53 protein-coding genes (2 of these 53 cut by a window edge) are annotated in these 56,611 nt (G+C 61.0%); 30 read left to right on the top strand and 23 right to left on the bottom strand.

The window, feature by feature from the left end:
* Window positions 1-530: the 3' portion of an outer membrane protein assembly factor BamE gene (locus BA011_RS04035; protein WP_012756899.1), read on the top strand. 4 nt of this gene lie to the left of the window's left edge; 530 of the gene's 534 nt are visible here — the last part of the coding sequence; the start codon falls outside the window, past its left edge; it ends in the stop codon at window positions 528-530.
* 93 nt (window positions 531-623) lie between these two features.
* On the opposite strand, the gene BA011_RS04030 is transcribed toward BA011_RS04035, so the two are convergent.
* The 3 genes from BA011_RS04030 to ribH all read right to left on the bottom strand — a co-directional run bounded on the left by BA011_RS04030 (window position 624) and on the right by ribH (window position 3,902).
* The gene (locus tag BA011_RS04030; RefSeq protein ID WP_065279531.1) at window positions 624-2,762 is read right to left on the bottom strand and encodes a sodium-translocating pyrophosphatase; all 2,139 of its coding nucleotides are present in this window, start codon (window positions 2,760-2,762) and stop codon (window positions 624-626) included.
* 198 nt (window positions 2,763-2,960) lie between these two features.
* Window positions 2,961-3,443: a transcription antitermination factor NusB gene (gene nusB / locus BA011_RS04025; RefSeq protein WP_017959878.1), complete on the bottom strand. Its 483-nt coding sequence runs from the start codon at window positions 3,441-3,443 to the stop codon at window positions 2,961-2,963.
* Between the two features lie 3 nt (window positions 3,444-3,446).
* Complete coding sequence (gene ribH / locus BA011_RS04020; protein ID WP_064653893.1) at window positions 3,447-3,902, bottom strand: 6,7-dimethyl-8-ribityllumazine synthase; 456 nt, start codon at window positions 3,900-3,902, stop codon at window positions 3,447-3,449.
* Between the two features lie 347 nt (window positions 3,903-4,249).
* Here ribH and BA011_RS04015 point away from each other — a divergent pair, with 347 nt between their 5' ends.
* The 9 genes from BA011_RS04015 (at window position 4,250) to rfbA (ending at window position 12,735) form a co-directional block, all read left to right on the top strand.
* Window positions 4,250-4,609, top strand: a complete 360-nt coding sequence (locus BA011_RS04015) for a hypothetical protein (protein WP_065279530.1) — start codon at window positions 4,250-4,252, stop codon at window positions 4,607-4,609.
* A gap of 207 nt (window positions 4,610-4,816) precedes the next feature.
* Complete coding sequence (locus BA011_RS04010) at window positions 4,817-5,320, top strand: cupin domain-containing protein (protein WP_065279529.1); 504 nt, start codon at window positions 4,817-4,819, stop codon at window positions 5,318-5,320.
* A gap of 26 nt (window positions 5,321-5,346) precedes the next feature.
* On the top strand, window positions 5,347-5,862 hold the full coding sequence (locus BA011_RS04005) for a GNAT family N-acetyltransferase (protein WP_065279528.1): 516 nt from the start codon (window positions 5,347-5,349) through the stop codon (window positions 5,860-5,862).
* Between the two features lie 314 nt (window positions 5,863-6,176).
* Window positions 6,177-6,983: a hypothetical protein gene (locus BA011_RS04000; protein ID WP_065279527.1), complete on the top strand. Its 807-nt coding sequence runs from the start codon at window positions 6,177-6,179 to the stop codon at window positions 6,981-6,983.
* Between the two features lie 348 nt (window positions 6,984-7,331).
* Window positions 7,332-9,299, top strand: a complete 1,968-nt coding sequence (locus BA011_RS03995) for a hypothetical protein (RefSeq protein ID WP_065279526.1) — start codon at window positions 7,332-7,334, stop codon at window positions 9,297-9,299.
* Window positions 9,300-9,323: 24 nt separating this feature from the next.
* Complete coding sequence (gene rfbC, locus BA011_RS03990; protein ID WP_065279525.1) at window positions 9,324-9,890, top strand: dTDP-4-dehydrorhamnose 3,5-epimerase; 567 nt, start codon at window positions 9,324-9,326, stop codon at window positions 9,888-9,890.
* 18 nt (window positions 9,891-9,908) lie between these two features.
* Complete coding sequence (gene rfbB / locus BA011_RS03985) at window positions 9,909-10,964, top strand: dTDP-glucose 4,6-dehydratase (protein ID WP_065279524.1); 1,056 nt, start codon at window positions 9,909-9,911, stop codon at window positions 10,962-10,964.
* A gap of 3 nt (window positions 10,965-10,967) precedes the next feature.
* On the top strand, window positions 10,968-11,855 hold the full coding sequence (rfbD, locus tag BA011_RS03980; protein WP_065279523.1) for a dTDP-4-dehydrorhamnose reductase: 888 nt from the start codon (window positions 10,968-10,970) through the stop codon (window positions 11,853-11,855).
* A 10-nt stretch (window positions 11,856-11,865) separates the two neighbouring features.
* On the top strand, window positions 11,866-12,735 hold the full coding sequence (gene rfbA, locus BA011_RS03975) for a glucose-1-phosphate thymidylyltransferase RfbA (protein ID WP_065279522.1): 870 nt from the start codon (window positions 11,866-11,868) through the stop codon (window positions 12,733-12,735).
* A gap of 122 nt (window positions 12,736-12,857) precedes the next feature.
* Here rfbA and BA011_RS03970 read toward each other — a convergent pair whose 3' ends face one another.
* The 7 genes from BA011_RS03970 to BA011_RS03940 form a co-directional block, all read right to left on the bottom strand.
* Window positions 12,858-13,469 carry a riboflavin synthase gene (locus tag BA011_RS03970; protein ID WP_026158618.1) on the bottom strand — a complete coding sequence of 204 codons (612 nt, stop codon included), beginning with the start codon at window positions 13,467-13,469 and terminating at the stop codon, window positions 12,858-12,860.
* Window positions 13,469-14,776 (bottom strand): bifunctional diaminohydroxyphosphoribosylaminopyrimidine deaminase/5-amino-6-(5-phosphoribosylamino)uracil reductase RibD, encoded by a 1,308-nt coding sequence (gene ribD / locus BA011_RS03965; protein ID WP_065279521.1) that lies wholly within the window; start codon window positions 14,774-14,776, stop codon window positions 13,469-13,471. The genes BA011_RS03970 and ribD overlap by 1 nt, the downstream gene beginning before the upstream one ends.
* Before the next feature lie 3 nt (window positions 14,777-14,779).
* Complete coding sequence (nrdR, locus tag BA011_RS03960) at window positions 14,780-15,256, bottom strand: transcriptional regulator NrdR (protein ID WP_065279520.1); 477 nt, start codon at window positions 15,254-15,256, stop codon at window positions 14,780-14,782.
* Between the two features lie 9 nt (window positions 15,257-15,265).
* Entirely contained in the window at window positions 15,266-16,564 is a 1,299-nt protein-coding gene (gene glyA, locus BA011_RS03955; RefSeq protein ID WP_011651299.1) for a serine hydroxymethyltransferase, read from the bottom strand.
* A 215-nt stretch (window positions 16,565-16,779) separates the two neighbouring features.
* Complete coding sequence (locus tag BA011_RS03950) at window positions 16,780-18,081, bottom strand: L,D-transpeptidase family protein (RefSeq protein WP_065279519.1); 1,302 nt, start codon at window positions 18,079-18,081, stop codon at window positions 16,780-16,782.
* 445 nt (window positions 18,082-18,526) lie between these two features.
* The gene (ldtR, locus tag BA011_RS03945; RefSeq protein ID WP_003547156.1) at window positions 18,527-19,042 is read right to left on the bottom strand and encodes a transcriptional regulator LdtR; all 516 of its coding nucleotides are present in this window, start codon (window positions 19,040-19,042) and stop codon (window positions 18,527-18,529) included.
* Between the two features lie 128 nt (window positions 19,043-19,170).
* On the bottom strand, window positions 19,171-19,608 hold the full coding sequence (locus BA011_RS03940; protein WP_025394019.1) for a DUF6163 family protein: 438 nt from the start codon (window positions 19,606-19,608) through the stop codon (window positions 19,171-19,173).
* A 233-nt stretch (window positions 19,609-19,841) separates the two neighbouring features.
* On the opposite strand from BA011_RS03940, the gene hemB reads away from it, so the two are divergent.
* From hemB to BA011_RS03910, 6 genes are all read left to right on the top strand, one after another.
* On the top strand, window positions 19,842-20,855 hold the full coding sequence (gene hemB / locus BA011_RS03935) for a porphobilinogen synthase (protein ID WP_065279518.1): 1,014 nt from the start codon (window positions 19,842-19,844) through the stop codon (window positions 20,853-20,855).
* Window positions 20,856-20,957: 102 nt separating this feature from the next.
* A complete protein-coding gene (locus BA011_RS03930; RefSeq protein WP_003547150.1) occupies window positions 20,958-21,416 on the top strand; it encodes an RDD family protein in 459 nt (152 codons plus the stop codon).
* A 207-nt stretch (window positions 21,417-21,623) separates the two neighbouring features.
* On the top strand, window positions 21,624-22,400 hold the full coding sequence (locus tag BA011_RS03925; protein ID WP_017959862.1) for an arginyltransferase: 777 nt from the start codon (window positions 21,624-21,626) through the stop codon (window positions 22,398-22,400).
* The gene (locus tag BA011_RS03920) at window positions 22,401-23,288 is read left to right on the top strand and encodes a DMT family transporter (protein WP_065279517.1); all 888 of its coding nucleotides are present in this window, start codon (window positions 22,401-22,403) and stop codon (window positions 23,286-23,288) included.
* Window positions 23,289-23,347: 59 nt separating this feature from the next.
* Window positions 23,348-23,569, top strand: coding sequence for an AbrB/MazE/SpoVT family DNA-binding domain-containing protein (locus BA011_RS03915; protein ID WP_065279516.1), 222 nt, complete (start codon window positions 23,348-23,350; stop codon window positions 23,567-23,569).
* Window positions 23,569-23,958 (top strand): type II toxin-antitoxin system death-on-curing family toxin, encoded by a 390-nt coding sequence (locus tag BA011_RS03910; protein WP_065279515.1) that lies wholly within the window; start codon window positions 23,569-23,571, stop codon window positions 23,956-23,958. Before BA011_RS03915 ends, BA011_RS03910 begins: the two co-directional genes overlap by 1 nt.
* Here the strand turns inward: BA011_RS03910 and BA011_RS03905 are convergent.
* Window positions 23,948-24,406, bottom strand: coding sequence for an SRPBCC family protein (locus BA011_RS03905; protein WP_065282403.1), 459 nt, complete (start codon window positions 24,404-24,406; stop codon window positions 23,948-23,950). The genes BA011_RS03910 and BA011_RS03905 overlap by 11 nt on opposite strands.
* A 158-nt stretch (window positions 24,407-24,564) precedes the next feature.
* On the bottom strand, window positions 24,565-26,820 hold the full coding sequence (gene parC / locus BA011_RS03900) for a DNA topoisomerase IV subunit A (protein WP_065279514.1): 2,256 nt from the start codon (window positions 26,818-26,820) through the stop codon (window positions 24,565-24,567).
* A 506-nt stretch (window positions 26,821-27,326) separates the two neighbouring features.
* Between parC and BA011_RS03895 the strand changes: the two genes are divergently transcribed.
* The gene (locus BA011_RS03895) at window positions 27,327-28,514 is read left to right on the top strand and encodes a hypothetical protein (RefSeq protein ID WP_065279513.1); all 1,188 of its coding nucleotides are present in this window, start codon (window positions 27,327-27,329) and stop codon (window positions 28,512-28,514) included.
* Window positions 28,515-28,573: 59 nt separating this feature from the next.
* Here BA011_RS03895 and BA011_RS03890 read toward each other — a convergent pair whose 3' ends face one another.
* The gene (locus tag BA011_RS03890) at window positions 28,574-29,215 is read right to left on the bottom strand and encodes a TetR/AcrR family transcriptional regulator (RefSeq protein WP_151343382.1); all 642 of its coding nucleotides are present in this window, start codon (window positions 29,213-29,215) and stop codon (window positions 28,574-28,576) included.
* Between the two features lie 66 nt (window positions 29,216-29,281).
* Between BA011_RS03890 and BA011_RS03885 the strand changes: the two genes are divergently transcribed.
* The gene (locus BA011_RS03885; RefSeq protein ID WP_065279512.1) at window positions 29,282-30,448 is read left to right on the top strand and encodes a serine hydrolase domain-containing protein; all 1,167 of its coding nucleotides are present in this window, start codon (window positions 29,282-29,284) and stop codon (window positions 30,446-30,448) included.
* A 63-nt stretch (window positions 30,449-30,511) separates the two neighbouring features.
* Here the strand turns inward: BA011_RS03885 and aspS are convergent, their stop codons facing one another.
* On the bottom strand, window positions 30,512-32,302 hold the full coding sequence (gene aspS / locus BA011_RS03880) for an aspartate--tRNA ligase (protein ID WP_065282401.1): 1,791 nt from the start codon (window positions 32,300-32,302) through the stop codon (window positions 30,512-30,514).
* Window positions 32,303-32,556: 254 nt separating this feature from the next.
* Between aspS and BA011_RS03875 the strand changes: the two genes are divergently transcribed.
* Together BA011_RS03875 and rnd are read left to right on the top strand one after the other, a co-directional pair.
* The gene (locus BA011_RS03875; protein ID WP_065279511.1) at window positions 32,557-33,948 is read left to right on the top strand and encodes a multicopper oxidase family protein; all 1,392 of its coding nucleotides are present in this window, start codon (window positions 32,557-32,559) and stop codon (window positions 33,946-33,948) included.
* Between the two features lie 173 nt (window positions 33,949-34,121).
* Complete coding sequence (gene rnd, locus BA011_RS03870) at window positions 34,122-35,267, top strand: ribonuclease D (protein WP_017959852.1); 1,146 nt, start codon at window positions 34,122-34,124, stop codon at window positions 35,265-35,267.
* A gap of 72 nt (window positions 35,268-35,339) precedes the next feature.
* Here rnd and BA011_RS03865 read toward each other — a convergent pair whose 3' ends face one another.
* Complete coding sequence (locus BA011_RS03865) at window positions 35,340-36,476, bottom strand: hypothetical protein (protein ID WP_065279510.1); 1,137 nt, start codon at window positions 36,474-36,476, stop codon at window positions 35,340-35,342.
* Window positions 36,477-36,707: 231 nt separating this feature from the next.
* Here BA011_RS03865 and BA011_RS03860 point away from each other — a divergent pair, with 231 nt between their 5' ends.
* The 3 genes from BA011_RS03860 (at window position 36,708) to BA011_RS03850 (ending at window position 40,774) form a co-directional block, all read left to right on the top strand.
* Complete coding sequence (locus tag BA011_RS03860; RefSeq protein ID WP_065279509.1) at window positions 36,708-37,769, top strand: adenylate/guanylate cyclase domain-containing protein; 1,062 nt, start codon at window positions 36,708-36,710, stop codon at window positions 37,767-37,769.
* Between the two features lie 106 nt (window positions 37,770-37,875).
* Window positions 37,876-39,234 carry an esterase-like activity of phytase family protein gene (locus BA011_RS03855; protein WP_065279508.1) on the top strand — a complete coding sequence of 453 codons (1,359 nt, stop codon included), beginning with the start codon at window positions 37,876-37,878 and terminating at the stop codon, window positions 39,232-39,234.
* A 331-nt stretch (window positions 39,235-39,565) separates the two neighbouring features.
* Window positions 39,566-40,774 (top strand): helix-turn-helix domain-containing protein, encoded by a 1,209-nt coding sequence (locus tag BA011_RS03850; protein ID WP_065279507.1) that lies wholly within the window; start codon window positions 39,566-39,568, stop codon window positions 40,772-40,774.
* A 91-nt stretch (window positions 40,775-40,865) separates the two neighbouring features.
* Here BA011_RS03850 and ppx read toward each other — a convergent pair whose 3' ends face one another.
* The 4 genes from ppx to BA011_RS03830 form a co-directional block, all read right to left on the bottom strand.
* Window positions 40,866-42,383, bottom strand: coding sequence for an exopolyphosphatase (ppx, locus tag BA011_RS03845; RefSeq protein ID WP_065279506.1), 1,518 nt, complete (start codon window positions 42,381-42,383; stop codon window positions 40,866-40,868).
* Between the two features lie 12 nt (window positions 42,384-42,395).
* Window positions 42,396-44,558 carry an RNA degradosome polyphosphate kinase gene (locus BA011_RS03840; RefSeq protein ID WP_420493435.1) on the bottom strand — a complete coding sequence of 721 codons (2,163 nt, stop codon included), beginning with the start codon at window positions 44,556-44,558 and terminating at the stop codon, window positions 42,396-42,398.
* Window positions 44,559-44,666: 108 nt separating this feature from the next.
* Window positions 44,667-45,380 (bottom strand): DnaA regulatory inactivator HdaA, encoded by a 714-nt coding sequence (hdaA, locus tag BA011_RS03835; RefSeq protein ID WP_020049391.1) that lies wholly within the window; start codon window positions 45,378-45,380, stop codon window positions 44,667-44,669.
* Window positions 45,373-46,497 (bottom strand): AI-2E family transporter, encoded by a 1,125-nt coding sequence (locus tag BA011_RS03830; protein ID WP_065279504.1) that lies wholly within the window; start codon window positions 46,495-46,497, stop codon window positions 45,373-45,375. The genes hdaA and BA011_RS03830 overlap by 8 nt, the downstream gene beginning before the upstream one ends.
* Window positions 46,498-46,742: 245 nt before the next feature.
* On the opposite strand from BA011_RS03830, the gene purM reads away from it, so the two are divergent.
* Window positions 46,743-47,816 carry a phosphoribosylformylglycinamidine cyclo-ligase gene (purM, locus tag BA011_RS03825; RefSeq protein ID WP_065279503.1) on the top strand — a complete coding sequence of 358 codons (1,074 nt, stop codon included), beginning with the start codon at window positions 46,743-46,745 and terminating at the stop codon, window positions 47,814-47,816.
* On the top strand, window positions 47,813-48,484 hold the full coding sequence (purN, locus tag BA011_RS03820) for a phosphoribosylglycinamide formyltransferase (protein WP_065279502.1): 672 nt from the start codon (window positions 47,813-47,815) through the stop codon (window positions 48,482-48,484). The genes purM and purN overlap by 4 nt, the downstream gene beginning before the upstream one ends.
* On the opposite strand, the gene BA011_RS03815 is transcribed toward purN, so the two are convergent.
* Window positions 48,481-49,650, bottom strand: coding sequence for an alpha-D-ribose 1-methylphosphonate 5-triphosphate diphosphatase (locus BA011_RS03815; RefSeq protein ID WP_065279501.1), 1,170 nt, complete (start codon window positions 49,648-49,650; stop codon window positions 48,481-48,483). The genes purN and BA011_RS03815 overlap by 4 nt on opposite strands.
* Before the next feature lie 180 nt (window positions 49,651-49,830).
* Here BA011_RS03815 and BA011_RS03810 point away from each other — a divergent pair, with 180 nt between their 5' ends.
* Window positions 49,831-50,070, top strand: a complete 240-nt coding sequence (locus BA011_RS03810; protein ID WP_017959842.1) for a type II toxin-antitoxin system Phd/YefM family antitoxin — start codon at window positions 49,831-49,833, stop codon at window positions 50,068-50,070.
* A complete protein-coding gene (locus tag BA011_RS03805) occupies window positions 50,070-50,474 on the top strand; it encodes a type II toxin-antitoxin system VapC family toxin (RefSeq protein WP_065279500.1) in 405 nt (134 codons plus the stop codon). Before BA011_RS03810 ends, BA011_RS03805 begins: the two co-directional genes overlap by 1 nt.
* Here BA011_RS03805 and BA011_RS03800 read toward each other — a convergent pair.
* Both BA011_RS03800 and BA011_RS03795 read right to left on the bottom strand, forming a co-directional pair.
* On the bottom strand, window positions 50,471-51,061 hold the full coding sequence (locus BA011_RS03800; RefSeq protein ID WP_065279499.1) for an NUDIX domain-containing protein: 591 nt from the start codon (window positions 51,059-51,061) through the stop codon (window positions 50,471-50,473). The two genes, BA011_RS03805 and BA011_RS03800, sit on opposite strands and share 4 nt — an antisense overlap.
* Window positions 51,058-53,262: a molybdopterin-containing oxidoreductase family protein gene (locus BA011_RS03795; RefSeq protein ID WP_065279498.1), complete on the bottom strand. Its 2,205-nt coding sequence runs from the start codon at window positions 53,260-53,262 to the stop codon at window positions 51,058-51,060. The genes BA011_RS03800 and BA011_RS03795 overlap by 4 nt, the downstream gene beginning before the upstream one ends.
* A 16-nt stretch (window positions 53,263-53,278) precedes the next feature.
* On the opposite strand from BA011_RS03795, the gene BA011_RS03790 reads away from it, so the two are divergent.
* Window positions 53,279-54,148, top strand: a complete 870-nt coding sequence (locus BA011_RS03790; protein ID WP_065279497.1) for a 23S rRNA (adenine(2030)-N(6))-methyltransferase RlmJ — start codon at window positions 53,279-53,281, stop codon at window positions 54,146-54,148.
* 62 nt (window positions 54,149-54,210) lie between these two features.
* Entirely contained in the window at window positions 54,211-54,807 is a 597-nt protein-coding gene (locus tag BA011_RS03785) for a glutathione S-transferase (RefSeq protein WP_065279496.1), read from the top strand.
* A gap of 275 nt (window positions 54,808-55,082) precedes the next feature.
* On the opposite strand, the gene BA011_RS03780 is transcribed toward BA011_RS03785, so the two are convergent.
* Window positions 55,083-55,718: an outer membrane protein gene (locus BA011_RS03780; protein WP_018070534.1), complete on the bottom strand. Its 636-nt coding sequence runs from the start codon at window positions 55,716-55,718 to the stop codon at window positions 55,083-55,085.
* A gap of 364 nt (window positions 55,719-56,082) precedes the next feature.
* Between BA011_RS03780 and BA011_RS03775 the strand changes: the two genes are divergently transcribed.
* A protein-coding gene (locus tag BA011_RS03775; RefSeq protein ID WP_065279495.1) for an SDR family oxidoreductase crosses the window boundary here: on the top strand, window positions 56,083-56,611 show its 5' portion. The gene runs 239 nt beyond the window's last position; 529 of the gene's 768 nt are visible here — the first part of the coding sequence; its start codon is at window positions 56,083-56,085; the stop codon falls past the right edge of the window.

The following is a 56,611-nucleotide window of genomic DNA, read 5'->3' as shown; positions in this document are numbered from 1 at the left end:
CGTTGAAGAAACGGTATTTCAAGTCTGACATGAAATTCTTCAGCAATGCGGCCATTGCCCTCATAATTGCCTCCACTACCGCTCTCTCCGGTTGCCAGACCAGCACCGTTCTCAACGGCGGCTACGTCGCCGACCAGCAGTCGCTGAACCTGGTTCCGGAAGGCTCCAGCCGCGAGCAAGTGCTGCTTTCGCTCGGCACCCCGTCGACGACGGCGACCTTCGACGGCGAAGTCTTCTACTACATCTCGCAGCGGCGCACGCGTGCGGTCGCCTTCCAGAAACTGAAGGTCGTCGATCAGAGCGTTCTGGCGATCTATTTCGACAAGGACGGCGTCGTCAGCCGCCGCGCCAACTATGCGCTGCAGGACGGCAAGGTGTTCGACACGATCGGGCGCGTCACGCCGACCGGCGGCAAGGAACTCACCTTCCTGCAACAGATGCTTTCCGGCGGCAGCGCCGCGAGTGCTGCCCGCAGCCTGTTCGGCGGTGGTGCTGGCGGCACGCCGCAGAACCCAAGCAGCCTGCGCTGATCGGATACGCCTTATACGAAAACCCCGCCGGATCACTCCGGCGGGGTTTTTAGTGGTCGCTGTTCGTTGCCGCGCCGAGCCGGGCGGCATGCCTCATCCGGCGAGAACGGCGAGCAGCAGCAGCGCGACAATGTTGGTGATCTTGATCGCCGGGTTGACCGCGGGGCCGGCGGTATCCTTGTAGGGGTCGCCGACCGTATCGCCGGTGACGGAAGCCTTGTGCGCATCCGAACCCTTCATGTGACGCACGCCGTCCTTGTCGACGAAACCGTCTTCGAAGCTCTTCTTGGCATTGTCCCAGGCGCCACCGCCCGATGTCATCGAGATGGCGACGAAGAGGCCGTTGATGATGACGCCGAGCAGCGATGCGCCGAGGGCGGCAAAGGCGGAGGCCTTGGAGCCGGAGATGAGAAGCACGCCGAAATAGACGACGATCGGCGCCAGCACCGGCAGCAGCGACGGCACGATCATCTCACGGATGGCGGCCTTGGTCAGAATGTCGACCGCCCTGCCGTAATCCGGCTTTTCCGTGCCCTGCATGATGCCGGGCTTTTCCTTGAACTGACGGCGGACTTCCTCGACGATCGCGCCGGCCGCACGGCCGACGGCAGTCATGGCAATGCCGCCGAAGAGGTAGGGAATAAGACCTCCGAAGATCAATCCCGCCACCACGTAAGGGTTGGAAAGATCGAAGGAAATTTCGCCGATGCCGGCAAAATATGGGAACTTGTCGCCATTCGCCGCAAAATATTTGAGGTCGTAGGAGTAGGCTGCGAAAAGAACCAGGGCGCCGAGACCGGCAGAACCGATGGCGTAGCCCTTGGTGACAGCTTTGGTCGTATTGCCGACGGCATCGAGCGCATCGGTGGATTTGCGCACCTCCGGCGGCAGATGCGCCATTTCGGCGATACCGCCGGCATTGTCCGTCACCGGTCCGAACGCGTCGAGCGCGACAATCATTCCGGCGATGCCGAGCATGGCCGTGACCGCAATGCCGGTGCCGAACAGGCCGCCGAGCTGGTAAGTGGCGAGAATGCCGCCAACGATGACGATCGCCGGCAGTGCCGTCGATTCCAGTGAAACGGCCAGGCCCTGGATGACGTTGGTGCCGTGACCGGTGACCGAGGCCTGGGCAATCGAGACGACCGGGCGCTTGCCCGTGCCTGTATAATATTCAGTGATCACGACGATCAGCGCGGTGACGACGAGGCCGATGATGCCGCAGAAGAAGAGGTTCGCGCCTGATATGTCGGCGCCTGCGACGGAGCCGATCGATCCCCAGCCGATGGTGAGCGAGGTGGCAGCGCCAAGACCGACGATCGACAGCAGGCCGGTGACGATGAGGCCCTTGTAGAGAGCACCCATGATCGAGCCGTTCGAGCCGAGCTTGACAAAGAAGGTGCCGATGATCGAGGTGATGATGCAGGCGCCGCAGATCGCCAGCGGATAGACCATCGCCGACTGGAGGATCGGCGCGCCGGCAAAGAAGATCGCGGCGAGAACCATGGTGGCGACGACCGAGACCGCATAGGTCTCGAAAAGGTCGGCAGCCATGCCGGCGCAGTCGCCGACATTGTCGCCGACGTTATCGGCGATCGTTGCCGGGTTGCGCGGATCGTCTTCGGGAATGCCGGCTTCCACCTTGCCGACGAGATCTCCGCCGACATCGGCGCCCTTGGTGAAGATGCCGCCGCCGAGACGGGCGAAGATCGAGATCAGCGACGCGCCGAAGCCGAGCGCCACCAGCGCATCGATGACTTCGCGCGAGCCGCTCTCATGGCCGAGCCCGATGGTCAAGACCGTATAGTAGATGGAAACTCCAAGCAGCGCCAAGCCAGCCACCAGCATGCCGGTGATCGCACCCGACTTGAAGGCGATGTCGAGGCCGGCGGAAAGGCTCACGGAAGCTGCCTGAGCGGTGCGCACATTGGCGCGGACGGAGACGTGCATGCCGATGAAACCGGCAGCACCGGAAAGCACGGCGCCAATCAGGAAGCCGATCGCGGCCTCGCCGGAAAGAAGCAGCCAGGCTAAAATGAAAACAACAACCCCGACAATGGCAATGGTTCTGTACTGGCGCGTCAGATAGGCTTGCGCACCTTCGCGGATATAGCCCGCGATCTCCTGCATGCGGCTGTTGCCCTGATCGGCGGCAAGCACCGACCGGGTTGCCCAGGCGGCATAAACCACCGAGAGCAGACCGCATGCGATTACGCATAAAAGAATCGTCATTTCGCTCTTTCCTCCCATAGGCCGGAGCTCACTCCTTCTCCGGCAGATACGCCGCCGAATCGCCTTCCTCTCCACAGAAATGCCACAGCTAAGCGGTGCGGAGATTGCTTGGTCGATCACGTGGCGTCAAGACCGCAGCGGGCGAAAACCATTGCAGTACGAAGAAAGACGTAGGGGGATTATTTGGCGGCTAAAGACTTATTTCTTCGCCTCGCCGCGAACCTGCTTTGCGATGCGGTCGAGCACGGCGTTAACGAGCTTCGGCTCGTCGTCGTCGAAGAAGGCCTGGGCGATCTCGACATATTCGGTGACGATGACCGCCACCGGAACGTCCTTGCGGTCGGTGATCTCGAAAACGCCAGCGCGTAGGATGGCCCGCACGGTGCTGTCGAGGCGCGACAAGGCCCAATCATCCTGCAGGGCTGCGGCAATCAACGGATCGAGACGGACCTGATCGCGCACGACGCCCGAGACGATGGAACGGAACCAGGCGGCATCGGCTTTCAGATAGGTCGCGCCATCGATTTCCTGACCAAGACGGTGCGCCTCGTATTCAGCCACGATTTCCAGAACGCCCGTGCCGCCGACATCCATCTGATACAGTGCCTGAACGGCAGCAAGACGGGCAGCGCCCCGCTGGTTCGCAGTCTTGACCGGCCGTTCCGTCTTGTCGTCGTTCATTCGTTATGCACCCAGTTTCTGCTTCAGCTCGATCATGGTCAGAGCTGCACGAGCGGCAAATCCGCCCTTGTCCTTTTCCGAGCGGCGCACGCGCGCCCAGGCCTGTTCGTCGTTTTCGACGGTCAGGATGCCATTGCCGATGGCAAGGGACTCGCTGACCGCAAGATCCATCAAAGCGCGCGAGGATTCGTTCGACACGATATCGAAGTGATAGGTCTCGCCGCGAATGACCATGCCAAGGGCGACATAGCCGTCATAATGCGTTCCGCCATTGTCGTCTCCATCGAGCGACATGGCAATCGCCGCCGGAATTTCCAGTGCGCCGGGAACGGTGACGACCTCGAAGGTGGCGCCGGCCTCCGTCAATGCGAAGGTCGCGCCTTCGAGCAGGGCGTCGGCCATGTCGTCGTAGAAGCGGGCCTCAACGATCAAAATATGGGGAGCGGTCTCTCTCGACATGGTTCACCTTCGGTTGGCGGGACATTTACCCACTCGGCAGCCCGCGGTCAAAACATGCCTTCGTCCGAATGGCAAGCAATTTCGCCGGATGCCGCAATGGGAAAGAAGAAATATCTGCAAGGGGATAGCTGCGTCCTGTATGCATAGCTGGGCAGGCCTCTGAAAACAGCTTTCCCGGTCGCCTTGAAAGCGGCAATTCGAAGGCAGTTTTCATGAACAATTCTTAATGTATTTTCAGTGACTTAACCCATTGAATCGCGAATGCGAGAACGCCAATTCCACGTCGTGACGCAGACGATCCCCTGCAACGACAGCCGACCGTCTAAGCAGATGAAAGGATACAAATCATGCACCGCGTTCTCACCATCACCCTCGCTGCCGCCCTCTCCTCCATCGCCTTTGCAGGCGTCAGCCGGGCCGAAAGCCTTGGGATGAACACTGACCAGGGCATCGAGCAGACACTCCGGACCTTCCACGGCAATGATTTCAATGTCGAGCAGGTCTACAACTGGCGCCATCGCGACGACGAGACGACCGGTCCGCGCTCGGCACCGGAACGTTCCGGCCAGGCCGTTCGCGGCATCCAGGCCTCGATCGACGCCAACAGGTCGCTTGCCCACCGGCTTAACACCGAAGGCGTCGACGTCCGCAACATCGTCAACGCCGAGCAGGCAGCCGACGGAAGCTTGACCTTCTACGTCCGCTGACGCTCTCCAGCGCATACCCCCGAAAATCGGAACGATCTTCGGGGGTATGCGTGGGTTGAAGTGATCAAGCGTCTCGACGCGTCCTATTCAACGCGCGGTGCTCAAAGCATGGGCGGCGGTCTCCTCTCCGCCCATGCTGGGGATATCAGAGATAAGCATTGAATTTTCCTGGGATGACGGCTTCTCTTCTGGAAACAGGAGGACGTCATGGCAACGGAACAGAAGGCGGGGATCAATACCGCCGATCTCAAGCTCGATCACTGGAAACAGGGCGAGCTCTATGAAAGCACCGACACCTCTTTCGGCGCGCTACTTGGCCTGACCGGCCTCGGCGTCAGCTACAACGAGGTACCGCCCGGCAAATCCGGCTGCCCCTTTCACAACCATCACGTCGAAGACGAGCTTTTCTATGTGATCGCCGGTACCGGCGAATACCGCTTTGGCGATGCGCGCCATGCGATCAAGGCGGGCGACGTGCTCGGCGCGCCGGCCGGCGGACCGGAAACTGCGCACCAGATCATCAACACCGGCACGGCCACACTCGTCTATCTCGGCATTTCGACCATGGCGAAGACGGAGATCGTCGAATATCCCGATTCCGGAAAGTTCCTTGCGAAGACGAATAGAGACGGTACCGAAGCCAGGCGCTTCCGCCACATTGGACGGCCGGAAGGCGATCTCGACTATTGGGACGGCGAGCCTGGCGCCTGAGAGTGCGATTTCCATAAGGACCTGATGTGACCGACATTCCGACCCTCGAAACGGCGCGGCTGACGCTTCGCCCTCACCGCCTCGACGATTTCGACGCGCATGCAGCGCTATGGGCGGACGAGGATGTCGTGCGCTTCATCACCGGCGTGCCGTCAACGCGCGAGCAAAGCTGGAGCCGCATGCTGCGTGTCGCCGGCATGTGGCATCATATGAGCTTCGGCTTTCTGGCGATCGTGGAAAAGGAGAGCGGCCGGTTCATCGGTGAAGCGGGCTTCCTGGAAGCCCGCCGCGAAATGGAACCCTCGATCGAGGGGACGATGGAGGTCGGCTGGGCGCTGATGCCTTCGGCGCACGGCCGCGGTTATGCCACCGAAGCGTTGACAGCGCTGATCGGCTGGGCGGAAACGCATTTCCCAGGAAAACCGATGAGCTGCATCATCAGTCCCGAGAACCAGGCCTCGCTGCGGGTCGCAGCCAAGCTCGGCTTCCGCGAGACGGCGCGCACGCAGTACAACGGCGAGATCATTCAGTTTTCGCGTTAGGGATTCCACCAAGCGGGCAACATAGCGCGCGCCATTGCGCGCTTGCTGACATTTGCCGATATCGCCAACAGCAACAGCAAGTTTAAGCAAAAGGATATCGACGACCTCACCTTTAGGCACCCGACTTCATCCCCGGATGGGTCCGGACTTCGCACCTGCTACGCGCAAGGAACGCGCTTTAGAGTCGCTGACAAGAGGCAGAAACGCTTGGAATCCTGACGTCCGCCACCTTGACACAACTAAGCATTGACGGGCGAGCCGCGTGGTAATTGCAGCCGGCAGAAACTCCCATCCATAAGAGGCTGATCACAAATATGACCATTTTCATTGTTTGCCACAAGGATTTGCCGAGCTACCCTCCTCCCGAGGGCGCGAAAATCATATGGCTCAATTCCAGACCTCCTTTGGAAAACAAGGGAATGGATGTCATTGCCGGCTATGATTTTTTCAGCGAGCCGGAGGAGATTCACGCGAAATTGTCAGGATCGCTGGGAACGCTAGTCATCGCAAAAGTCGTTTCGGAAGAAACTGTAAAACCTCGCAACATTACCATCTGGCAGTATCGTAAATTTTTAACAAGACTAAAAATCGGAACGCCGAATCCCGAATATCCCGGCATGAATATAGCAACTTCAGAAGAAGTAGAAATCACAAGACCAGAGAATCCGGCGCTTTTTTCAGAGAGTTTCTTTCTGCCTCGTCCATTGAATCTCCATAACATATCGTATCACTATGGAGGCTGCCACAATATTGTTGACTTTTTCAGATATACAGCGTTTTCAGTCGAAGCAAATACTTTAACGCAAGCCGAAGCTTTGCATTTTTTTAATTCCGGCACTCTCGTCCCTGGAGGCATTGAGCTCGGCACATATCCGACAGACTGGTGGCTGGATACTTTTGTGCGCCTTGTGGCGCCGTCTCTTGAATTTGCGAAACGATATCAACCGTTTCAAGCCGAAGATCCCGTGCAGAAACGTGCGATCTCATTTTGCCAGGAGCGTCTGGGAAGCTATCTTCTAATCAAGCGGTTGGCCGAGCTCTATGGCAACAACCTGCCTGGGTTCTTGTTCGGAGATATGGCTACCGTATCGAACGATGGTGTCTATAGAACCGGCGTATAAACCGAGGCAATCCCAAACGTAGTATCGCAAGTCTTTGCGATACTGGCAGCAGAAGCGGCTGAGCGAGCAAAGCTGGCTACTGCATAATTCCTTAAATCGGAATCGATTTAAGGAATTATGCAGCGATTCAAAGTGCTACAGCGTCCTTTGCGCGTCTGAAAAGACGCGCGGCGCTGTAGAGAAAACTGACCCCGGATAGGTCGAGCTCCTGCAATCCCTCCAGGCTGACCAGCGAAAGTCCTGCGAACAGTGTGGCGCAAGCTTCACATCCAATAGTCGATACCCAAACCAGCCCGAATGCCGTTTCGTGAATCGCGGAGACGGCGACCATGCACTGAGGATGATGCCTTGACGATCAATCAGCCCGTTTCCGCTCTGCCCGCCGGTCTTCCTGATCTGGCGCTTCTCACGGAGAAAGCTGCCGGCACGGGGTCCGTCATTATCTACCAGCCTTATCTCGGCCCTTCGCAGCGCAGCCAGCTCGACGCAGCTGCCGTACCGCTCGACATCTCATTCAACACGCAGGCTGCGACCCGCGAATACGAGCTCTTCCGTATCCTGCATGCGCATCACGAGGCGATCGGCCTCGGCGAGGACGTGTTCTGGGGACTGCTGTCCAGCAAATTCGAGGTGAAGTCGGTGACGAGCTTCCCATCCTTCGTTACCGAGGCGGAAAAGGCCAGGGCGGAAAGTGCGGACGCCTATCTCTACAATCCGCTGATCGGCCACGCCGCGATCTACAGCAACGTCTGGGAGCATTCGCTGCTTGGCGGTCGTCCAGGCATGGAGCCGATCTTCCTGCATATCCAGCAGCTCGGCTATCCGATCGCGCCGCCGCAAGACAAAACCGCCTTCATGTTCTGCAATTATTTCTGCGGCAACAGGAAGTTCTGGTCCGGATATTTCGCCTTTTGCGAAGGCATTCTGGAATCGCTGGAAAATGAAGCGCGCCGCGGCACGCCAGCGGGCATTGCCTATGCCGGTTCGGCGCAGTATTCACGCGACGCCAACGCGACGATGCGCCCCTTCGTGATCGAGCGTCTGCTCGGGCTCTATGTTCAGCAGGCTGCCGCCTCCGGATTGAAGATCGCCGCCTTCGTGCCGGCGCCTGCCGATTTCGAGTGGAAGTTCGGTGTCCGCCTCGGCCGGATGCTGCATGGTCTCTTCACCGCCAAGGAAGCTTTTCTTCAGAGCCCCGACGAGGCCCACTTGGCCTCCTGGCAGGAGGGCCGCCAACCACTGATCAAGCAGCCGCACCTTATCTGGTTCGCCGATGATACGCCGGCCTGGATGCCGCGCGGCCAGTTCACGGGTGGCCGCGAACTGATGCGTGCCTATGCTCCGCAGGCTTCCGGCGCCTCCCCGGCGCCGCGGCAGGCTGTGCGTACCGAGACACCCGCCGCCCAGAAGATCGAGCAGCCGCTTCGCAACGCATTGCAGCCCTTTGCCGGCGGATGGCAGGCCCACAAGGATCGCCATTGCATCTGGATCGTGACGCCCGACAACTACAATCACAGCCACGCCTTCGACGAAGTCGCGCTTGGCCTACAGGGCGCCTTCGAGGAACTCGGCGGCTCGGCACCGATCACCCGGGACATGAACGCATTCGCCGGCCGTGCGCCGATCATCTATGGCGGCAATCTTCTCCCCGCCGAAATCGTCAGCCATCTGCCGAAGGACAGTGTCATCATCAATCTCGAGCAGGTGTCCGAAGAAAGCATCTGGATCAATTCGCGCTATATGTCGATCCTGAGGGCGATGCCGGTGCTCGACTACAGCCCGCGCAACCGGGAAAATCTCGCCGCCAAGGGTATCGATCACGCCGGCGTGCTCGAAATCGGCTATAGCCGCTGCCTGAGCCAGATCCAGCATGCCGTCGTCAAGGATATAGACGTGCTCTTCTATGGCTCGATGAACGAGCGCCGCCATCACATCCTGAAGACGCTTGAAGAGGGCGGGCTCAAGGTCGTGCATCTCTTCAACATCTATGGTGCGGAACGCGACGCGGCGATTGCCCGCGCCAAGATCGTGATCAACATCCATCATTATGCGAGCGGCGTCTTCGAGATCGTCCGCATTTCCTATCTGCTCGCCAATCGCGTTTGCGTGCTGACGGAAGGCGACATCCGTGATCCAGACCTTCAGCCCTTCATCGGCGGCTTGGCAATTGAGCCCTATGACGACATGATCGAGCGCTGCTACAAGCTGATCGCAGATGCCGGCGAGCGCGATACCATTGCCGCGACGGGCCTTGCGGCCATGCAGAGCCGCTCGCAGGCGGACATGCTGATGAGCGTCATGAGGGCGGGCGCTTGATGAAGGCCGCAGAAAAGGTACGTCATGCGGATTGAGACCACGGCCATCGAGGGCATCGTTGCGATCACGCCGCCACGCTTCGGCGATCACCGTGGCTACTTCTCCGAGGTATACAAGGATGCCTGGTTCCGGGAAAATGTGGCCGACGTCACGTTCATCCAGGACAATGAATCGCTTTCGGCGCAGGCCGGCACCGTCCGGGGGCTGCATTTCCAGATACCGCCTTTCGCACAGGGCAAGCTGGTGCGCTGTCTTGCCGGCCGGATCATGGATATCGTCGTCGATATCCGCGAGGGATCGCCGAGCTTCGGCAAATGGCTCTCTCAGGAGCTCTCGCCGGAAAACGGCATGCAGCTCTGGGTGCCGGCCGGTTTCGCACACGGATTCGCAACGCTCGAGCCGAACAGCGTCATCAGCTACAAGGTAACTGCACCCTACAGCCCGCAGCATGATCGGGGTATCGCGTGGAACGATCCGGCGATCGGCATCCGCTGGCCCTTCGATGAGAGAGACATGGTTTTGTCCGAAAAAGACAAGACGCTGCCGCGGCTCGCCGATCTGCCGGGCCATTTTTCCTGCTCAGCACAGTAACCCAGGGATTGATCGAAGATGCGCATACTGGTCACGGGCGGAGCGGGCTTCATCGGATCGGCATTGGTGCGCCATCTCGTCAGCGAGATCGGCGCCGAGGTGTTGAATGTCGACGCACTGACCTATGCCGGCAATCTGGCATCGCTGAAATCCGTCGAATCGGCGCCGAACTATCAATTCCTGCAAGCCGACATCTGCGACCGCGCCAGGATGCAGGAAGCATTCGCGTCCTTCCGCCCTGATATCGTCATGCATCTCGCAGCAGAGAGCCATGTCGACCGCTCGATCTCGGGCGCGGACGATTTCATTCAGACCAACATCGTCGGCACATTCAGCCTGCTGGATGCCGCACGGCACTATTGGGATGAGCTTGACGCTCGCCGCAAGAGTGCCTTCCGCTTTCTGCATGTCTCGACGGACGAGGTCTACGGCTCGCTCGGCGACGAGGGCCTCTTCGAGGAGACGACGCCTTACGACCCGTCCTCGCCCTACTCTGCCTCCAAGGCCGCCAGCGACCATCTGGCGATCGCCTGGCACCGAACCTACGGCCTGCCCGTCGTCGTCTCCAATTGCTCCAACAACTACGGCCCGTTCCATTTCCCCGAAAAGCTCATTCCGCTAATGATCCTGAACGCACTGGAGGGCAAGCCTCTTCCGGTTTACGGCAATGGCGCGAATGTCCGCGACTGGCTCTATGTCGAAGACCACGCCCGCGCGCTCTTCACGATCGCATCCAGAGGGCGCCCCGGCGAAAAATACAATGTGGGCGGCCGCAATGAGCGCAGGAACATCGATGTCGTTCATCGCATCTGCGCTATTCTCGACGGCGTCTACAGTGACAAGGGAGCGCATGCACGTCTGATCACCAACGTCACGGACCGCCCCGGACACGACGCACGCTATGCGATCGACGCCTCCAAACTCGAAAGCGAACTCGGCTGGAAGGCGCAAGAGACCTTCGAAACCGGCATCGAGAAGACCGTGCACTGGTATTTGGAAAACGAATGGTGGTGGAGGCCGCTGCGCAAAAACGTCTACTCCGGCGAACGCCTCGGCGTTTTCAAGGGACGATAAGCGATGCGCATTGCCGTCACCGGCAAACAGGGCCAGGTCGTTCAGTCGCTGCTCAGACGCGGCGCCGAAATGGGCGTCGAAATCAGTGCGGTCGGGCGCCCGGAAATGGACCTCGCGGATCCTGCAAGCATCGCAGCCGCCTTCTCGGCTCTGCGGCCGGATGTGATCGTCTCCGCCGCCGCCTATACGGCGGTCGACAAGGCCGAGAGCGAACCCGAGCTTGCTTTTTCCGTCAACGCAGCAGGCGCCGGGGCGGTTGCCGAGGCTTCGGCGCGGATCGGGGCCCCGGTCATCCACATTTCGACCGACTACGTCTTCAGCGGCGACAAGGCCTCCGCGTATTCCGAAGAGGATGCGACGGCGCCGAACTCCGTCTATGGGCGTTCGAAGCTCGCGGGCGAGAAGGCCGTCGCGGCGGTGAACCCGAACCATGTCATCTTGCGCACCGCCTGGGTCTATTCGCCCTTTGGCGCCAATTTCCTGAAAACGATGCTGCGGCTTTCCGAGACGCGCGATCATCTTCGCGTTGTCGCCGATCAGACAGGATGCCCGACCTCGGCACTCGACATCGCCGACGCGATTCTTGCGATCGCATCCCGTATCGTAACGGACCCTGAGCCATCGCTCCGCGGCACTTTTCACCTGACCGGCAGCGGCGAAGCAAGCTGGGCGGACTTCGCCGAAGAGATATTCACGGAGCTTTCTAAATCCGGCGGTAGAAACGTCGGCGTCGAGCGCATCCCGACGGCGGACTATCCGACACCGGCGAAGCGTCCCGCCAATTCACGTCTCAACGGTGACAAGCTCGCCAGAACATATGGAATCCGGCTCCCGGAGTGGAAGCAGTCCATGACGATTGTCATGCAGGACCTTTTGAATAAGGGTCTTTAAGGAGATGGGCATGAAGGGGATTATTCTCGCCGGCGGCACGGGCACGCGTCTGCATCCGATCACGCAGGCCGTCTCGAAACAGTTGATGCCGGTCTACGACAAGCCGATGATCTACTATCCGCTGACGACGCTCATGCTCGCAGGCATCAGGGAGTTGCTGATCATCACCACGCCTCACGACGTCGAAGCCTTCAAGCGCCTTCTCGGCGACGGCTCGCAATGGGGAATTTCACTGACCTATGCCGTACAGCCGAGCCCGGACGGCCTCGCCCAGGCCTTCATCATCGGCGCCGACTTCCTGCACGGCGACAGCTCGGCGCTCGTTCTCGGCGACAACATTTTCTACGGGCACGGACTGCCGGAAATCATGAAATCCGGCACGAGTCGGCGGGAAGGTGCCACGGTGTTCGCCTATCACGTCACCGATCCGGAACGCTATGGCGTTGTCGGCTTTGACGAAAAGATGAATGCGCTGTCGATCGAGGAGAAACCGAAGGAGCCAAAATCGAACTGGGCGGTGACCGGCCTCTATTTCTACGACCAGCAGGTGGTCGATATCGCCGCCAACCTGAAGCCGTCACCGCGCGGTGAATTGGAAATTACCGATGTCAACCGCACCTATCTTGAGCGCGGCCAGCTTTTCGTGGAGTTGATGGGCCGGGGCTATGCCTGGCTCGACACCGGCACGCCGGACAGCCTGCACGATGCCGCGGGTTTTGTCAGCACCCTGGAGAAACGCCAGGGCTTCAAGATCGCCTGCCCCGAGGAAGTCGCCTGGCGCATGGGTTACATCTCGCAGAACGACCTCGCCAAGCTCGCGGAGAAGCTCGGCAAGAGCGCCTACGGCCAGTATCTGACGAAGCTGTCCCCGAATTGGTGAGCTATCGGGCCGGCGCCGCGTCGCAGACCGTGCAGTTGGATGCGTCGACGAGCGCCTGACGTTGTTCAGCGCCCTGCATGCCAGTCGTGGTGTGACACTGGAAACCGTTACAGGTTTTTGATTCAGGTGCTCGGGAATTCCGCCAGCCGGGCGGCGTAACGCGCCATGGTGTCGACTTCGAAATTGACGAAATCGCCGGCCTTGCGATCGCCCCAGGTGGTGACCTCGAGCGTGTGGCGGATGAGCAGCACGTCGAAATCCGTGCCGTCGACCGCATTGACCGTCAGCGAGGTGCCGTCGAGTGCGATCGAACCCTTGGGGGCGACGAATTTCGCCAGATGTTCCGGCGCGCGCAGGCGGTAGCGTGTGGCGTCGCCCTCTGCCGTCACCGAGAGGATTTCCGCCTTGCCGTCGACATGGCCGGAAACGATGTGGCCGCCGAGTTCATCACCGATCTTCAGCGACCGTTCGAGATTGATGCGGCTGCCCTCCTGCCAGGCGCCGATCGTCGTCAGCCGCAGCGCCTCTTCCCAGGCCTCGACCTCGAACCAGCGACCGTTGCTGCCTTCCTGCGGCAGGCCGGTGACGGTGAGGCAGATGCCGGAGTGAGAGATGGATGCGCCCATATCGATGGTCGCCGGGTCGTAACTCGTCGCAACGCGGAGCTTGATGCCCTCCTTCAGCGGCGAAACGGATTCGATCGTACCGATATCGGTGACTATTCCGGTGAACATCAAAGCCCTCTTTCGTATTCGTCCAGGCGATCTTCGCCGAACATCAGCGTGCCCGTATGGGCAAAACCCGATGGTATGTCGGTTGCATCAAGCGGGGATTCAATACCGCGCTCGCCGATGACGACAGGCGCCTGATAAAGCTGGATGCGGTCGACGAGGCCAGCCTCGAGGAAAAGCCGCGCCGTCTTTGCGCCACCCTCGACCAGGAGCGAGGAAATACCGCGCGTCGCGAGTGCCGGCAACAGGACTTCCGGATGATAGGGATTGCAGTAGAGCACCTCGACGCCGGCGGCTTCGAGGGCTGCGCGGCGGGAGTCCATGTCTGTGGGTGAGGCACCCCCCTCTGCCCTGCCGGGCATCTCCCCCACAAGGGGGGAGATCGGATCGGGGTTAGCCCCTTGCCCTACGTCTTGCCTCAAGGCGAAATCATCACCATCGGAAACTGGGGAATTCGGATCGCGCCTCTTGCCGATCTCCCCCCCTGTGGGGGAGATGCCCGGCAGGGCAGAGGGGGGTAACCCCTCCGCATCAGCCGACAACGGCCATACTTCCTCGCTCGCCACCACGATGACCGGCACTTCCCGCGCCGTCTCGACGAGCTTGCTGGTCAGCGGCAATGCGAGAGACGGATCGAGCACGATGCGGATCGGCAATTGCGGTTCAAGACCTGGCGTCCGTACCGTCAGCAGCGGATCATCCGTAATCGCGGTGCCGATGCCGACCAGGATCGCATCGGTTTCGGCGCGCAGCGCCTGCACCTGGGCGCGGGCCTCCGGGCCGGTTATCGCCACCTGCCCTGCCCCCTCGCGACCGATCATGCCATCGGCGGAAACGGCAAGCTTGAGAGTCACATAGGGGCGGTTCTTCGTCTGGCGGGTGAGATAGGCGGCAAGCGAGTGCCGGCCCTCGGCCTCCAGCGCGCCGGCATCCACTTCTATGCCGGATTCGCGCAGCATGGCGATGCCGCGGCCGGAGACACGCGGATCGGGATCGGTGACGCTGATGACGACGCGGGCGACGCCACAGGCGATCAGCGCCTCGGAACAGGGCGGCGTCCTGCCGTGATGCGAGCAGGGTTCGAGCGTCACATAGGCGGTTGCGCCGCGGGCGAGCGCGCCGGCTTCAGCGAGCGCCTGCGTCTCGGCATGCGGGCGGCCACTGAGCGCCGTCACCGCACGGCCGACGATGACGCCATCCCTGACGATCAGGCAGCCGACGGAGGGGTTGGTGGCGGTGCGGCCGAGATGCCAGCGCGACAGGCGGATCGCAGCCGCCATGAAACGTTCGTCATGCGGCGTGATGCTCATGGCTCACCTGTCCAGCGGGTCGCGGCCAATCTTGGCGTTGATTTCGGAAATGACCTTCTCGAAATCCTCGGCAAGCGAGAAATCCCGATAGACCGAGGCGTAGCGCACGAAGCCGACATCATCGAGGCTCTTCATGGCTTCCAGCACCTGCAGGCCGATCTGTTCGGAGGAGATTTCGGTCTCGCCGGAGCTTTCAAGACGCCGGACGATGCCGGAGACGGCGCGTTCGATGCGGTCCCGCTCGACCGGGCGTTTGCGCAGGGCCACTTCGAAGGAGCGCACCAGCTTGTCGCGGTCGAAGGGCACCTTGCGGCCGGTCTTCTTGATGACCATCAGCTCGCGCAGCTGCACACGCTCGAACGTGGTGAAGCGGCCGCCGCAATCCGGGCAGATGCGCCGCCGGCGGATGGACGTGTTGTCCTCCGCCGGGCGCGAATCCTTGACCTGAGTATCTTCCGAACCGCAATAGGGGCAGCGCATCCCTACTCCTTATCCCATGTAGCCGTACATGGGGAAGCGGTCGGTGAGGCTGACCACCTTGCCGCGTACGGCGGCTTCGACGGCGGCGTTGCCTTCATCGGAATTGGCGACCTTCAGGCCGTCGAGAACTTCGACGATCAGATTGCCGATCTCGCGGAATTCCGCTTCCTTGAAGCCGCGGGTCGTGCCGGCAGGAGCGCCGAGGCGCACACCCGAGGTGACGAAGGGCTTTTCCGGATCGAAGGGAATGCCGTTCTTGTTGCAGGTGACATAGGCGCGGCCAAGCGCTGCCTCGGCGCGCTTACCGGTGGCATTCTTCTTGCGCAGGTCGACCAGCATCAGGTGGTTGTCGGTACCGCCGGAGACGACGTCGAGGCCGCCCGATATCAGCGTTTCGGCAAGCGCCTTGGCGTTCTTGACCACCTGGGCGGCATAATCCTTGAATTCCGGCTGCAGCGCCTCGCCGAAGGCCACAGCCTTGGCGGCGATGATGTGCATCAGCGGGCCGCCCTGCAGACCGGGGAAGACAGCCGAATTGAACTTCTTCGCCAGATCCTCGTCATTGGTGAGGATGACGCCGCCGCGCGGGCCGCGCAACGACTTGTGGGTCGTCGTCGTCGCGACATGGCAATGCGGGAATGGCGACGGATGAACGCCACCGGCGACAAGGCCGGCGATGTGGGCCATGTCGACCATCAGATAGGCGCCGACGCTGTCGGCGATCTCGCGGAAGCGCTTCCAGTCCCAGATACGGGAATAGGCAGTGCCGCCGGCGATGATGAGCTTCGGCTTGGTTTCCTCGGCCTTGCGGGCGACTTCATCCATGTCGAGCAGGTTGTCGCCTTCGCGCACGCCGTAGGAGACGACGTTGAACCACTTGCCGGACATGTTGACCGGCGAACCATGCGTGAGGTGGCCGCCCGAGTTCAGGTCGAGCCCCATGAAGGTATCGCCGGGCTGCAGCAGCGCCAGGAACACGGCCTGGTTCATCTGCGAACCGGAATTCGGCTGGACGTTGGCGAAATTGACGCCGAACAGCTTCTTGGCGCGCTCGATCGCCAGTTCCTCGGCGATATCGACGAACTGGCAGCCGCCGTAATAACGCTTGCCGGGATAACCCTCGGCATATTTGTTGGTCATGATGGAGCCCTGGGCTTCCAGCACGGCGCGGGAGACGATGTTCTCAGAAGCGATCAGTTCGATCTCGTGCCGTTGGCGACCGAGTTCCTTTCCGATCGCGCCGAAAATGTCCGGATCGACGTCCGCGAGCGAGCGATTGAAGAAGGATTCGGTGGAAGCATTGGTCATGGGCGGGCTCCTCAACTGGAATGCGCTGAGGTATTAGCCTTCCGCCGTGGCAAGGGCAATACGAAGAACGACATTTGCTGAGCAAAGCGCGCGCTCACGCTCTTTTGCGGTCGCTCCGTGCCGATCTTTGACGGCCATCTCAAGAACCGCTTCCCACATAAAAAAACCGCGCCGGAAAAAGCGCGGTTTTCAAATTGCGATGCAGAGGTCGCCGCTTACTGGACCGGCTGTTCCATGCCAGCTGTGGTGTCGAGCGCCAGCTCGGCATTGCCGTCCATCTGATAGATGTCGTCGCGGAACTGGACGATGCCGTCGGGCATGCCCCAAGCAGAGATATAGACGAAATAGACCGGAACTTCCGCGGCGAGTTTGATCGGTGTGTTGACGCCGGTTGCGATCACTTGCTCCATCTGCTGGCGGTTCCAGCCGGGCGTTTCGCGCAGCAGCCAGTTCGTCAGGTCGCGCACGTTCTGAACGCGGACGCAGCCCGAAGATTCAAAGCGCATGAGCTTGTTGAACAGGCCCTGCTGCGGCGTGTCGTGCATATACTCGCCGTTCTTGTTGTAGAAGTTGATCTTCGTCGACGCCATGGCGTTGGTCTTGCCGGGGTCCTGACGGAACATCAGGTTCGGCGCTTCGCCGTTCCAGTCGATGGTCTCGGGGGCGACTTCATTGCCCTTGCCGTCGAGCAGACGAATGGCATTCTTTTCGAGATAGGTCGGATCCTTGCGCATCAGCGGCATGATGTCTTTCTCGACGATCGAGCGCGGTGCCGTCCAGTAAGGATTGAGGATGACCTCGTAAATCTTCGAATTGACGAGATGCGTCGGGCGGCTGAGACGGCCGACAACCGCGGTGTGACGCGTCGCGACACTGCCGTTTTCAACAGCCTCCACATAGGCGGCCGGGATGTTGACCATCAGGTGACGGCGGCCCAAATCTTCAGGGAAGGTCTGCAGACGGACGACATTGGTGTTCAGCTGCTGCAGGCGGACATCGGCGGGGATGTTCATCGCCTTCAGCGTGAATTCGCCGAGAACGCCATCGGCCGGCAGCCCGTGACGCGCCTGGAAGCGCTTGACGGCGCCATCGACATAGGAATCGAAGGCGTTGGACAGGCCGGCCTCGCGCGGCAGATCGCCGGTGATCGCAAGGCGCTGGCGCAGCGCCTGGACGGCGGGAGAGCTGACGCCGAGTTGCAGACGCTGGTCACCGGGATTGACCTCAGGCCAGCCACCGGCTGCTGCGATCTGCTGATACTGCATGATCGCCTGCTGGGCGCTCGCGACCGATTGGGGCCCGAGGATCGGCGTGTTGGAAACCATGGCGGTCGCCGTGCGCGACGCCGCCTTGGCGTCGAACTGGTCGTCCCAGTTGCCGCGGCGCGGCGCATTGATCAGCGTATCGAGCGCCGATTGCGCGAATGCCGGCGCGGCAAGCGCGCTGGCGCCAACCGTTGCCGCGGACGCAAGGAAGGCGCGGCGCGAGAGAGCTTCAATTCCGTTTTTCTTCGACATAGTCCCAACCACTGAATGCCGCTATAAAGAGAATCTGCGGCCTTTTGCGATATCACTGCGCTTTAACGCAGATCCCAGTCCATTCGTTGTCCCGGCGCACCGAAAAATTCCGCTTGCCCCATCACAAGATTGCGATGCGGCAGCCTGAACACTCCTGATCGGTCCATTGAAAGCGCCGGTTGTTAAGCTTCCGCTGCCACACCAATATGGCCAATTCGTGTTGCCAGGCCGGAAGACGGACTTGCCGACTGCCGGAAACAGGACGCAACGAACCATATGACGGGGTAAAGCGTGCCGGTTAATAACGGCTAAAAAACGGCTTGAAAACACGCGAGAACGCTTGGCCCGCCCTGCGTTGCAAAGATGCCACGCAAGAGCAAACGGCAAAACCGGACACGCAGGGACGCATCCGGTTTTGGTCAACCCTGGAAGGAGGTCAGGGGTCTCAGAGACGGTACAAAATCTGGTCGTTCCAGAAACGGTCCAGACGCTGGAGCAGCTTGTTCATCTGGGTGAACTCGTCTGTGCCGATGCCGCCGACCTTGTCGATCGAGGCGATGTGGCGTTCGTAGAGCTTGGCCACCGTTTCGGCGATGTCCTGGCCGGTTTCGGTTAGGCTGATGCGGACCGAGCGGCGGTCGATGCGCGAGCGCTGGTGGTTGATGAAACCGAGATCGACCAGCTTCTTGACGTTGTAGGAGACGTTGGAGCCGAGATAGTAGCCACGCGAGCGCAGCTCGCCGGCGGTCAGCTCGGAATTGCCGATGTTGAAAAGGAGCAGCGCCTGGATGGCATTGACGTCGCTGCGACCCTGACGGTCGAATTCGTCCTTGATGACGTCGAGAAGACGACGGTGCAGACGTTCAACGAGATGAAGGGATTCCATGTAAAGATCACGGATGTCGTGGTCCTGCTGGTCACGGAAGGTCGATACCGCCTGCGGCTTGATTTTCGTGTTCATATTGACTGCCTCACTGTTTGTTTGGCGGTGTGTTTTCTTCCCGCCTTGAGTGAGACCCTATCGAATACATATAAAATTCGACTTAAACCGCAGGCTTAACAGAGCCTTACCGGTAACTCCACGTTGTCTCAGGGTAAATCAACACTTACCTGACGGCGATGCCGGCGCTTTTCCAGCCAGAGCAGCAGGCGGAAAATCAAGTAGACCACCGCGACGATGACATGCAGCAGGATGATCAGCTGGTTGGGGCCGAAAATATCCGGCAGCAGGCCATACATGAGGATTTGTCCGCCGGCGGCCAGCACCCAGATGACCGGCCCCCAGGAGACGGTCAGCCAGAGGCCGAGGGAGGCAACGGGGAAGAGCACGGCGAGGCTGGTGCTCGCCACCTTCCACGGCAGGCTCAAAAGATCGAAGCGGCCGGCGCCCACCAGCGAATAGCCGACGAGCATCGCCCAATATTGCAGGCCGAACCAGAAGCAGGATAAGGCAACCAGCCTCAGGAAGAGAATGAAGAGGATATCCGCCAGTGTGCGTTTCGGTATCGTCGGGGATTCGGTTTCCATAGCGCAGACATCGGTTTGGGGTTGCATCTTCATAAAGAACGCCGCGTGTCTGACAAGACGCGCTGGAGAACGCTTTATCACTTTGAGTTTGCGCATACCCCCGAAAAATCGATTCCGATTATCGGCATCATGCGCCAGAGGTTCTTCCGCCGCGGCCAATCGTCCGGTTTGGATTTTCCAGGCGCCATGATAATGAGCGCTCCGATAAATGGAATGGGCCAGGGACAGATATCATGCAGGATAGGACTCATCTCGTCGACGACATCACCGGCCATCGCCGCATGCGGCGCAACCGCAAGGCGGATTGGACACGCCGGCTGGTGCAGGAGAACCGGCTGACCGTCGACGACCTGATCTGGCCGATCTTCATCGTGCCGGGTTCCGGCATCGTCGATCCGATCGCTGCCATGCCCGGCGTCAACCGGATGAGCATCGACAAGGCCGTCGAAGCCGCGCGGGAAGCGGCCGGCCTCGGCATTCCGGCGCTTGCCACCTTTCCGAATATAGAGATGGAGCTGCGCGACGAGACCGGCTCGAACAGCCTCGAAGCCAATAACCTGATCAATCAGGCGACGGCGGCGATCAAGAAGGCGGTGCCAAATATCGGCATCATCACCGACGTCGCGCTCGATCCCTTCACCAGCCACGGCCATGACGGCATTCTCAGAGGCAGCGAAATCGTCAACGACGAGACGGTCGACCAGGTGGCGCGCGCCGCCGTGATGCAGGCGGATGCCGGTGCCGACATCATCGCGCCGTCGGAGATGATGGACGGACGCATCGGCGCGATCCGCATGGCGCTCGATGCAGCCGGCCACCAGAGCGTCGGCATCATGAGCTATGCGACGAAATTCGCCTCCGCCTTCTACGGTCCCTATCGCGAGGCGATCTCGACGGGCGGGCTGCTGAAAGGTGACAAGAAGACCTATTATATCGACCCCGCCAACGGCACCGAGGCGATCCGCGACGCGGCCCTCGATGTCGAGGAAGGCGCCGACATGCTGATGGTCAAGCCCGGCCTGCCCTATCTCGATATCTGCTGGCGGATGAAGGAGGCCTTTGGCCTGCCGACCTTTGCCTACCAGGTTTCTGGCGAATATACACAGATCAAGGCGGCGGCGATGAACGGCTGGATCGATGGCGAGCGGGCGATGCTCGAAACGCTGCTGTCGTTCAAGCGAGCGGGATGCGACGGTATACTTACCTATTTCGCGGTCGAAGTGGCGAAAATTCTCGCAAAGCGATGATTGGGCCGAACCGTCCGAAAAATCATCCAAATCTAGAGCAAATATTGCATTTTGCCCTGCCGATACCATATCAGCGGCATCGTTTTTCCGCAGGAGATTGAGATGAGCTACAACCCCAATCCGCTTTATGCCGCACCGGAGGACTGGCGCGCCTATAGCGGCGTGTTGAGCCGCCGGGTCTTCGCTTTCATTCTCGACTATGTCATCGTGGCGCTGCTGTGCATTCCCGCAGCGATCGTGCTGTTCTTCCTGTCGATCGTCACGCTGGGGCTCGGCTTCTTTCTCTACCCTGCCCTCTTCGTTATCGTCGCCGGCATTTACTTCGGCCTGACAGTGGGCGGGCCGAGCCAGGCCTCGCTCGGCATGCGCGCCATGGGGATCGCAATCGTGCGCGTCGACGGACGGCCGATGGATTTCATGACGGCGATCGTGCATCTGGCACTGTTCTGGATCCTCAACTCGGTGCTGACGCCGCTCATCCTGCTTGCCGGCCTGTTCATCGAACGCAGCCGTCTTGTTCACGACCTACTTGTGGGCACGGCGACGGTGCGCACGGCCTGAGACTTTTGGCTGAAACCCTAACTGCAATCCCAGGGCGGAGACGAAATAAAGTCTCCGCCTTCTCTTTGCCGACGGGCGCCGGCGCTCCATATCTAAAATTAGAAGACTGATATGAAGGGCGAAACGCGCCCCGCTGTTGACGTTTTTTATTCTTAGGTCATGCTGTCAGGAAACGGCACGGTCTCGACAAGGAAATTTCCGCGACAAATGAATACGCAGACGACGCCATCCCCGCAGTTTTATCTGACGGCTCCGGCTGCGTGTCCGTACCTGCCGCATGAGATGGAGCGCAAGGTATTCACCCATCTGGTCGGCCCGCGTGCCGCCGAGATGAACGACATCCTGACGCAGGGCGGTTTCCGCCGCTCGCAGAACATCGCTTATCGCCCGGCCTGCGAATCCTGTCGCGCCTGCGTTTCCGTGCGAATTCTCGCCCAGGAATTCGAGCCGACCAAATCGATGAAGCGGGTGCTTGCCGCAAATTCCGACGTCATCGCTACCGAATTCGCGGCCCAGCCCTCCAGCGAGCAATATTCACTCTTTCGACGCTATCTCGATTTTCGCCACCAGCAGGGCGGCATGTCCGACATGACCGTGCTCGACTATGCCATCATGGTGGAAGACACGCATGTGAATACGAGGATCATCGAATATCGCCTGCGTGAGGAAGGCTCAGGACTGGAGCAGCGCCCGAAAGGCGAACTGCTTGGCGCTGCGCTGACCGACACGATGAGCGACGGTTTGTCGATGGTCTATTCCTATTTCAATCCCGCCCTCGAACGGCGTTCGCTCGGCACCTTCATGATTCTCGATCATGTCCGGCGCACGAAAGCGCTGGGATTGCCGCATGTCTACCTCGGCTACTGGGTTCAAGGGTCGCGGAAAATGGACTACAAGACGCGCTTCCAGCCGCAGGAGCATCTGACCCCGCGCGGCTGGGAACGCTTCGATCCCTCGTCCATGCCCGAGAGCACCCACGACTGAATGTTCCCCACCGCTCTTTCCGACCATCGGAAGGGCCTGCTGCTGACGGCGATCGGCGGGCTGGCGCTTTCCGTGGATATCCCGCTCATGCGGCTCGCCGACGGCGAGCTGTGGTCGATCCTTGCCGCGAGAAGCATCGCGACCCTTGGCGTGACGCTTCTGGTCGCCACAGTGCTCAGGATCGCCAACGGGCGATGGCCAGTGCTCGTGCCGGGCTGGCCGGGCCTCGTCACCGGCCTGCTCTACGGGTTGACGACGGTGGTCTTCCTTCTTGCCGTTTTCAACACGTCGACGGCCAATGTCGTATTCATCGTCGCATTCAATCCGATGTTCGCCGCCCTTCTTTCGTGGATTTTCCTCAAGGAGCGGCCGGCGCTACCAACGCTGATCGCCATGGCGGCGATGATCTTCGGTGTCGGTCTGATCGTGCGGGATGGGCTTTCGGGCGGCCATCTCTTCGGCGATATCATGGCACTGCTGACCGCCTTCATCATTGCCGCCGCCATCACCGTCAGCCGCGCCTCGCGCCGGGAGATGGGCTTCGTCTCGCTTCTTTCGACGGTGCTGCCGGCGGTGGTCGGCCTGATCTTAATCATGCCGGCAGGCGGTTTTTCGATCGAGCATCCCGCCTGGATCCTCCTTAATGGCGCGGTCATGATGCCGCTTGCCCTCTGGTGCCTGGCGACCGGGCCGCGTTACCTCTCGGCGCCTGAAGTCGGCATGTTCTACCTGCTCGAAACCGTGCTCGCACCGATCTGGGTCTGGCTGATCTTTGCCGAAACGCCGACGAAGATGACACTGGTCGGCGGCGGCATCCTGGTGGCGGCAATCGCGGCGCATTCCGCCTGGATGGTGCGGAGGAAAAGCATCAGGCAAATGGCAGGCTAGGACGTTGTCACCTGCTCGGCCTCATGTTATAACTCCGTTACCACACCGAGGATGAAGCGATGAACGTCACGATCCGCAAGATCGGCAATTCCGAGGGTATTATCATCCCTAAGGAAACCCTCGACCGTCTTGGATTGAAGACCGGCGATTCACTGGAATTGCAGTTGGAAAACGGCGGTATCATTTTGAAGCCGGCCGATGAGGATTTGTCTCGTCAGCTCGAGGCGGCGCGATATTTCATGGACAAGTATAAGGTCGCCTTGAAAAAGCTGGCCGAATAATGGCCTTCAAATTCCTGACGAGATCATTGGTGGAGAGCCTGCAGAAAATGCAGATCGAGCGCTTCGGCGGTCTCACAGGACTGCGTGACGAAGGTGCGCTGGAATCTGCTCTCGGCCGGCCGATGCACAAGGCAAATTACGGCTGCGACGACGTCATCGAACTCGCCGCCGCATATCTTTTCGGTCTTGCCCGCAACCACGCATTCGTCGACGGCAACAAGCGGATCGCGATCGTAACCGCCGGTGTGTTCCTTCTCGAAAATGGCTACGAGATCGAAACGACCGATGCCAATCTCTACGCTTTCGTTCTTGCCGTAACCGCTGGCGAGATCGACGAAGAAGGTGCGACCCGCTTCCTTCGAGATTTCAGCATACCGCTCAACCCGTAGCCTTGAACTGCTCCTGCTCCAGTTCCCTGCCAAGCCCTTCGACCACATGCGCCCAGCCTTGCCGGGTCTTTTCCTCGTGTTCGGCCCATTCGGCGCACATTTCATGGGTCAGCGTCAAACGGCTGCCGCCGCCAAGAGGCTCGATGTTGATCTCGACGCGGTCGCAATTGTGGTCGTGTTCCTCGACGGAGAAACTGAAGACCATGCGCTGCGGGCGCTTCAGTTCCAGGAAGACGCCCTGGTGGAAGGCGTCGCCGGTCGGGCGGCGGTCGACGACGAAGAAACGGCCGCCGACACGCGGATCGATATCGGCACGGATGACATGACCGTCATCGGTCGCAAACAGGAAGCGGCGGGCGATTTCGGGGTTGAGCCAGGCGTCGTAAACGACAGCGGGCGACACTTTGTAGGTGTGGCTGACATGCAATTTGATGGTGCTGGCGGGCATCGATTTTCCTCCGTTGAGGGCGCGCGCACTTTCCCCAAGCGCACGGGCCTCGGCCATTCCGTCCGCCTTCGGAGCTGGCCTGTTCGTATTTTTGGTAACAGGAGTGAGATAGAGGAATTGTCGCGCCCGCCAAGAGTCGGGCGCGGAATTTTTAGGCCTCAGCCGGCGAATTTGCCGCTGCGCGGGAAGCCCTTCGGCACGGTGCGGCCGGCGGTGGCGCGATCGGCCAGCCATTCGGCGAGCTCGTCCTTGTTCTTCGTGAACGTGCGGCCGGCGCTATCTTCCCAGACGAGGCCGTCTGATATCGCAAAGCAGCGGACGTCGGAAATGCCGCCATCCTTGTAACGCTGCAAGCGTACGCCCTTGCCGCGCGACATTTCCGGCACCTGCGCCAGCGGGAAGACCAGCAACTTGCGGTTTTCACCGACGACGGCGACATGGTCGCCGCTGACGGGCACGAGCAGCTGCGTTTCCTCAGGCAGCCCGACATTCATGATCTGCTTGCCCTTGCGGGTATTGGCAACCAGCTCGGCCTCCGGAACGACGAAGCCGTTGCCGGCGGTCGAGACGATCAGCTGCTTGCGCGAGGGATCATGGACGAAAGCGGTCAGCACCGCCTGATCGTTATCCATATCGACGATGATGCGCAGCGGCTCGCCGTGACCGCGACCGCCCGGCAACTTATCGCCGCCGAGCGTGAAGGCCTTGCCGCCTGTGGTGACAATCAGGATCTTGTCCGTCGTCTGCGCCGGGAAGGCGATCTTCAAGCCGTCGCCTTCCTTGAAGGTCAGCGTCGCCGTGTCGGCGATATGGCCCTTCAATGCGCGGATCCAGCCTTTTTCGGAAATGACGACGGTGATCGGTTCCTTCTCGATCATCGCCTGCTGGATTGCTTCCTCGTCGGTCTCGGGCGCCTCGGCAAACTGGGTCCGGCGGCGGCCGACCTCGGTCGCCTTGGCGAATTTCTTCTTCACTTCGCCGATTTCCCAGGCGACCGTCTGCCACTGCTTGTCGTCGGAGGAAAGTAACGCCTCGATCTCGCCCTTTTCCTTGGTGAGTTCAGCGAATTCCTTACGGATCTCGAACTCTTCCAGCTTGCGCAGGGCGCGCAACCGCATATTGAGGATCGCCTCGACCTGATTGTCAGTGAGATCCCAGCGCGCCATCATCACCGGCTTCGGCTCGTCCTCCTCGCGGATGATGCGGATGACCTCATCGATGTTGAGGTAGGCAACCAGCAGGCCGCTGAGGATTTCAAGGCGTCTATCGATCGCGGCGAGACGGAAGCGCGAGCGGCGTTGCAGAACTTCCCGGCGGTGGTCCAGCCACTCCTTCAACACCTCGTTTAGCGCCATGACCCGCGGGATGCGCCCCATGGAGAGCACGTTCATGTTGAGTGGGAAGCGGCTTTCGAGCTCCGTCAGCTTGAACATCGATTCCATCAGGATCGTCGGATCGACGCTGCGGGTCTTCGGCACCAGCACGACACGAATGTCCTCGGCCGATTCGTCGCGAATATCTTCCAGCAGCGGCAGCTTACGGGCGATCAGCAGCTCAGCGATCTTCTCGATCAGCCGCGATTTCTGCACCTGGAAGGGAATTTCGGTGATGACGATCTGGTAACCGCCGCGGCCGAGATCTTCCGTCTGCCATTTCGCCCGCACGCGGAAACCGCCGCGGCCGGTGCGGTAGCTCTCGATGATGCTTTCGCGGTTGTCGATGATGATGCCGCCGGTGGGGAAATCCGGGCCGGGAATGAATTCGACGAGCTTTTCGACGGTCGCATCTGGATGCTTGATCAGATGCAGGGCGGCATCGCAAAGCTCGTGCGCATTGTGCGACGGGATCGAGGTCGCCATGCCGACGGCGATGCCGGAGGAACCGTTGGCGAGCAGGTTCGGGAAGGCGCCGGGAAGGACGACCGGCTCGGAATTCGATTCGTCGTAAGTGTCGCGGAAATCGACGGCATCCTGGTCGATGCCTTCGAGCAGTAGTTCGGAGACCGCCGTCATCTTCGATTCGGTGTAACGCATGGCGGCGGGGCTATCGCCGTCGATATTGCCGAAATTGCCCTGGCCGTTGACCAGTGTGTAGCGCTGCGAGAAGTCCTGGGCGAGACGGGCAAGCGCATCGTAGATCGACTGGTCGCCGTGTGGATGGTAGTTACCCATCACCTCGCCGACGATCTTGGCGCATTTCCTGAAGGCCGAGTTCGGCCTCAGCCCCATCTCGTTCATCGCGTAGACGATGCGGCGATGGACAGGCTTCAGCCCGTCGCGCACGTCGGGCAGGGCGCGGTGCATGATGGTCGACAACGCATAGGCAAGGTAACGCTGCTCGAGCGCCGCCTTGAGGTCGACCGGCTGGATGTGATCGTCGTCTCCGCCTGAAGGCGGCAAAATCTCTTGTCCCATAGGTTCTGACTAGAGCCTTTCCTGATCAGATTGCAGCATTCTGCCGGAGCAGATTTTCGTCAGGGCAGAGGCGATTGGCGAAGGGCATACCTCTTGGTACGTCCGAGCCGATCGCCTCTGTCCTGGCGGAAAGATGCCCGGCCCTTCGGGTTGGCTGAAACGGGCCGGCTGATCGACCGGCCGGCTTGGCCGTAGAGCTTGGCTACGACGCGCGCCGGCCGGTCGACCATCCGACTCCGTTTGAGCCAACAGAATTGCTTCAATCTGACCAGGAAAGGCTCTAGCTCAGAAGAGGCCGGCGGGCAAGGAATCGGGGCCATTGCAGCTGTGGATGAAGTCTTGGGAGTGACATCAAAGGATGAGACAAACGCGCCGCCGCAATTTGGACTTCGTTTGCCGTTCCTCTCAACAAAAATTTAGAGGTCGGCAAATATAAAGCAGGCCCAATCCGTAGTAGCATCACTGCAGATTTCCAACCGCCACCACGCCACCAGAGGAATCACCCCATGAATTTTTACCGGACAACGCGGCTGATGCTGTCGAGCGCAGCCTTTTTCTCGCTTGCCGGCTCGGCTTTCGCTCTCGACGGCGCCGATCTGCTGAAGAAGCTCAATGCCGCCTATGCCGCACAAGGCGGAACGATTTCGGCTGACAGCGTCGATATCGACGGCACGACCGCGACGCTGAAGAATGTCAGCGTCAAATCTGCCGGCGGCGAAAGCCTGGCCGTTGGCGAAGTCACCCTTTCCGGCGTCGAGGAAGACGAGGATGGCGGCTATTACATCGAAGAGGCCGCCTTCCCCGACATCAACACCACGAAAGACGGGGTCACGGTCACGGCGCAGGAGCTGACGCTCGGCGGCATCTCGATCCCGGCAACGCCGGGCGGCGACACGCTCGATACCATGATGCTCTACGAAACTGCCCATACCGGCCCGCTGAAGGTGGTCAAGGATGGGGCGGAATTGTTCTCGGTGCTCGAAAGCAACGTCAACCTGACGCTGCGCGAAGACGAATCCGGCTTCGATTTCGACGGCGCCTTCAAAAGCATGAAGGCCGATCTCAGCAAGGCTGAAGATCCGCAGAGCAAGGACGCGATCGAGAAGCTTGCCCTGCAGCACATCCAGGGCGACATCACCATGAAGGGCGCCTGGGAACTCGCCCCCGGCACGATCGACATTTCGGAATTCGCCTTCGACTTCACCAATATCGGCAAGCTGAACCTTGGCTTCAAGATCTCGGGCTACACGATGCCCTTCGTGAAGTCGCTGCAGGATGCGATGAAGCAATCCGAAGCCAACCCGAACAAGGAAGAATCGCAGCAGGCGCTAGGTCTTGCCATGCTCGGCCTGATGCAGCAGTTGTCTTTCGAGGGCGCACAGGTGCGTTTCGAAGATGCCTCGATCACCAAGCGCGCGCTCGATTATGCCGGCGCGCAGCAGAACATATCCGGCAAGCAGATGGCGGATTCGCTGAAGGCCATGACGCCGATCATGCTGGCGCAGCTCAATATCCCGGAACTGCAGAACGCCGTTTCGGCAGCGGTCAACACCTTCCTCGACGACCCGAAGAGCCTGACCGTCAAGGCCGCTCCCGAAAAGCCGGTGCCGTTCCCGACGATCGTGGGCGCCGCCATGGGCGCTCCGAACACGCTGCCGCAGGTGCTTGGCGTCAAGGTTACCGCCAACGACTGATCGCTTCAATCTCGCGATGAAAGGCCCGGCAGCCAGTGAACTGCCGGGCCTTTTCGTTTTCAGGCGCGATGACGGCCGACCTCGGCGATGGCGAGGACTGCGATATCAAGCAACTCCTCTAGCGATGCGCCGTCCCTCGCCTGCACCGACATGCCCTGGATGATGGCACCGAGGAACCGTGCCAGCGCGCGGGGGGTCGTCTCTGGCTTCATGTCGCCCTCGCGGATGCCACGCTCGATCCTTGCCGCGAAAGCATCCAGCGACCGACGGCGCATCGCTGCGACATGGTCGGCGATCACGGCATTCTCGCTGGCGCAGTTCAGCACGGCCGTCGAGATCATGCAGCCTTTCGGATGCTCCGGCGCCGAGAAAATCGCAGCCGAGCCCCGCAATATGCGCTCGAAGGCGGAGACGGTGTCGATCGGCTCGCCGAGCGCGGAAAACGTATCGGCGCCCAGCCCTCGGTATTGCTCCAGCGCCGCGCGATAGAGATCGGCTTTCGAGTTGAAGGCGGCATAGAGGCTTTGCGGCGTGATGCCCATGGCGGCGGTGAGATCGGCGATCGAGGCACCCTCATATCCATGCGCCCAGAAGGTCTCGCGGGCAGCCGACAGCACGGTCTCGCGGTCGAAGGCCGGCGGACGGCCGCGGCGGCGAGCGGCGGGATTTTTCATGTCAGCACTATTTTTCACAATGATCACTCTAGAAATTCGAGGTGGCTTTCTATATTCAGGAACGGTCATTGTGATTATAGAAGGTTTAATCTGATGAGTCTTCCCCTCGAAATGGCAGACGCCGATAGGAATTTATCGCTGGCAGCAGCGGTCGATGCGGCCATCACAAGTGCTCTCGACGACAAACGGCTTGTGGGAACGGTAGTGCTTATCGCCCGCGACGGAGACATCGTCCATCGCCGCGCCGCCGGCCTCGCCGACCGCGAAAATGGTCTGGCGATGCGCGAGGACACCATTTTCAGGCTTGCCTCCATCACCAAGCCGATCGCCACCATCGCCGCGATGCGGCTCGTCGAGCAGGGAAGAATCGGGCTCGACGACCCGGTGGCGAGGTGGCTGCCGGACTTCCGGCCAAGGCTGCCTGACGGCAGCGAGGCGATCATCCGTATCCGCCACCTGCTGACCCATACGTCCGGCCTCAGCTACAGCTTCTTCGAAGACGACGATGCCTATGCCCGCGCCGGCGTTTCCGACGGCCTCGCTGAACCCGGGTTGCCGCTGGCCGAGAACCTGCGGCGGATCGCCAGCGCGCCACTGCGCTTCGCGCCGGGCGGCGATTGGCAATATTCCGTCGCCATGGATGTTCTGGGCGGCGTCATCGAGGCGGAAACCGGCGTGCCGCTGGGCGAGGCCGTCGCTGAACTGGTGACGAAACCGCTTGGCCTTGTCGACACGGCGTTTTCGGTTCGCGACCGCAGCCGGCTGGCAGCGGCCTATATGGACGCTTCACCCGAACCGGCGCTGATGGGCGAGGAGGCGCTGGTAATGTCGCTGATGGGTCCTATCCGCTTCGCGCCAAACCGCATCTTCGACCCCACCTCCTATCATTCCGGCGGCGCTGGCATGGCGGGAACGGCGGGTGATATCCTGGCCATACTCGAAACCATCCGTAGGGGTGGCGCACCGCTGCTCTCGACTGAAACCGTAGGGATGATGATGACGGACCAGGCCGGCGGGCGTCGCCAGCAGCACGAACCCGGCTCCGGCTTTGGCTTCGGCTGGTCAGTTATCACCAATCCGGCCGAGGCAGGCGTCCCCTTCCCCAAGGGCACTTTGAAATGGGGCGGCGTCTATGGCCATAGCTGGTTCATCGACCCGGTCAACGGGCTGACCGTCGTTGCGCTGACCAACACGACACTGGAGGGCATGTGGGGCAAGTTCACAGTCGATCTTCGCGAAGCAATCTACGCGGCATTGTGAGCGAACGAACAAAATGGAAAGCCCGGCGATTTGCCGGGCTTTTGCATTCGGGATCAGACGATCTCAGTCTTTCTTGACCGGCGGGATCGGCCGGATCGAGAGCTCGCGCAGCTGGGTCGGCGCTGCCGGGCTCGGCGCCCCCATCAGCAGGTCCTGTGCCTGCTGGTTCATCGGGAAGAGCGAGATTTCGCGCAGGTTCTTCGCGCCGACGAGCAACATGACGATGCGGTCGATGCCGAAGGCGGCGCCACCATGCGGGGGCGCGCCGTACTGGAAGGCGCGGTAGAGGCCGCCGAAACGATCCTCGACATCCTGCTGGCTGAGGCCGACCTTTTCGAAGGCGGCGACCATGGTTTCCGGCGACTGGTTGCGGATCGAGCCCGAGGCGATTTCGAAGCCGTTGCAGACGGCGTCATACTGGAACGCCTTGATGGTCAGCGGATCCTGGTTCTGCAGCGCATCGAGGCCGCCCTGCGGCATCGAGAACGGGTTGTGGGCGAAATCGACCTTCTTTTCTTCCTCGCTCCATTCGAAGAACGGGAAGTCGACGATCCAGCAGAGTTCGAAACGGTCGCGATCGACAAGGTTCAGCTCTTCGCCGGCCTTGGTGCGGGCTTCGCCGGCAAACTTGTAGAACTTCGCCGGATCGCCGGCAACGAAGAAGCAGGCGTCACCGTCATCGAGGCCGAGCTGGGTACGGATCGCGTCGGTGCGCTCCTCGCCGATGTTCTTTGCAAGCGGGCCGGCGCCCTCGAGCTTGTCACCTTCCTTGCGCCAGAAGATGTAACCGAGACCGGGCTGGCCGGTCGACTGCGCCCAGGCATTCATGCGATCGCAGAACGCTCTGGAACCGCCGGTCTTGGCCGGAATAGCCCAGATCTCGACCTTCGGGTTGGAGGCGATCATGCCTGCGAAAACCTTGAAGCCCGAGCCGGCAAAATGCTCGGTCACGGCCTGCATGACGATCGGGTTGCGCAGATCGGGCTTGTCGGAGCCATATTTACGGATCGCTTCGTCATAGGGGATGCGCGGCCATTCCTTGGTGACAGGCTTGCCTTCGGCGAATTCCTCGAAGATCGAGGTCATCAGCGGGCCCATCGTGTTCCAGACGTCTTCCTGAGTGACGAAGCTCATTTCGAGGTCGAGCTGGTAGAATTCGCCCGGCAGGCGGTCGGCGCGCGGGTCTTCGTCGCGGAAGCAGGGCGCGATCTGGAAGTAGCGGTCGAAGCCGGCAACCATCAGCAGCTGCTTGTACTGCTGCGGCGCCTGCGGCAGCGCATAGAAAGTGCCGGGATGGATGCGCGACGGCACGAGGAAGTCGCGCGCGCCTTCCGGCGAGGAGGCCGTCAGGATCGGCGTCGTATATTCGGTGAAGCCGACATTGCCCATTTCGCGGCGCATGGCCGAGATGACCTGGGTGCGCTTGACGATATTCCGGTGCAGCGTTTCGCGGCGAAGATCGAGGAAACGATACTTCAGGCGGACGTCTTCGGGATAGTCCGGCTCGCCGAAGACCGGCAGCGGCAATTCCTTGGCGGCGGAGAGGACTTCGATCTCCTGTGCGTAGAGCTCGATCTCGCCTGTTGCCATGGTCTTGTTGACGGTATCTTCGGTGCGGGCCTTGACGAGGCCGTCGATACGGATGACCCATTCGCCGCGCACGGTTTCCGCCATCTTGAAGGCCGGGCTGTCGGGATCGGCAACGACCTGGGTGATGCCGTAATGGTCGCGAAGGTCGATGAAGAGAACGCCGCCATGGTCGCGAACGCGGTGAACCCAGCCGGAGATACGGACGGTCGAGCCGACATCCGACTTGCGGAGGGCGGCGCATGTGTGGCTGCGATAGCGATGCATAATCTCAAATCCTGGCATGTGGCTTAAGACGGCAGCAAGGGTTCCAAGACCCTCAAGCGCCGACAAGAAAATCGGGCGGAAAAGCGCATGGACGCTCCGATTTGTCAAGGCTTGGCGTGCGCGGCCGAGCGTTCGACGCGCGTTTGTGGCGAGGCTGCGACCGGTATGCTGCGGCAGTTTGGCTACGCTTCTTGTATTGATGAAGATGCCGGTCAACTTTAAAAGGATCGGCATTCTCACCGTGGAGCATCCGCATGCCTCTCCTTAACCGACGCAACCTTCTCAAGGCATCCGCTGTGGCGGGTGCCTATGGCGTCGGCATCGGCATTGCCGGTAAATTCGGATTTGCCGAAGCGGCTCCCGACCCGCAGCTGCTGACGGCGGTGAAGACCGAAGCCATGCTGACCGAGGCGGGACCGACCAGGGATATCATGAGCTGGGGCCATGACGGCATGCCGCCGGTCCTGCGGATGAGGAAAGGGCGACCCTATGCGGCGCGGTTGAAAAACGGGCTCGACGAGCCGACGACGATCCACTGGCACGGGCTTCGCATCGACAACCGCATGGACGGCGTGCCGTTCATGACGCAGCCCTACGTCTATACCGGCGACAGCTTCGACTATGCCTTCACACCACCCGATGCAGGCACCTTCTGGTATCATCCGCATTGCGACACGCTAACGCAGATGGGGCACGGCATGACCGGCGTCATCGTCGTCGAGGACCCAGCCGATCCGGAATTCGATGCCGAGGTGGTGCTGAACCTGCGCGACTGGCGGCTCGGCGGCGACGGACAATTCATCGCCCCCTTCCGGCCGCGCGACGCTGCCAAGACCGGCACCTACGGCACGGTGCGCACCGCCAACTGGCACCAAGAGCCGCGATATGACGCGCCGGCCGGCGGGCTGGTGCGCCTACGCATTGCCGTGACCGATGTGACGCGGATCTTCTCGCTGAAGATGGAAGGCGCCGAGGCCACCGTTATCGCGATCGACGGCAATCCGGTGCCGAAGCGTTTTCCCCTCAACCTCCTGCAGATCGGACCGGGTCAACGGCTCGACCTTGCCGTGCGAATGCCGGATGATGAAGGCGCCGTCGCGACGCTCGAGGATATCCGCGGCACGGCGCCGAAGACGATCGCCAGCCTGCGCGCGGTCGGATCATCGTTGAAGCGCGATATCGGCGATCTCGGGCCGCTTGTCGACAATCCCGTCCCGGAGGCCGATCTAACCGCTGCCGAGCAGATCCCGCTGGTGCTGAGCGCTACTGCCGAGAATACCGCCGTCGAAAGCATCTGCGGCACGCTCGGCTACAGTTTCTGGGCCATCAACAAGGTGCCGTGGCCAGGCGACACGCCCGATCCGACGGCGCCGCTTGCGGAATTGAAGCTCGGCAAGAGCTATGTCTTCAATCTGGAGAATACCACGCCGCATGCGCATCCGATCCATCTGCACGGGATGAGCTTCACGGTGATCTCCTCCTCGACGCGGGAGGTGATGCCGCTCATCTCCGATACATATCTCATTCAGCCGGACGAGAAGGTGCAGCTTGCCTTCGTCGCCGACAATCCCGGCGACTGGCTGCTGCATTGCCATGTCATCGAGCATCAGAAGACGGGGATGACGAGCTATCTCAGGATAAGCTGAGACAGTGCGCTTTCACTACGGTTGGGCTGTGCTTCGCGCCGGCGTTCGCGCCGTGCCTCAGTTTGGACGTGATTCTTAGCCAGCAATGCTCGAAGCGTATGCTGTTGTATTGACATATCGAACCGAAAGGAGAAGGAAGGTTTAACCGACCTTTTCCTTGCGAATGAAATGATATGATCGAAACCACCGCCGATTTGGCGGCCGCCTGCAAAGAGCTGGCCAAGTCCGACTTCATCACCATCGACACAGAATTCCTGCGCGAAACGACCTTCTGGCCGGAACTCTGCCTAATCCAGATGGCAAGCCCGACGACGGAAGTTCTCGTCGACCCGCTGGCCAAGGGCATCGATCTCGCCCCCTTCTTCGAGCTGATGGCCGATACGAAGGTGCTGAAGGTCTTTCATGCGGCCCGCCAGGACATCGAAATCATCTTCAATCGCGGCAATCTCATACCGCATCCGATCTTCGACACGCAGGTCGCCGCCATGGTCTGCGGCTTCGGCGACAGCGTGTCTTATGACCAGTTGGTCAGCCGAATCAAGAACGTCCACATCGACAAGTCGTCGCGCTTCACCGACTGGAGCCGCCGGCCGCTCTCGGACAAGCAGCTGGATTATGCGCTGGCCGACGTCACTCACCTGCGCGACGTCTACCTGTCGCTGAAGGCGGAACTCGAGCGCGAAGGCCGCACCTCCTGGCTCTCTGAGGAAATGGACATCCTGGAGTCGCGCGAAACCTACGACATGCATCCAGACGATGCCTGGCAGCGGCTGAAGATGCGTCTGCGCAAGCCGCAGGAGCTGGCGATCCTGAAATATGTCGCCGCCTGGCGTGAACGCGAGGCTCGGGCCCGCAACGTGCCGCGTTCGCGGGTGCTGAAGGATGATGCGATCTATGAGATTGCCCAGCAGCAGCCCAAGGATACCGAGGCTCTCGGCCGTCTGCGCACCATTCCGAAGGGTTGGGAACGTTCGACTTCCGGCGCCGCGGTCATCGAGGCCGTCAACACCGCGCTTGCTCTACCGAAGGCCGATATGCCGCATGTGCCACGCCAGGCGCAGGCGCCCGAAGGGGCCGCTGCTGCCGTCGAATTGTTGAAGGTTCTGCTGAAGCTGATTTCGGAAAAACACGGCGTGGCGCCGAAGGTGATCGCCAATAGCGAAGATCTCGACAGGATCGCCGCCGAGGGCGAGAAGGCCGAAGTCGCTGCCCTGCACGGCTGGCGGCGCGATCTTTTCGGCGAACCGGCACTGCAACTGATCCAGGGCGCGATCGCTCTGCGCTTCGTCGACCGGAAGGTCGAAACCGTCAGCCTCTGAGGCGACTGCATATCAAAGCTTAGCCGTTCACGGCTAAGCCATTGCCTTGTTTTAGGCTACTACCTTATCTCTCTAGTATTGGGGCCTGATAAATCCCCAGGCAGCAGGCTCGAGGTAATCACGAGGTGGTTGCATTTCATCCATGCTCACAGGCCGGCGCGTTAACGCCACTATTTTGAATATCTCGCCGTCACCCCAGCCGGACCAGTGTTCATCAATCAGCGGTATACCGTCCGCAGTCAGACATTGCATCAGACCTGCATCAGCGGAATCTGGTGTCCGGTTATACCATGCGCAGTCTTCGCCGAGCAGCCGATCCTGTTTTCTCATGTCGACCATCCCAGACACCATGTCGAATCTCTTGGAGAACGGCCCGGGATTCGAGGAGGAGCGGATAGCTTCGAACCTGCGCTCACCCTTGGATGCGGAATATTGGAGCCCTTGGTCTTCGAGTTCGTTCCAGACGGTGATCAGGATTGATCCATCCTCGCCGTCACGCTGTCGGAGCCACCAGGGATAATGACGCAACAGCCTCTCTTCGGATCTGTGGCTGACCAGCTTCGCCTCAAAGTCTCCAGCATTTGGAGTGTAATCGTCATAGCTTGGCAATGGTTTGAGCCAGGTACCGGCTTCAAAAAGCTGCATAGGTGGTCGTACCGCCGCCCCCGGCACAGGCCCGCGCTGCAATTCAACCAACCGCGTGTCGGACATCACCTCTCGACTGGAGAAAAGTACTTTCGTCGCGACCTCTATTCCGTCGCCGGTCAGGCAAGTTAACCAAACAGGCTCGGACCCGTCCTTATTCATTTTCCGAACAATCTCCCGCCAACGACACTGCTCACCGCCGATGGCCTCGACATCATCGGTTTCCTTGACCTCCGTGATGCCGTTATAGTCCCGAGACGGTTCGACCTGCCTGACCTCGATTGACGAGATCTCACCATTCTTCCTGGTTGCCCTCAGAACAACGTTCTTGAAGAAGTGTCCGTAATAAATGTTCGTTTCTTCGCGTCTGTCCTCTTCAACATGCGTCCAGCCGTTGTGATGTTGGACGACCCGTTGGCGGCCCCCTTTGTCATTATAGGTATCACGCACGATCATCTTTGCGGAATAATCGGGCACATCAGGACTGGTGAAAAACGGAACCCCGCTCGCATGTGCGGAGCCAGCCGCGATCGTGATCACTGAGAAAACTATCAATCTGTACATGATACTCCTGTGCAGGAAGGCGCCCACAACTATTGATAGCAATACGGCGGAGGCCTGAGATTGACAAGGTGTTGCAGAGGCAATCACGTGGCCCAACAAAGTCGGCGAATTGGCTTCGGAACAAGCGCCGCCGCCTCTAAAAGACGCGCGGCGCTGTAGATTCGAATTCGCTTGACGGTTTTTTCCGGCCTGAAACAATGGCGGGAAGAAACATCACGGCGCAGAGGCGGCATGCGGGAAATATCTCCGACACAGAATTGGATCCTGATCACGATCGTCCTTGCGGCCAGCGGCGTCATCTATGATCTAATGTTCTATTCCAATCAGACGCCGATCGTCGGGGCGATCTTCGCGCTCTTCATCGGCATGCCGATCCTCGCTTTCGAGCGCAAGGTGCTATTTCGAGCACTCTACAGGCGCATCCAGAAGCTGCCGACTTTCGCCTTCATCATCACCGAGCTGCTGATCTACGAAATCCTGATGAGCATCGGCTTTGCCTGCGCCGGCCTGCTGCTTTGGTGGCTCGGCATGGTGAAGCCGGTGTCGCTCCTCGACCTCGTCATCATGCCGTTCGAGGTCTTCCTCTATGCGCTTGCGGTCTGCACGATGCTGATCTTCGTCTTGCGCGTGCGGGAACTGCTTGGTCGTGAAGTTTTCCTCAGCATGCTCATCAGCCGCTACCGCAATCCGGTCAGGGAAGAGCGCGTCTTCCTGTTCATCGACCTCGTCGATTCGACGGCTTTTGCCGAAAAGCACGGCGACCTCAGGGCGCAACAACTGCTGAGTTCGCTGTTTGCGACCTTCGCCGAGCCCGTCAGGCGTCACAAGGGCATGATCAACGACTATGTCGGCGATGCTGCGATCATCACATGGCCACTTGCCCGCGGCGTCAAGGATGCGCGTTGCGTGCGCTGCATCTTCGATATCCTCGCCGATATCGAAGCCAATGCCGCCGGTTGGCGAAAGAATTACGGGCAGGTGCCGAAGCTCCGCGCCGCCCTCCACGGCGGCGAGATCATCACTGCCGAAATCGGCGTCGACCATCACAAGATCAGCTATTTCGGCGATACGGTGAACACCACCGCCCGGCTGGAGACGCTCTGCCGCAGTCTGAACCGATCGGTGCTGATCTCCAGCGAGCTTGCCCGGCGCGTGGATTTTCCCGACGACATCACCTGCGAGGATCTCGGCACCCATGCGGTGAAGGGACGCGGCCAGGCGCTCGGCGTCATGGCGCTTTCCTCGCGCGCCGTCACCGTGCTGAACACGCCGGCGGTCATTCTGCACGGCTGAGCACCGTCTGACCTTCACGTCACCAAAGCTTCACCCAACCGTCAATTCGCTGACACGGAAGCCCTGCTAAGCGGAAGGCCTTTGCAATCCGCTTCACGGGGATATTATGAAGAACGTCCTTTTTCCTTCCGTATCGCTTTTCATCCTGGTCGCGGGCTCTGCTTCGGCCGACCAGCAGCAGTTCCCGGCCAAGCTCGCCGGCCAGGCGATCCTGCCTGCCAACACCATGGTTCCGGCGCCGGCCGATGCCCCCGAATTCCTCAAGCATTCCGGCAAGTTTACGACGCCGGACCGCAAGCGCACCGAAGCGCTCGGCACCGTTCCCGGTAAGGACGGCGCCCGCGTCACCGACCTGAAGCTTCCCTTCGACGGCCAGCCGATCCAGGGTTTCTCGGGCGTCAAGACGATGGCCGACGGCACTTTCTGGACCCTCTCCGACAACGGCTTCGGCTCGAAGTCCAACTCGTCGGACGCCATGCTCTTCCTGCACCAGATGAAGTTCGACTGGGCCGGCAGCAAGGCTGAAGTCGTCAAAAACCTCTTCCTCTCCGATCCGAACAAGATCGCTCCGTTTCCGATCGTTCTCGAAGGCACCGACACGCGTTATCTCACCGGCGCCGACTTCGACATCGAATCGGTCCAGCCGGTTGCCGACGGCTTCTGGCTCGGCGACGAGCTCGGTCCCTACCTCCTGAAGTTCGACACAACAGGCCGCCTCACCGACGTCATCCCGACGACGCTCGACGGCAAGCCAGTGCTTTCGCCCGACAATCCGCTTCTCTCGGTTCCGGCCAACCCGGCCGCCAAGATGCCGGTCTTCAATCTGAAGCGCTCCGGCGGCTTCGAGGGCCTTGCCATGTCGAAGGACGGCGCCAAGCTCTACGGCTTGCTCGAAGGCGCCATCTACAAGGATGACGGCACGGTGGAAACCATCGACGGCCACACCGCCATCCGCGTCATCGAGTTCGATGTCGCTTCGAAGAAGTGGACCGGCCGCAGCTGGTTCTATCCGTTCGAGAACAAGGGTGTGTCGATCGGCGACTTCAACATGCTCGACGATACGACCGCTCTCGTCATCGAGCGCGACAACGGCGCCGGCACGACGGACAAAGCCTGCGCCGACCCGAAGCAGCCGAAGCCGGATTGCTTCGAAGCCCCGGCCGTGCTGAAGCGCGTCTACAAGATCGAGTTCAACGATGCCAATGTTGGCAAGGCTGTCCGCAAGATCGGCTATATCGACCTCATGAACATCCAGGACCCCGACAATAAGAAGAAGGCCGGCAGCAAGGACGGTGTCTACGACATGCCATTCGTGACGATCGAAAACGTCGACCGCGTCGACGCCACGCACATCATCATCGGCAACGACAACAACCTTCCCTTCTCGGCCGGCCGCGCCGCCGACAAGGCCGACAATAACGAATTCAGCCTGCTTGAGGTTGGCGAGTTTTTGAACGCGAAGTAGTTTGGGGTTCTGCTACGGAATACCGAGGGCGGCGCGAAGGTGCCGCCCTTTTGTTTATGGCAGTTGGATATTTGGCGGCATGCCGTGTGTGCCCCCTCTGCCCTGCCGGGCATCTCCCCCACAGGTGGGGAGATCACAAGTGACATGACCTTCCCGCATCTTAAACGTCAAGCAGAGCTGAATCGCTGATTGTTTGGGGAGGCCGTTGCGCCCAGCCAATCTCCCCACCTGTGGGGGAGATGCCCGGCGGGGTGTCCGACCCGGATAGATAGGTAACAGAACGGACCGTTTACATAGGTGACAGTTCTCTGACAGCCGGGAGGACCCGGCGATGGTTTGGAGAGAGACTGGCATCATGGACGAGCGGCTGCGCTTTGTTGGGGAATGTCTTGCGGGCGAGGAGACGATGACGGCGCTGTGTGCTGCCTACGGGATATCGCGCAAGACGGGCTACAAATGGTTGGAGCGGTATCGGGCGCTCGGGCCTGCGGGGCTTATCGACCTGCCGCGGGCGCCGCTTGAGCACGGGCGGGCAACGGCGGCGGAGCTGGTGGCGCGGATCGTGGCGGAGAAGGAGGCGAATCCGCAGTGGGGGCCGAAGAAGGTGCTGGCGCGGCTGAAGCGGTCGGCGCCGCAGCTTTGCTGGCCGGCGGCCTCGACGATAGGCGAGATCCTGAAGCGCCACGGGCTGGTCGGGCGCCGGCGGCATCGCTGGCGGGCGGCTGGTTGCGGCCCGTTCGCACCGGCCAACGGGCCCAATGCGGTGTGGAGCGCCGATTACAAGGGCTGGTTCCGGACCCGCGATGGGCGGCGCTGCGAGCCACTGACGGTGATGGATACGGCGAGCCGCTTTCTGCTGGCGCTGCAAGCCTACGCGACGCCGGCCGAGGCAGAGGCCTGGCCGGTGTTCGAGCGGCTGTTTGCCGAGCACGGACTGCCGGAGCGCTTTCGCAGCGACAACGGTTCGCCCTTCGCGGCGATTGGCGTCACCGGGCTGACGACGCTTGCTGTGCGGTTCATCAAGCTCGGCATCGGCCTGGAGCGCATCCAGCCGGGCAAACCGCAGCAGAACGGCCGCCACGAACGCTTCCATCTGACGATGCTGCCGCTGGCCATGGCGCCGGAGGTCGACCATGCCGCGCAGCAGGCGGTCTTTGACGCATTTCGCCAGAATTACAACGCCGAGCGTCCACACGAGGCGCTCGCTATGGACGTGCCTGCTGATCATTACCGACCGTCACTGCGGCGCCTGCCCGACCGCCTGCCTGAACCGGACTATCCGGCCGAGGCGGCGGTGCGCCGGGTGCGCTCCAATGGCGAGATCAAATGGAACGGCGACCTCGTCTATGTCGCAGCAGCGCTGGCCGGCGAGGTCGTGGCGATCGAGGAGAATGAAGCGGGCATCTGGACGCTACGCTTCCATGCCCATCCGCTCGGCATCATCGACAGGAAGACCAAGCGGCTTGTCCGCCCCAGCGCCCTGCAACCCCGACCAGCCGGCGCAGGGGCGGACACTGGTTTACAAGGGGGAGAACTGTAACCCATCTATCCGGTTCAATCTGTTACCCATCTATCGGCTGGACACAGGCCAGAGGGGGGCTGCTCGGCACGAGTCGAGTTCTAAATCAGACCTATTCGAACCGAAACGCCAACCGCTTGTTCGTCAGCCTCGACAGCTGCTGCAGGCGGCCGTCCAGGCGCTCGCCAGCAAAATCGCGATACTCGGGAGGCACTACGAATTCGAGGTCGAGGTCTGGGCTCGAGGATTTGCGGAAGGTCAGGTTCTTGACGATGCCGGGCATCGAGGCCGAGAACAGGTAAACGACGCGCAGCATGCCGCCGAGCAGCTTGGCGCGCTCGATGAGCTGGGGCGTGGCGATCTGCGCCAGCGGGCCGGTGGCGCCGTCATCATGCAGGCCTTCGAAACGGTAATAGTTGGAAAGCGCGATGAAGGCGCGGCCGGGATGACTGATGCCGACGAAGGAAGAGTGGGCGATGACGTTCAGCGCCTGCAGGCCGCGATAGTCAGGATGGGCGCGCCAGCTGATATCGGCCAGCAGACAGGCGGCCTGACGGTAGCGGCTTTCCTCGTCGGTTTCCTGGATGCCGAAGAGGGGCATCATGCGGCCGGTCCATTCCGCCAGCTCGCGGGCATGCTCCGGCGAACGGGCACGCAGGATCGCCAGTTCGCCGGCCGCGGCAAGCAGCGGATCCAGGCGGCGTTCGGACTCCGACAACAGCGAATAAAGATATCCCTCGCGCACACCCTGCGCCGAGAAGGAAATCACCGACGGCTTCATCGCGCTCAGGACTTCCTTCATGGCGATAGCGCCGAAGGGCAGCAGCGAACGACGGTGCTTGGAAACGACCTGCAGCGCCGGCTCCCTGGAATCGCGCGCGGTCAGCTGTTCGAGGAACAGCATCATCGCTTCGAAAGACACCTCATAGCCCTGCATCATATGCAGCGGATAATGGGTGATTTCCATGTGCAGCTTGGCAATGTTTCGCCAGGTGCCACCGACGGCGTAGAAGGTGCGGCCCTCGCCTTTCGACAACAGCTTTGCCGTCTTCAGTTGCTTGCGGGCAAAGGTCTGGGCCTTGGAGAGCGAACCGCCGGCATATTCCGACAGGCGCAGGCCGCCGAGCGGCAGCGTGATGCCCTTGCCGAACTCCTTACCCTTGATATCGATCAGTTCCAGCGAGCCGCCGCCGAGATCGCCGGCAATGCCGTCAGGATTGTAGAAACCGCTGATGATGCCGAGCGAAGCGAATTTCGCCTCCTCCTCGCCCGAGAGGACGCGGACCTTGCGGTTCAGGATGGTTTCTGCCTGGTGGATGAAATCAGGGCCGTTGCTCGCCTCGCGCGCAGCCGCCGTCGCCAGCACATACATGGTGGCGGCGCGCGCTTGGTCGGACAGGGCCTTGAAACGGTGCAGCGCCACCAGAGCCCGCGCGACGCTGTCTTCATCCATCTTGCCGGTAAGGGCGACACCCTTGCCGAGGCCGCAGAGGACCTTTTCGTTGAAGAGGACGGTCGGCGAACGGGACATGCCTTCATAGACGACAAGACGAATGGAATTCGATCCAATATCGACGACGGAGACCGGGGCGATCCCCGGAAGGCGCCCCTGGGCTTCAGATTCAACCATTTAGGTCCAGTTTTACTTGTTGTTGCGGCCTTCGAGCAGGCCGGCGATCAGCTTCGGCGCACTGGACTTCAGAGCTTCACCGCGGCCTGACAGGCTCGGATTGGTCATGAAATACTGCTGCGCATTGAACGGTTCTTCGCCCCTGCGCACTTCCATGCGACGCGACGTACCGTCGGGCAATATCTCGTAGCTTTGTTGATTGTCAATCACGTTGCCGAGCATAATCTGTGACAAAACCTGCTCGTGAACGGTGGGATTCGTCAACGGAACCATGGTTTCAACGCGGCGATCGAGATTTCTCGGCATCATGTCGGCCGAGCCGATGTAAACCAGCGCCTTGTCGGACGGCAGGCCGTGGCCGTTGCCGAAGCAGAAGATGCGGCTGTGCTCGAGGAAGCGGCCGACGATCGACTTGACGCGGATCTTTTCCGAAAGGCCGGGCACCTGCGGCCGCAGGCAGCAGATGCCGCGCACGACGAGATCGATCTCGACGCCGGCATGGCTGGCGCGATAGAGCGCGTCGATGATGTCGGGATCGACAAGCGAATTCATCTTCATCCAGATCGCCGCCGGCGCGCCGTTCCTGGCATGCTGGACCTCTTCCTCGATGTGACGCAGGATCCGCGAGCGCATCGTATAGGGTGAGATCGCGAGCTGCATGCCCTGTTCCGGCTCGCCGTAGCCGGTGATGAAGTTGAAGATGTTCGCCATGTCGTGGGCGATGACGGGATTGCAGGTGAAGTAGGAGAGATCGGTATAGATCTTCGCGGTGATCGGGTGATAGTTGCCGGTGCCGAGATGGCAATAGGTGCGCAGTTTGCCATCCTCGCGACGGACGACCAGCGACATCTTGGCGTGCGTCTTGAGCTCGATGAAGCCGAAGACGACCTGGACGCCGGCGCGCTCGAGGTCGCGCGCCCAACGGATGTTTGCCTCTTCGTCGAAGCGGGCCTTGAGCTCGACCAGCGCCGTCACCGACTTGCCGGCTTCGGCGGCATCGATCAGCGCGCGAACGATCGGGCTGTCGTTGGAGGTGCGGTAAAGCGTCTGCTTTATCGCCAGGACGTCAGGATCGCGCGCAGCCTGGAGAAGAAACTGGACCACCACGTCGAAGGATTCGTAGGGGTGATGGACGACCATGTCCTTTTCGCGAATGGCGGCGAAGCAGTCGCCGGCATGTTCGCGGACGCGCTCGGGAAATCGCGCATTGTAGGGGGCAAAACGCAGATCGTCGCGCGGCGCCTTGGTGATCTCCGACAGCGTGTTCAGCGCCAGAAGACCCGGCAGAACGGCGACGCGGTTATCGGGGATGCTCAGCGCCTGGACGACGAACTGGCGCAGCGACGCCGGCATTTCCGAATCGGTCTCGATGCGGATGACCTTGCCGCGGCGGCGGCGTTTCAGCGCCGTTTCGAAGAAGCGGACGAGGTCCTCGGCCTCTTCCTCGACTTCGATATCGCTGTCGCGGATGACGCGGAACGTACCGGAGCCCTGCACCTCGTAACCCGGGTAGAGCCGATGGATGAAGATGTTGGCGACATCTTCCAGCGTGATGTAGCGGATGGTGTTTCCATCATCCGGCAGGCGGACGAAACGGTCGAGCGCCACCGGCAGGCGAAGCAGCGCCGTCATCGGCTCGCGGCCGTTTTTGCTGACGAGCTGCAGACCGATAGAGAAGCCGAGATTCGGAATGAAGGGGAACGGATGGGCGGGATCGATCGACAGCGGCGTCAGCACCGGGAAGATCGCCTGTTCGAATTCGGCGGCCAGCCACTGGCGGTCGCCCTCGCTCAGGGCGCCGGGGCGCACGATCAGGATGTCTTCCTTGGCGAGATATTGTTGCAGCACGGCGAGCGAGGCCTGCTGCTCCATCTGCAGATGGTCGATCTCGTGCAGGATCGAGTCGAGCTGTTCAGCCGGCGTCTTGCCGTCGGGGCTGCGGATGGCGATATTCTGGCGCACCTGGCCTTCGAGGCCGGCGACACGCACCATGAAGAACTCGTCGAGGTTGGCGGCCGAGATCGACAGGAAGCGAACGCGCTCGAGCAGCGGATGCTCGGTATTCAGCGTTTCTTCCAGGACACGGCGGTTGAACTGCAGCCAGGAGAATTCTCTGTTGATGAAGCGCTCGGGACTCTTGAGCAGCTCTTCCAGCGGGGGGATGTTGTCGTTGATTTCCGGAGTGAGTTCCTGATGTTCTGCGACTGCACTATCCATGGTCCGCTTACCCCGTTTTCAATCGCCAAAGGCAATTATATCAGTTTGACGACGGAACTGTGACAGTCAATCGGCCGGTTCCGAATTTCCCAATTCATTCAATACTTCGGCAGCAAGAGACCGGGTGATTTTCGTGCCCCGCGACAGGGCCAGCCGGTCAAGCCTTTCGACGATTGTCTGGGCCGCGTTCAGCGACCGCTCCATCCGGTTCACGATATAGAGCACAAGTTTGTCATCTATATAAAGCTGCCGGTCGGCGAAGAGCTTGACGATCACCTGAGACAACAGCGCCTCATCGGGTTCGCCGATCTCGACGACGGTCGCAGCCTTCAGGCGCGAGCGCAGATCGGGTAGCAAAACCGGCCACGACATCGGCCAGAGACGGCTGGTGATCAACAGGCTGGTGCCGTTTTCGCGGACGCTGTTGATGACGTGGAAGAGCGCATTGTCGTCGAAGCCGAGGCGGTCGGCGTCCTCGAACAGCACCGGGCCGGCGGCAGCGGCAACCGCCGCGTCCGAGCCAGGCTCGGGGTGGATGTCGACGGCGCCGCTCAATTCCCGCCAGATGCGGGCGAGATGCGATTTTCCCGAGCCGACGGGGCCGGCGAGCACGACCACCGGCGATGGCCATGCCGGCCAGGCATCGACGATCGAAACGGCGGCGGCGAGCCGCTCCGAGATCAGGAGGTCGTCGCGCCCGCTTGCTGCATCGTGCGAGAAGACCAGCGGCAGCTGCTCTCCGGCCTTGCGCTTCGGATCAGCGTTTTTCACGTCATTCATTGGGAACTGATTTCGTCTTCCGGGCACTGCCACTCGGCGACCCGCCAAAATAAAGATCGCTCTGAAGGTAGCGTGAAAGTGCGAAACGAACAAGGACGCCGACGGCCGCCGCCGCCGGCACGGCGACCAGAAGCCCGACGAAACCGAAGAGCGCGCCGAAGGCAAAGAGCGCGAACATCAGCCAGACCGGATGCAGGCCGACGCTGGAGCCGACGAGCTTCGGCTGCAGAATGTTACCTTCGAGGAACTGACCGCTGAAGAAGACGACGAGCACCAGGCCGATCCACGGATAATCCGGCCAGAACTGCACAAGCGCGACGCCGACCGCCAGCACGAGACCAACCATCGAGCCGACATAGGGAATGAAGCTGATCATGCCGGCGAAGAGGCCGATCAGCAGGCCGAAATTCAGTCCCACGAGAGAGAGGCCGACGGCATAATAAATGCCGAGGATCAGGCAGAGCGAACCCTGGCCGCGGATGAAACCGGCGATTGCCTGGTCGATCTCCTTGGCGATCTGGCGGACATCGCTGACATAATCGCGCGGGATCCACTGATCGACCTTGGCAACCATGCGGTCCCAATCAAGCAGGATGTAAAAGGCAACGACGGGGGTGACGACGAGCAGCGATATGACGTCGACGATCGCCTTGCCTGAATTCCAGATCTGCGCAAAGAGCCCGGTGAGGAAGCCCATGCCCTCCGACAGGATGCCTGAGAGATTGTCCTTGATCGTGCCCACTTGGTTCTCAACCCAGTCCGGCAGCAGCGAATTCTGCGCCTGCGTGATGAACTGCTGTAATTGGCTGATATAACCCGGCAGACGTTGAGCGAAATCGTTGAACTGGCTGATCAGCACCGGAATGAGGATCATCAGCGCCAGCGCGAAGACGATCACGAAAGCGACGAGAATGCCGATGGTCGCCATCATGCGGCTCAGTCCCAGCCGCTGCAACCTGTCTGCCACCGGATCGAGGAAATAGGCGATCGCCATGCCGGCGACGAAGGGCAGCAGGATCGAGCTGAAGACGTAGAGAAAGACGATGAAGAAGACGAGAACCACCAGCCAGAAGAAAATCTGACGTTTGAGACTGTTGCCGCTGACTTGCTGTGGCATTGCTTCCCCGCTGATCGCTCGTCGCCGTCTGACGCCGCATCCGATCCGAAGCGGCCATTGAGCACATAGGATGCAGGCGCAAAGATGGTCAACCCTGTCGCGCCAAATCCCGGAAAGGCCGGAAGAAGACGCGGGAAATTGGGGGCTTTCGCCATGCAGCGCTTGCATAAAAGCCCCTGTCATGCAATTGCGACCGGCAGATGACGCGGCACGTTTGCCGCCTGAAATAGCCATCGGAGACCAGCATGAGCCAGTCTGGGAAAAACGGCCTGACATATAGCGATGCGGGCGTCGACATCGATGCCGGCAACCTCCTCGTCGAGAAGATCAAGCCGGCGGTGCGCTCGACCCGCCGTCCCGGCGCCGACGGCGAGATCGGCGGCTTCGGCGGGCTTTTCGACCTCAAGGCGGCAGGCTTTACCGATCCGGTTCTCGTCGCTGCCAATGACGGCGTCGGCACCAAGCTGAAGATCGCGATCGATGCCGACTATCACGACACCGTCGGCATCGACCTCGTCGCCATGTGCGTCAACGATCTCGTGGTACAAGGCGCCGAGCCGCTGTTCTTCCTCGATTATTTCGCGACCGGCAAGCTCGACCCCGACCAGGGCGCGGCCATCGTCGGCGGCATTGCCGCCGGCTGCCGTGAGGCCGGCTGCGCGCTGATCGGCGGCGAGACGGCCGAAATGCCCGGCATGTATTCCTCCGGCGACTACGACCTCGCGGGTTTTGCCGTCGGTGCTGCCGAACGCGGTAAGCTCCTGCCATCAGGCGATATTGCCGAGGGTGACGTGATCCTCGGCCTCGCCTCCTCCGGCGTCCATTCCAACGGCTTCTCGCTGGTGCGCAAGATCGTCGAATTGTCCGGCCTCGATTGGGATGCGCCGGCGCCGTTTGCCGAAGATAAGAAGCTTGGCGAAGCCCTGCTCGAGCCGACCCGGATCTATGTGAAGCCGCTCCTGAAGGCGATCCGCGAGACCGGCGCCATCAAGGCGCTGGCGCACATCACCGGCGGCGGCTTCCCGGAAAATATTCCGCGCGTCCTGCCGAAGCATCTGGCGGCCGAGATCGATCTGGCCGCCGTTAAGGTGCCGCCGGTGTTTTCATGGCTCGCCAAGACCGGCGGCGTCGAGCCTAAGGAAATGCTGCGCACCTTCAACTGCGGCGTCGGCATGATCGCCGTCGTCGCCGGTGAGAATGTTGCGGCGGTTTCCGCCGCACTTGAATCCGAGGGCGAGACTGTGATCACGCTCGGCCGCATGATCGCCCGCGACGAGGGCGCTGCCGGCACGGTCTACAAGGGCACGCTTGCCCTATGAGCACGCCGCGCAAACGCGTCGTCGTCTTCATATCAGGCAGCGGCTCCAACATGATGGCGCTGGTTGCGGCGGCGAAGGCAACCGACTACCCGGCCGAGATCGTCGGCGTCATCTCCGACAAGGCGGATGCCGGCGGGCTTGCAAAGGCAGCCGCCGAAGGCATTGCCACCTTCGCTTTTCCCCGCAAGGACTATGCCAGCAAGGACGCGCACGAAGCGGCGATCTTTTCGGCGCTCGATGAGCTTTCACCCGACATTCTCTGCCTGGCAGGCTATATGCGACTGCTGACGGCGACCTTCATCCAGCGTTACGAAGGCCGGATGCTCAACATCCACCCTTCCCTGCTGCCGCTGTTTCCTGGCCTGCATACACATCAGCGGGCAATCGATGCCGGTATGCGGATCGCCGGCTGCACGGTGCATTTCGTCACCGAAGGCATGGATGAGGGGCCGGTGATCGGCCAGGCGGCCGTACCGGTTCTTTCCGGCGACACGGCCGAAAGCCTTGCCGCCCGTGTGCTCACCGTCGAACACCAGATCTATCCGCAAGCGCTGCGGCTGTTTGCCGAAGGCCGTGTGACGATGGAAGGCGGCAGGGCCGTCGGTGCTGAGGCCTCGACCGCAGCACCCAAAGCTCAGCTCATCTCCCTGATCGGCGACCGCGCTTAAGCCGCGAGGGCTTGCAAAGGATGCAGCGTGCCGTCGCTGTAGACGAAGCGGCCGGCGCGGAAGGTGGCGCGGATGCGATTGATATCACCCGGCTCGACCACGACCAGATCGGCGCGCTGGCCGATGGCAATCTCGCCGCGATCCGACAGGCCGGCCGAGCGGGCCGCATTGCCGGTTGCCATGGCAACGGCTGCCGGCAGGCCGCCTTCCACCATTTCGGCAAGCTTGAAGATGCCAGGCACGAAGGCAGCCGGATGATAATCGGCGGCGATGATGCTCAGCAGTCCGGCCCTTGCGGCATCGAGCGCGCTGAGATTACCCGACATGGACTGGCCGCGCAGCGCGTTCGGCGCGCCCATCAACGTCCAGAGGCCGCGACGGCGCGCCTCCTCCGCCGCAGGTGCGGTGACCGGAAACTCGCTGATGGTGACGCCGAGATCGTGCATCTCCGCGACTTTTTCGACGCTGTCATCGTCATGCGAGGCAAGCGACAGTTTGTGCTTTAGCGACAGCGCGACGATCTCCTTCAGCTTGGCCTCGATGTCAGGATTGCTGCGCATGGCGATGCGCTTGGCGACGATCTCCGCCGCCATCTCTTCGGAGACGGCGCGGCGCTCGGAAATGCTGAGGATGTAGCTCTGCAGGTTGTTGTACTGGCCCTGGCCCGGCGTGTGGTCGGTGAGCGAAACCATGTCGATCTGATCGGCATTCAGCAGGCGCTCGAGTGCCGGGGCTGCACCGACATTGGTGATTTCGTAACGAGCGTGGACGCGGTGGTCGATCAAGAGATCGTCACGCAGGCGGTTGATGCCTTCGATCACCGCCGATGTCGTCTCCAGCGAGCGGACGTGGCCGTAGACGCTTTCGGTCGCGAAGGAGACGGCTGCAAACGCCGTCGTGACACCGGCAGCGGCAAGCTTCTTGTCGAGTTCGTGGATGCCGAAATCGATCGGCATCGTCGCGTTCGGCCGCGGGGCAATCTCGCGCTCGATCATATCGCCGTGGAGATCAACAAAGCCCGGCATCAGCAGCCGCCCGCCGCCATCGATGGCAGCACCGTCGACCGGCTCCGGCCTGATCTCGGCGATGGCGCCACCCTCAACTCGCACGGAACCTTCACTCACCACCTCGTTTGGGAGAACGAGGGTGAAATTGCTGAGCCACATGGGCTGTCTCCTGACCGCATCCGATGATTGATAAACCGCAGCGCATAGAACTGCTTCGTGACAACTGCATGAAGAACTTCCAAACTTCTTACCCTTTCCGTTCTTGCTTTGCCATACTTGACCAATCAGTTGACCAAGTTTTGACATGACATTACATTAGAGACAAAGTGGACGGTGGCTATGACGATCAAAGTGAAAGTGGCAGAGGCAAAAACGCATCTCTCGGAGCTTCTGACAAAGGTGGAAGCAGGCGAAGATGTGGTGATCTCACGCGGCAACAACGCGGTCGCCCGCATGATCAAGATCGATGACCGTCGCCAGAGGCTCGACGCCATCCGCGCACTCCGCAGCGAACGGGCAGAACGCGCCGGAGCAACCGCGGCTGAAATTCAAGCCTGGCGGCGCGAAGGCCAGCGCTGATGCCGTTCGTGGTTGATGCTTCGGTTGCGGCGGCTTGGTTGCTTGCCGATGAGGAAAGCCGGACGGCCGAAGAAGCCTTGTCGTTTCTCGAAACGGAAGACGCCTTGGTGCCCGATCTCTTCTGGCATGAGATGCGCAACATCCTGTTGACCGCGGAACGGCGGAAACGCATCTCCAACGAGGATGTGCTCGCTTGTCTCATGCGACTCACCAGCCTGCCGCTGCGCACTGTCTCAAGCGAAGACCATCTTCCGATCTTACGACTTGCCGGAAAATATCAGCTATCGGCCTATGACGCCGCTTATCTGGCGCTTGCGGTCGCAGAGAACGTATCGCCTGCGACGCTGGACGCCAGACTGGAACGTGCCGCGTTAGCGGAAAATCTCGCCTTCGCTCTGGGTTAGAAAAGCGTTCCCCTGTTCAACCGCGCCCATTGCAGAAGCACGATCGTCTTGGCGTCGAAGATTTCGCCGGTTTCGATCATCGCCGCCGCCTCGTCGAGCGGGATCTCGAGAACTTCGATATCCTCGTGTTCCTCGTCCAGGCCGCCGCCTTCGGCGACACGATCGGCGGTGTCGATGAGGGCTGCGAAGAAATGCACGACCTCGGTGACGGCACCCGGCGAAGTATAGGATTTGAACAGGAAGCGCGCATCGCGCAGGTGGTATCCGGTCTCCTCCATCGCCTCGCGACGGATCGCCGCTTCGGGATGGTCGTCATCGAGAAGACCGGCCGGCACCTCGATCATCCAGGCGGGATCGCCGTTGAGATGAACAGGGAGGCGGAACTGGCGGACGAGAACGACGAGGTCGCGCTTCGGATCATAAAGCAGGATGCAGGCGGCCGGCGTGCGGTGGTAGACTTCCCGCTTCAACCGATGGGTCGCGCCCTTGCGGTCGATATAGTCGAGGAGATAGCTGCTCAGCCGCGTCCACCCATTCGACAGCGTCTCCTCGCCGGCGATCTTCACGCGTGATTTCGGCTGCATCATGCTGCGTCCCTGCGAAGCCAGACCTTGTTGTCGTGCACGGCCGCCCCGCCATAAGGCGCGACGGGGTCGGCGCCGGTCAAGACGTTGATGCCCTCGCCGTCGACATGCGCCTTGTTCGGCCAGAGCCCCTCGGCAATCAGCACGCCGGATTTCACTTCGGTGGTGATGCGGGCGTGGATGCGCAGATCGCCGCGGCTGTTGCCGATGCGGACAAGATCGCCGTGGGCGATGCCGTTGGCTTCGGCGTCGGCCGGATTGATCATCACCTCGGGGCGGCCTTCTTTCTGGCGTGAGGTCTTGGTCTCGGAGAAGCTCGAATTCAGGAAGTTGCGCGCCGGCGACGTGGCGAGGCGGAAGGGATGCTCGGGATCGGCGACTTCGATGACATCGACCTGATCGGGAAAGGCCGGTAGCGCGGCGTGCGGACCGAGCGCGCCGATCGCGGCCGGTGGTTTGTTCGGCGCCGGCTGATTGATCCAGTCCGGGCGGAAATGGAACTTGCCATCCGGATGGGCAAAGCCGTTCAGGTAATGCGCTTCCTCGAAAGCAGGCTGGCGATCGAACCATTTGTGTTCGAGGAAATGGTCGTAGCCCGGCAGGCCGCTCGATTCGAGGATGCGGTCGACCATCTCCCGGGCGGTGAAGCCGAAGCCGGGGCGATCGGCGACGCCGAGGCGTTTGGCCAGTTCCTCGATCACGAAGAGATTGGTGCGCACGGTTGGCGGTGGTTCGACCAGCTTCGGCCCCAGCAGGATATGGTTCTGGCCGCCGGCCCGGTAGATATCGTCATGTTCGACGAACATCGTCGCGGGAATGACGATATCGGCGATCTCGGCCGTTTCGGTCATGAACTGCTCGTGGACGGCAACGAAGAGGTCCTCACGGGCAAAGCCGCGTCTGACGAGGCGCTGCTCGGGGGCGATGTTTGCGGGATTGGTGTTCTGGATCAGCATCGCCGTCACCGGGCCGCGGTGGCGCAGTGCCACGGCATCGCCGGTCAGCACGCGGCCGATCTGCGACTGATCGAGCATGCGGATATCGACATCCTTCATCGACCGGCCGGTCAGTTCGGCGCTGTTCATGCGGAAAATATCGCTGTTCGAATGGAAGGCGCCCCCGCCCTCATATTGCCAGGAGCCGAGAACGGTGGCGATCGAGGCGGCCGCGTGCATGGCGACTGCACCGTTGCGCTGGCGGGTAAAGCCATAGCCCAGGCGGAAGAAGGTCTTCTTCGTCGTGCCGACGAGGCTGGCGAAGGCTTCTATCTCCTCGACGGACAGGCCGGTGATGGCAGCAGCCCATTGCGGCGTCTTGGTTTTCAGATGCGCTTCGAGACCGGCGGGATCGTCGGCATATCTCGCCATATATTCGCTGTCGGCGTAACCGTCGCGGAAGGCGATGTGCATGACGGCGCAGGCGAGTGCGGCATCGGTGCCGGGCCTGACGATCAGCGCCATGTCGGCCTGCTTCATCGTCGGATTGTCGTAAATGTCGACGACGACGATCTTCGCGCCGCGCTCCTTGCGCGACTTGATGGCGTGCGTCATCACATTGACCTGCGTCGACACCGCATTGGTGCCCCAGATGACGACGCAATCGGTGCGGCCCATCTCGCGCGGATCGGGACCGCGCAGCGTGCCGGTCGCCATGGTAAAGCCGGTCCAGGCCGGGTTGGTGCAGATCGAGGAGAAGAAACCGGAGTAACGCTTGGCATGACGCAGGCGATCGATGGAATCGCGCTGCACCCAGCCCATGGTGCCCGCGTAAAAATACGGCCAGATCGCCTCGCTGCCGTCTCTTGCCTCGGACTTCACAAAGGCTTCGGCGATCTCATCCAGCGCATCGTCCCAGGAAATCTGCTGCCACTGCCCTGCCCCTTTGGCGCCGGCGCGGCGTAGGGGATGCATCAGGCGATCGGGATGGTAGAGCCGCTCGGCGTAACGGGCGACCTTGGCGCAGATGACACCCGACGTGTAGGAATGGTCGTTCGCGCCGCGTACACGGCCGATGCGACCATCCTCCGATATCTCGACCTCCAGCGCGCAGGTGGAGGGACAGTCATGCGGACAGGCCGTGTGGCCCACCCTGTTGTCCGGCTTTTCTGATTTGGCGTGGATGGGGGTCGCAATGTTCATGGCATTTGTATATTCCAAGGCTTGTACGGCCAAAAGCCACAAAAATTTCCCATGACGCGAATTCATACGGACATCAGCGAAAATGAACTACCGCCACATCTATCACGCGGGCAACTTTGCCGATGTGCTGAAACATGTCGTGCTGACGCGGCTGATCCGTTACATGCAGAAAAAGGATGGCGGGTTCCGCGTGCTCGACACGCATGCCGGCATCGGGCTCTACGACCTCTCCTCCGAAGAAGCGCAGAAAACCGGCGAATGGCTCGATGGCATCGGCAAGCTGATGGAGGCGGACCTCGGCCCTCAGGTTTCCGAACTGCTGGAGCCCTACCTCTCGGCAATCCGCGAACTCAATCCGCAGGGCGGCATCCGCTTCTATCCCGGCTCGCCGAAACTTGCGCGCATGCTGTTCCGGCCGCAGGACCGGCTGTCGGCGATGGAACTGCATCCCGAAGACTACGTCAGGCTGCACCGGCTGTTCGAGGGCGATCACCATGCCCGCATCACCGAGCTTGACGGCTGGCTGGCGCTCGGCGCGCATCTGCCGCCGAAGGAGAAGCGCGGCATCGTGCTCGTCGATCCGCCCTTCGAGGAGGAGGACGAATATCAGCGGCTGGCCGAAGGGCTGGAAAAGGCCTATCGGCGCTTTCCCGGCGGTACCTATTGCCTGTGGTATCCGCTGAAGAAGGGCGCGCCGATCAAGGAATTCCACGAGAGGCTGCAGGCGCTCGACATCCCGAAAATGCTCTGCGCCGAACTTGCCGTTCGCAGCGATCGCGGCATTACGGGACTGACGGGCTCAGGCCTCGTCATCGTCAACCCGCCCTTCACGCTGAAGGACGAGTTGCACCAATTGCTGCCCGCATTGAAGGACCATCTGGCGCAAGACCGTTTCGCCTCGCACCGCGCCTTCTGGCTGCGCGGCGAGAACAAGGCGGTCAAGGACGATTGACCAGGCAAGCTGCTTACGGAATAGTCCGCGCGCCGCAGCTCCGCAACCTCATCAGGTGTCCCATGAAGCTCCTTTGTTCGCCCGCCTCGCCCTATTCCAACAAGGTGCGGATGGCCGCGCATTTTCTGGGGCTGGAGCTGAACGCCATCCGGGTCGACACCAATACCGGACCGGCGATCCTGGTGGACAACAATCCGCTCGGCAAGATCCCGACGCTGCTGACCGATGACGGGGTCTCGATATACGACAGCGTGGCGATCATGCATTATTTCGACCGTCTGACGAAGGGCGGGCTCTACCCCTCCAAGAAGGGCAAGCGCACGGATGCGGAAATCCTCGAGGCGCTCTGCGACGGCATCTGCGACTGCCTGCTTGCGATCGTCTACGAGCGGCGCTTCCGCGACGAGGAAAAGATTCATCAGCCGTGGATCGACCGGCAGTGGGAGAAGGCGACGAGCGCGCTCGCTCATCTCAGCGCCAACCCGCCGAAAACAGGCAAGAAGCTCAATGGCGGACATTTCGCGCTGGCCGCGACGCTCGATTATCTCGAGCTGCGCTTCAAGGACCAGTGGGAAGCCGATCATGCGCCGCTGATCGACTGGCAGCGGCAGTTCGACAAGAAATTCCCGGCCCACAGCGAGCTCAAGTCTGAGGGCTGAGCGACGGGAAACAAAAAAGCGGGCAGCAAAAAGCCGGGCGCCGTGCCCGGCTTCAGTTTGCTGACAAAGTCTCTTCCGTCATGCTCGGCCTTGTGCCGAGCATCTGACCACCCCAATTATTCTGGCGGAAAAATATTTGTTTCAAACACTTATTTTGACGTGCGCAGATCCTCGGCACAAGGCCGAGGATGACGTCGCGGGTTTTTCAGCGGTCTGTCTGCAGCAAAAAGCCGGGCGACGTGCCCGGCTTTTACATATCAGGATATTCGGTCGGCTTAGAACTTGACGCCGATACCGAGCTTGACGCTGTTCTCGTCGTAACCGCGCGAGAAGCTGCCGGAGTCGAGGTCGTAATCCTTGCTCTGGTAGTCGGTGTAGCGATATTCGAGGCGCGTCGTGATGTTGTTGGTCACGAAGGCTTCGACGCCGGCGCCGACCGTATAGCCGAAGTTCGTCTTGCTTTCGTCCGAGGTATCGTCGGAAACCTTGACGTCGCCGATGGCAAGACCGGCCGTGCCGTAGAGCAGGAAGGGGTTCATGTCGTAGCCGACGCGGCCACGGACGGAGCCGTTCCAACCATACTTGTTCTTGACGCCGCCCGAGGAAACGTCGTCGCCGCTGTAGCCGAGATCGGATTCAACGCCGTAAACGATCTGGCCCTGCTGCCAGTTGTAGCCGGTGAAGACCTGGCCGCCGAAGCCGTAGGTGTGACGGTCGGAACCGAAGTCACCCATGTTATAGGTGCCGGCGCCGCCGAGGTAAAAGCCTTCCCAGTTGCCTGCCGGCTTGACTGGTGCGTCCTGGGCGACCGGTGCTTCCGGAACCTGGTCGACGGCATCGGCCGCCTGAGCTGCCGAGACGCCCGCAATTGCAAAAACGGAGGCCATGAGGCCAGCAATGAGTACACGCATACTTAATCTCCTTTCAGTCCCGCGCCGCTTGTCATCTGTCTATCAGTGAAGCATGGCGGGATATTGCCAGATGTCCCTTCCGGATCGAGACTGAAATTGGAACTCAAATGCGGATTTGAAAGAGCCAAATTGTGATATCATTGTGGCTGCCGCATGGCTGAAATTCGATGTTGCTTTGGCGCAACATACACTTCATTAACCCTACTGAAGTGTTAAGCTGAAAATACTTATTTTAAGAAATCGCATTCTTAAATAATACCTAGAATATCCCCCTCCCCAACGCAAGCGCAACGGCCTATTTATATAATCTCCGTCGGCCCCTATATAGTCTGCTGACAGACTCGCGGGATCAGAAGGCACGATTTTGAACCACAAAAGACTTCGCTCGGCCCTTATAACAGGGGCTGCTAAAAGAATAGGCCGGGCAATCGCCGAAGACCTTGCTGCAAATGGCTTTTCCGTTGCGATCCACGCGAACGGCTCCATCGGCGAGGCCGAAGAGCTGGTGGCGGAATTGCGGCGAAAGGGATATCGGGCGACCGCCCTACAGGCCGACCTCACCGATATCGGCGAGACCGGCGCCTTGGCCGCGAAGGCGTCGGAGGCGCTCGGGCCGCTCGATCTGCTCGTCAATAATGCGTCGGTCTTCCAGCATGATTCAGCGCGTAGTTTCAATGCCGCCACCTGGGCATTGCACTTCGACCTGCATGTCCGGGCGCCCTCTATCCTTGCGGCGGCCTTCGCGCAGCAGATGCCCGCTGAGGCAGCGGGGCTGATCGTCAATATCATCGACCAGCGGGTCTGGGCGCTGAGGCCCAGCTTCTATTCCTATACCCTCTCCAAATCCGCGCTGTGGACGGCGACGCAGACGCTTGCACAGGCATTGGCGCCAC

This window comes from Rhizobium leguminosarum (genome assembly GCF_001679785.1).
Taxonomy (GTDB): domain Bacteria; phylum Pseudomonadota; class Alphaproteobacteria; order Rhizobiales; family Rhizobiaceae; genus Rhizobium; species Rhizobium leguminosarum_R.
The sequence above is the reverse complement of the archived record's forward strand: the minus strand, read 5'-3'. Positions and strand labels throughout refer to the sequence as shown.

What these genes read in the sequence shown, in the direction of transcription:
- BA011_RS04030 (WP_065279531.1), bottom strand. Translation starts at nt 2,762, where the DNA reads ATGACGATTCTTTTATGCGTAATCGCATGCGGTCTGCTCTCGGTGGTT.
- nusB (WP_017959878.1), bottom strand. Translation starts at nt 3,443, where the DNA reads ATGAACGACGACAAGACGGAACGGCCGGTCAAGACTGCGAACCAGCGG.
- ribH (WP_064653893.1), bottom strand. Translation starts at nt 3,902, where the DNA reads ATGTCGAGAGAGACCGCTCCCCATATTTTGATCGTTGAGGCCCGCTTC.
- BA011_RS04015 (WP_065279530.1), top strand. Translation starts at nt 4,250, where the DNA reads ATGCACCGCGTTCTCACCATCACCCTCGCTGCCGCCCTCTCCTCCATC.
- BA011_RS04010 (WP_065279529.1), top strand. Translation starts at nt 4,817, where the DNA reads ATGGCAACGGAACAGAAGGCGGGGATCAATACCGCCGATCTCAAGCTC.
- BA011_RS04000 (WP_065279527.1), top strand. Translation starts at nt 6,177, where the DNA reads ATGACCATTTTCATTGTTTGCCACAAGGATTTGCCGAGCTACCCTCCT.
- rfbC (WP_065279525.1), top strand. Translation starts at nt 9,324, where the DNA reads ATGCGGATTGAGACCACGGCCATCGAGGGCATCGTTGCGATCACGCCG.
- rfbB (WP_065279524.1), top strand. Translation starts at nt 9,909, where the DNA reads ATGCGCATACTGGTCACGGGCGGAGCGGGCTTCATCGGATCGGCATTG.
- rfbD (WP_065279523.1), top strand. Translation starts at nt 10,968, where the DNA reads ATGCGCATTGCCGTCACCGGCAAACAGGGCCAGGTCGTTCAGTCGCTG.
- rfbA (WP_065279522.1), top strand. Translation starts at nt 11,866, where the DNA reads ATGAAGGGGATTATTCTCGCCGGCGGCACGGGCACGCGTCTGCATCCG.
- BA011_RS03970 (WP_026158618.1), bottom strand. Translation starts at nt 13,469, where the DNA reads ATGTTCACCGGAATAGTCACCGATATCGGTACGATCGAATCCGTTTCG.
- ribD (WP_065279521.1), bottom strand. Translation starts at nt 14,776, where the DNA reads ATGAGCATCACGCCGCATGACGAACGTTTCATGGCGGCTGCGATCCGC.
- nrdR (WP_065279520.1), bottom strand. Translation starts at nt 15,256, where the DNA reads ATGCGCTGCCCCTATTGCGGTTCGGAAGATACTCAGGTCAAGGATTCG.
- glyA (WP_011651299.1), bottom strand. Translation starts at nt 16,564, where the DNA reads ATGACCAATGCTTCCACCGAATCCTTCTTCAATCGCTCGCTCGCGGAC.
- BA011_RS03950 (WP_065279519.1), bottom strand. Translation starts at nt 18,081, where the DNA reads ATGTCGAAGAAAAACGGAATTGAAGCTCTCTCGCGCCGCGCCTTCCTT.
- ldtR (WP_003547156.1), bottom strand. Translation starts at nt 19,042, where the DNA reads ATGAACACGAAAATCAAGCCGCAGGCGGTATCGACCTTCCGTGACCAG.
- BA011_RS03940 (WP_025394019.1), bottom strand. Translation starts at nt 19,608, where the DNA reads ATGGAAACCGAATCCCCGACGATACCGAAACGCACACTGGCGGATATC.
- hemB (WP_065279518.1), top strand. Translation starts at nt 19,842, where the DNA reads ATGCAGGATAGGACTCATCTCGTCGACGACATCACCGGCCATCGCCGC.
- BA011_RS03930 (WP_003547150.1), top strand. Translation starts at nt 20,958, where the DNA reads ATGAGCTACAACCCCAATCCGCTTTATGCCGCACCGGAGGACTGGCGC.
- BA011_RS03925 (WP_017959862.1), top strand. Translation starts at nt 21,624, where the DNA reads ATGAATACGCAGACGACGCCATCCCCGCAGTTTTATCTGACGGCTCCG.
- BA011_RS03920 (WP_065279517.1), top strand. Translation starts at nt 22,401, where the DNA reads ATGTTCCCCACCGCTCTTTCCGACCATCGGAAGGGCCTGCTGCTGACG.
- BA011_RS03915 (WP_065279516.1), top strand. Translation starts at nt 23,348, where the DNA reads ATGAACGTCACGATCCGCAAGATCGGCAATTCCGAGGGTATTATCATC.
- BA011_RS03910 (WP_065279515.1), top strand. Translation starts at nt 23,569, where the DNA reads ATGGCCTTCAAATTCCTGACGAGATCATTGGTGGAGAGCCTGCAGAAA.
- BA011_RS03905 (WP_065282403.1), bottom strand. Translation starts at nt 24,406, where the DNA reads ATGCCCGCCAGCACCATCAAATTGCATGTCAGCCACACCTACAAAGTG.
- parC (WP_065279514.1), bottom strand. Translation starts at nt 26,820, where the DNA reads ATGGGACAAGAGATTTTGCCGCCTTCAGGCGGAGACGACGATCACATC.
- BA011_RS03895 (WP_065279513.1), top strand. Translation starts at nt 27,327, where the DNA reads ATGAATTTTTACCGGACAACGCGGCTGATGCTGTCGAGCGCAGCCTTT.
- BA011_RS03885 (WP_065279512.1), top strand. Translation starts at nt 29,282, where the DNA reads ATGAGTCTTCCCCTCGAAATGGCAGACGCCGATAGGAATTTATCGCTG.
- aspS (WP_065282401.1), bottom strand. Translation starts at nt 32,302, where the DNA reads ATGCATCGCTATCGCAGCCACACATGCGCCGCCCTCCGCAAGTCGGAT.
- BA011_RS03875 (WP_065279511.1), top strand. Translation starts at nt 32,557, where the DNA reads ATGCCTCTCCTTAACCGACGCAACCTTCTCAAGGCATCCGCTGTGGCG.
- rnd (WP_017959852.1), top strand. Translation starts at nt 34,122, where the DNA reads ATGATCGAAACCACCGCCGATTTGGCGGCCGCCTGCAAAGAGCTGGCC.
- BA011_RS03865 (WP_065279510.1), bottom strand. Translation starts at nt 36,476, where the DNA reads ATGTACAGATTGATAGTTTTCTCAGTGATCACGATCGCGGCTGGCTCC.
- BA011_RS03860 (WP_065279509.1), top strand. Translation starts at nt 36,708, where the DNA reads ATGCGGGAAATATCTCCGACACAGAATTGGATCCTGATCACGATCGTC.
- BA011_RS03855 (WP_065279508.1), top strand. Translation starts at nt 37,876, where the DNA reads ATGAAGAACGTCCTTTTTCCTTCCGTATCGCTTTTCATCCTGGTCGCG.
- BA011_RS03850 (WP_065279507.1), top strand. Translation starts at nt 39,566, where the DNA reads ATGGTTTGGAGAGAGACTGGCATCATGGACGAGCGGCTGCGCTTTGTT.
- ppx (WP_065279506.1), bottom strand. Translation starts at nt 42,383, where the DNA reads ATGGTTGAATCTGAAGCCCAGGGGCGCCTTCCGGGGATCGCCCCGGTC.
- hdaA (WP_020049391.1), bottom strand. Translation starts at nt 45,380, where the DNA reads ATGAATGACGTGAAAAACGCTGATCCGAAGCGCAAGGCCGGAGAGCAG.
- BA011_RS03830 (WP_065279504.1), bottom strand. Translation starts at nt 46,497, where the DNA reads ATGCCACAGCAAGTCAGCGGCAACAGTCTCAAACGTCAGATTTTCTTC.
- purM (WP_065279503.1), top strand. Translation starts at nt 46,743, where the DNA reads ATGAGCCAGTCTGGGAAAAACGGCCTGACATATAGCGATGCGGGCGTC.
- purN (WP_065279502.1), top strand. Translation starts at nt 47,813, where the DNA reads ATGAGCACGCCGCGCAAACGCGTCGTCGTCTTCATATCAGGCAGCGGC.
- BA011_RS03815 (WP_065279501.1), bottom strand. Translation starts at nt 49,650, where the DNA reads ATGTGGCTCAGCAATTTCACCCTCGTTCTCCCAAACGAGGTGGTGAGT.
- BA011_RS03810 (WP_017959842.1), top strand. Translation starts at nt 49,831, where the DNA reads ATGACGATCAAAGTGAAAGTGGCAGAGGCAAAAACGCATCTCTCGGAG.
- BA011_RS03805 (WP_065279500.1), top strand. Translation starts at nt 50,070, where the DNA reads ATGCCGTTCGTGGTTGATGCTTCGGTTGCGGCGGCTTGGTTGCTTGCC.
- BA011_RS03800 (WP_065279499.1), bottom strand. Translation starts at nt 51,061, where the DNA reads ATGATGCAGCCGAAATCACGCGTGAAGATCGCCGGCGAGGAGACGCTG.
- BA011_RS03795 (WP_065279498.1), bottom strand. Translation starts at nt 53,262, where the DNA reads ATGAATTCGCGTCATGGGAAATTTTTGTGGCTTTTGGCCGTACAAGCC.
- BA011_RS03790 (WP_065279497.1), top strand. Translation starts at nt 53,279, where the DNA reads ATGAACTACCGCCACATCTATCACGCGGGCAACTTTGCCGATGTGCTG.
- BA011_RS03785 (WP_065279496.1), top strand. Translation starts at nt 54,211, where the DNA reads ATGAAGCTCCTTTGTTCGCCCGCCTCGCCCTATTCCAACAAGGTGCGG.
- BA011_RS03780 (WP_018070534.1), bottom strand. Translation starts at nt 55,718, where the DNA reads ATGCGTGTACTCATTGCTGGCCTCATGGCCTCCGTTTTTGCAATTGCG.